This window comes from Kitasatospora sp. NPDC041917 (assembly GCF_055589745.1).
Genome location: NZ_JBVJBI010000039.1, coordinates 1 through 57,671, shown reverse-complemented (window position 1 = coordinate 57,671; position 57,671 = coordinate 1). Strand labels below are relative to the sequence as shown.

At 70.3% G+C, this 57,671-nt stretch carries 44 protein-coding genes and 7 pseudogenes (1 of these 51 running past the window's edge); 25 read left to right on the top strand and 26 right to left on the bottom strand.

Annotated features, from left to right (window positions below):
- The 3 genes from ACZ6EM_RS32530 to ACZ6EM_RS32520 all read right to left on the bottom strand — a co-directional run.
- A protein-coding gene (locus ACZ6EM_RS32530; RefSeq protein WP_465773934.1) for a DUF2690 domain-containing protein crosses the window boundary here: on the bottom strand, positions 1-381 show its 5' portion. Its footprint begins 48 nt before the window's first position; the window shows 381 of its 429 coding nt (coding positions 1-381); the start codon lies at positions 379-381; the stop codon falls past the left edge of the window.
- A gap of 202 nt (positions 382-583) precedes the next feature.
- Complete coding sequence (locus ACZ6EM_RS32525; protein ID WP_331768597.1) at positions 584-1,000, bottom strand: DUF2690 domain-containing protein; 417 nt, start codon at positions 998-1,000, stop codon at positions 584-586.
- Positions 1,001-1,110: 110 nt separating this feature from the next.
- The gene (locus ACZ6EM_RS32520; RefSeq protein WP_331768596.1) at positions 1,111-1,551 is read right to left on the bottom strand and encodes a hypothetical protein; all 441 of its coding nucleotides are present in this window, start codon (positions 1,549-1,551) and stop codon (positions 1,111-1,113) included.
- A gap of 365 nt (positions 1,552-1,916) precedes the next feature.
- Here ACZ6EM_RS32520 and ACZ6EM_RS32515 point away from each other — a divergent pair, with 365 nt between their 5' ends.
- From ACZ6EM_RS32515 to ACZ6EM_RS32495, 5 genes are all read left to right on the top strand, one after another.
- Positions 1,917-5,777, top strand: coding sequence for an nSTAND1 domain-containing NTPase (locus ACZ6EM_RS32515; protein WP_465773933.1), 3,861 nt, complete (start codon positions 1,917-1,919; stop codon positions 5,775-5,777).
- Between the two features lie 1,469 nt (positions 5,778-7,246).
- Complete coding sequence (locus ACZ6EM_RS32510) at positions 7,247-7,885, top strand: ParA family protein (protein ID WP_401043242.1); 639 nt, start codon at positions 7,247-7,249, stop codon at positions 7,883-7,885.
- On the top strand, positions 7,885-9,057 hold the full coding sequence (locus tag ACZ6EM_RS32505) for a ParB/RepB/Spo0J family partition protein (protein WP_465773932.1): 1,173 nt from the start codon (positions 7,885-7,887) through the stop codon (positions 9,055-9,057). The genes ACZ6EM_RS32510 and ACZ6EM_RS32505 overlap by 1 nt, the downstream gene beginning before the upstream one ends.
- Positions 9,058-9,303: 246 nt before the next feature.
- Entirely contained in the window at positions 9,304-9,906 is a 603-nt protein-coding gene (locus tag ACZ6EM_RS32500; protein WP_331768592.1) for a TetR/AcrR family transcriptional regulator, read from the top strand.
- Between the two features lie 85 nt (positions 9,907-9,991).
- The gene (locus ACZ6EM_RS32495) at positions 9,992-11,215 is read left to right on the top strand and encodes an MFS transporter (protein WP_465773931.1); all 1,224 of its coding nucleotides are present in this window, start codon (positions 9,992-9,994) and stop codon (positions 11,213-11,215) included.
- Between the two features lie 155 nt (positions 11,216-11,370).
- Here the strand turns inward: ACZ6EM_RS32495 and ACZ6EM_RS32490 are convergent, their stop codons facing one another.
- The 3 genes from ACZ6EM_RS32490 to ACZ6EM_RS32480 all read right to left on the bottom strand — a co-directional run bounded on the left by ACZ6EM_RS32490 (position 11,371) and on the right by ACZ6EM_RS32480 (position 23,880).
- Positions 11,371-11,907, bottom strand: coding sequence for an integrase (locus ACZ6EM_RS32490; protein ID WP_465773930.1), 537 nt, complete (start codon positions 11,905-11,907; stop codon positions 11,371-11,373).
- The gene (locus tag ACZ6EM_RS32485; protein WP_465773929.1) at positions 11,904-21,218 is read right to left on the bottom strand and encodes a hypothetical protein; all 9,315 of its coding nucleotides are present in this window, start codon (positions 21,216-21,218) and stop codon (positions 11,904-11,906) included. The genes ACZ6EM_RS32490 and ACZ6EM_RS32485 overlap by 4 nt, the downstream gene beginning before the upstream one ends.
- 130 nt (positions 21,219-21,348) lie before the next feature.
- Complete coding sequence (locus ACZ6EM_RS32480) at positions 21,349-23,880, bottom strand: CHAT domain-containing protein (RefSeq protein WP_465773928.1); 2,532 nt, start codon at positions 23,878-23,880, stop codon at positions 21,349-21,351.
- A gap of 67 nt (positions 23,881-23,947) precedes the next feature.
- Between ACZ6EM_RS32480 and ACZ6EM_RS32475 the strand changes: the two genes are divergently transcribed.
- Positions 23,948-26,095: a CHAT domain-containing protein gene (locus ACZ6EM_RS32475; RefSeq protein WP_465773927.1), complete on the top strand. Its 2,148-nt coding sequence runs from the start codon at positions 23,948-23,950 to the stop codon at positions 26,093-26,095.
- Between the two features lie 30 nt (positions 26,096-26,125).
- Here the strand turns inward: ACZ6EM_RS32475 and ACZ6EM_RS32470 are convergent, their stop codons facing one another.
- The 7 genes and pseudogenes from ACZ6EM_RS32470 to ACZ6EM_RS32440 form a co-directional block, all read right to left on the bottom strand.
- The gene (locus ACZ6EM_RS32470; RefSeq protein ID WP_465773926.1) at positions 26,126-26,518 is read right to left on the bottom strand and encodes a hypothetical protein; all 393 of its coding nucleotides are present in this window, start codon (positions 26,516-26,518) and stop codon (positions 26,126-26,128) included.
- 504 nt (positions 26,519-27,022) lie between these two features.
- Complete coding sequence (locus tag ACZ6EM_RS32465) at positions 27,023-27,841, bottom strand: barstar family protein (RefSeq protein ID WP_465773925.1); 819 nt, start codon at positions 27,839-27,841, stop codon at positions 27,023-27,025.
- Positions 27,842-27,975: 134 nt separating this feature from the next.
- Entirely contained in the window at positions 27,976-28,488 is a 513-nt protein-coding gene (locus ACZ6EM_RS32460; RefSeq protein WP_465773924.1) for a hypothetical protein, read from the bottom strand.
- Between the two features lie 84 nt (positions 28,489-28,572).
- Positions 28,573-29,058, bottom strand: coding sequence for a transposase (locus ACZ6EM_RS32455; protein ID WP_465773950.1), 486 nt, complete (start codon positions 29,056-29,058; stop codon positions 28,573-28,575).
- A gap of 325 nt (positions 29,059-29,383) precedes the next feature.
- Positions 29,384-29,506, bottom strand: a pseudogene (locus ACZ6EM_RS32450) (IS5/IS1182 family transposase); the annotation flags it as partial.
- Positions 29,507-29,612: 106 nt separating this feature from the next.
- A pseudogene (locus ACZ6EM_RS32445) lies at positions 29,613-31,393 on the bottom strand (reverse transcriptase domain-containing protein).
- Positions 31,394-31,930: 537 nt separating this feature from the next.
- A pseudogene (locus ACZ6EM_RS32440) lies at positions 31,931-32,614 on the bottom strand (IS5 family transposase); the annotation flags it as partial.
- 134 nt (positions 32,615-32,748) lie between these two features.
- Here ACZ6EM_RS32440 and ACZ6EM_RS32435 point away from each other — a divergent pair.
- The gene (locus tag ACZ6EM_RS32435) at positions 32,749-33,969 is read left to right on the top strand and encodes an oxygenase MpaB family protein (RefSeq protein WP_465773923.1); all 1,221 of its coding nucleotides are present in this window, start codon (positions 32,749-32,751) and stop codon (positions 33,967-33,969) included.
- A gap of 69 nt (positions 33,970-34,038) precedes the next feature.
- Here ACZ6EM_RS32435 and ACZ6EM_RS32430 read toward each other — a convergent pair whose 3' ends face one another.
- On the bottom strand, positions 34,039-34,482 hold the full coding sequence (locus ACZ6EM_RS32430; RefSeq protein ID WP_465773922.1) for a hypothetical protein: 444 nt from the start codon (positions 34,480-34,482) through the stop codon (positions 34,039-34,041).
- Between the two features lie 136 nt (positions 34,483-34,618).
- On the opposite strand from ACZ6EM_RS32430, the gene ACZ6EM_RS32425 reads away from it, so the two are divergent.
- From ACZ6EM_RS32425 to ACZ6EM_RS32405, 5 genes are all read left to right on the top strand, one after another.
- Entirely contained in the window at positions 34,619-35,107 is a 489-nt protein-coding gene (locus ACZ6EM_RS32425; protein WP_465773921.1) for a hypothetical protein, read from the top strand.
- Between the two features lie 47 nt (positions 35,108-35,154).
- Entirely contained in the window at positions 35,155-35,445 is a 291-nt protein-coding gene (locus tag ACZ6EM_RS32420; protein ID WP_465773920.1) for a ribosomal protein L7/L12, read from the top strand.
- Between the two features lie 203 nt (positions 35,446-35,648).
- Positions 35,649-36,242, top strand: coding sequence for a hypothetical protein (locus ACZ6EM_RS32415; RefSeq protein WP_331768584.1), 594 nt, complete (start codon positions 35,649-35,651; stop codon positions 36,240-36,242).
- A gap of 71 nt (positions 36,243-36,313) precedes the next feature.
- Complete coding sequence (locus ACZ6EM_RS32410) at positions 36,314-36,667, top strand: hypothetical protein (RefSeq protein WP_465773919.1); 354 nt, start codon at positions 36,314-36,316, stop codon at positions 36,665-36,667.
- Positions 36,668-36,679: 12 nt separating this feature from the next.
- On the top strand, positions 36,680-37,222 hold the full coding sequence (locus ACZ6EM_RS32405) for an SMI1/KNR4 family protein (RefSeq protein ID WP_465773918.1): 543 nt from the start codon (positions 36,680-36,682) through the stop codon (positions 37,220-37,222).
- Positions 37,223-37,265: 43 nt separating this feature from the next.
- Here ACZ6EM_RS32405 and ACZ6EM_RS32400 read toward each other — a convergent pair whose 3' ends face one another.
- Complete coding sequence (locus ACZ6EM_RS32400; protein WP_465773917.1) at positions 37,266-37,646, bottom strand: hypothetical protein; 381 nt, start codon at positions 37,644-37,646, stop codon at positions 37,266-37,268.
- An 80-nt stretch (positions 37,647-37,726) separates the two neighbouring features.
- Complete coding sequence (locus ACZ6EM_RS32395; RefSeq protein WP_465773916.1) at positions 37,727-38,356, bottom strand: TetR/AcrR family transcriptional regulator; 630 nt, start codon at positions 38,354-38,356, stop codon at positions 37,727-37,729.
- A gap of 64 nt (positions 38,357-38,420) precedes the next feature.
- On the opposite strand from ACZ6EM_RS32395, the gene ACZ6EM_RS32390 reads away from it, so the two are divergent.
- From ACZ6EM_RS32390 to ACZ6EM_RS32370, 5 genes are all read left to right on the top strand, one after another.
- Entirely contained in the window at positions 38,421-38,705 is a 285-nt protein-coding gene (locus ACZ6EM_RS32390; RefSeq protein WP_401043226.1) for a hypothetical protein, read from the top strand.
- A 131-nt stretch (positions 38,706-38,836) separates the two neighbouring features.
- The gene (locus ACZ6EM_RS32385; protein WP_331768579.1) at positions 38,837-39,187 is read left to right on the top strand and encodes an effector-associated constant component EACC1; all 351 of its coding nucleotides are present in this window, start codon (positions 38,837-38,839) and stop codon (positions 39,185-39,187) included.
- On the top strand, positions 39,174-40,853 hold the full coding sequence (locus tag ACZ6EM_RS32380; protein ID WP_465773915.1) for a caspase family protein: 1,680 nt from the start codon (positions 39,174-39,176) through the stop codon (positions 40,851-40,853). The genes ACZ6EM_RS32385 and ACZ6EM_RS32380 overlap by 14 nt, the downstream gene beginning before the upstream one ends.
- Positions 40,854-41,189: 336 nt before the next feature.
- A complete protein-coding gene (locus ACZ6EM_RS32375; RefSeq protein ID WP_331768577.1) occupies positions 41,190-41,567 on the top strand; it encodes a VOC family protein in 378 nt (125 codons plus the stop codon).
- Positions 41,568-41,643: 76 nt separating this feature from the next.
- Positions 41,644-42,039 carry a contact-dependent growth inhibition system immunity protein gene (locus ACZ6EM_RS32370; protein ID WP_465773914.1) on the top strand — a complete coding sequence of 132 codons (396 nt, stop codon included), beginning with the start codon at positions 41,644-41,646 and terminating at the stop codon, positions 42,037-42,039.
- 204 nt (positions 42,040-42,243) lie between these two features.
- Here ACZ6EM_RS32370 and ACZ6EM_RS32365 read toward each other — a convergent pair whose 3' ends face one another.
- Together ACZ6EM_RS32365 and ACZ6EM_RS32360 are read right to left on the bottom strand one after the other, a co-directional pair.
- Complete coding sequence (locus tag ACZ6EM_RS32365) at positions 42,244-42,798, bottom strand: hypothetical protein (RefSeq protein ID WP_465773913.1); 555 nt, start codon at positions 42,796-42,798, stop codon at positions 42,244-42,246.
- Positions 42,799-43,770: 972 nt separating this feature from the next.
- The gene (locus ACZ6EM_RS32360) at positions 43,771-44,760 is read right to left on the bottom strand and encodes an Lrp/AsnC family transcriptional regulator (RefSeq protein WP_465773912.1); all 990 of its coding nucleotides are present in this window, start codon (positions 44,758-44,760) and stop codon (positions 43,771-43,773) included.
- A gap of 205 nt (positions 44,761-44,965) precedes the next feature.
- Here ACZ6EM_RS32360 and ACZ6EM_RS32355 point away from each other — a divergent pair, with 205 nt between their 5' ends.
- Positions 44,966-46,519, top strand: coding sequence for an MFS transporter (locus tag ACZ6EM_RS32355; protein ID WP_465773949.1), 1,554 nt, complete (start codon positions 44,966-44,968; stop codon positions 46,517-46,519).
- A 120-nt stretch (positions 46,520-46,639) separates the two neighbouring features.
- On the opposite strand, the gene ACZ6EM_RS32350 is transcribed toward ACZ6EM_RS32355, so the two are convergent.
- Positions 46,640-47,230: a hypothetical protein gene (locus ACZ6EM_RS32350; protein ID WP_465773911.1), complete on the bottom strand. Its 591-nt coding sequence runs from the start codon at positions 47,228-47,230 to the stop codon at positions 46,640-46,642.
- Positions 47,231-47,780: 550 nt separating this feature from the next.
- On the opposite strand from ACZ6EM_RS32350, the gene ACZ6EM_RS32345 reads away from it, so the two are divergent.
- Positions 47,781-48,572, top strand: a complete 792-nt coding sequence (locus ACZ6EM_RS32345; RefSeq protein ID WP_465773953.1) for a hypothetical protein — start codon at positions 47,781-47,783, stop codon at positions 48,570-48,572.
- A 38-nt stretch (positions 48,573-48,610) separates the two neighbouring features.
- Here ACZ6EM_RS32345 and ACZ6EM_RS32340 read toward each other — a convergent pair.
- Positions 48,611-48,832: pseudogene (locus tag ACZ6EM_RS32340) on the bottom strand (transposase); the annotation flags it as partial.
- Here ACZ6EM_RS32340 and ACZ6EM_RS32335 point away from each other — a divergent pair.
- Positions 48,747-48,968, top strand: coding sequence for a hypothetical protein (locus ACZ6EM_RS32335; protein WP_465773952.1), 222 nt, complete (start codon positions 48,747-48,749; stop codon positions 48,966-48,968). The pseudogene ACZ6EM_RS32340 and the gene ACZ6EM_RS32335 sit on opposite strands and share 86 nt — an antisense overlap.
- Positions 48,969-49,229: 261 nt before the next feature.
- Here the strand turns inward: ACZ6EM_RS32335 and ACZ6EM_RS32330 are convergent, their stop codons facing one another.
- Positions 49,230-49,385 (bottom strand): hypothetical protein, encoded by a 156-nt coding sequence (locus ACZ6EM_RS32330; RefSeq protein WP_465773910.1) that lies wholly within the window; start codon positions 49,383-49,385, stop codon positions 49,230-49,232.
- A 474-nt stretch (positions 49,386-49,859) separates the two neighbouring features.
- On the opposite strand from ACZ6EM_RS32330, the gene ACZ6EM_RS32325 reads away from it, so the two are divergent.
- The 4 genes and pseudogenes from ACZ6EM_RS32325 to ACZ6EM_RS32310 all read left to right on the top strand — a co-directional run.
- On the top strand, positions 49,860-50,879 hold the full coding sequence (locus ACZ6EM_RS32325; RefSeq protein ID WP_465773909.1) for a C40 family peptidase: 1,020 nt from the start codon (positions 49,860-49,862) through the stop codon (positions 50,877-50,879).
- Positions 50,880-51,064: 185 nt separating this feature from the next.
- Positions 51,065-51,322: pseudogene (locus tag ACZ6EM_RS32320) on the top strand (helix-turn-helix domain-containing protein); the annotation flags it as partial.
- 216 nt (positions 51,323-51,538) lie between these two features.
- A complete protein-coding gene (locus ACZ6EM_RS32315; RefSeq protein ID WP_331768567.1) occupies positions 51,539-51,976 on the top strand; it encodes a hypothetical protein in 438 nt (145 codons plus the stop codon).
- 109 nt (positions 51,977-52,085) lie between these two features.
- Positions 52,086-52,184, top strand: a pseudogene (locus ACZ6EM_RS32310) (SAM-dependent methyltransferase); the annotation flags it as partial.
- A gap of 65 nt (positions 52,185-52,249) precedes the next feature.
- Here ACZ6EM_RS32310 and ACZ6EM_RS32305 read toward each other — a convergent pair.
- The 3 genes and pseudogenes from ACZ6EM_RS32305 to ACZ6EM_RS32295 form a co-directional block, all read right to left on the bottom strand.
- Positions 52,250-52,383, bottom strand: a pseudogene (locus tag ACZ6EM_RS32305) (IS630 family transposase); the annotation flags it as partial.
- Between the two features lie 112 nt (positions 52,384-52,495).
- Positions 52,496-53,023 (bottom strand): ferredoxin, encoded by a 528-nt coding sequence (locus ACZ6EM_RS32300; RefSeq protein ID WP_331768565.1) that lies wholly within the window; start codon positions 53,021-53,023, stop codon positions 52,496-52,498.
- A gap of 734 nt (positions 53,024-53,757) precedes the next feature.
- Positions 53,758-54,924, bottom strand: a complete 1,167-nt coding sequence (locus tag ACZ6EM_RS32295) for a site-specific integrase (protein ID WP_465773908.1) — start codon at positions 54,922-54,924, stop codon at positions 53,758-53,760.
- 204 nt (positions 54,925-55,128) lie between these two features.
- Here ACZ6EM_RS32295 and ACZ6EM_RS32290 point away from each other — a divergent pair, with 204 nt between their 5' ends.
- Positions 55,129-55,557: a hypothetical protein gene (locus ACZ6EM_RS32290; RefSeq protein WP_465773907.1), complete on the top strand. Its 429-nt coding sequence runs from the start codon at positions 55,129-55,131 to the stop codon at positions 55,555-55,557.
- A gap of 90 nt (positions 55,558-55,647) precedes the next feature.
- Here ACZ6EM_RS32290 and ACZ6EM_RS32285 read toward each other — a convergent pair whose 3' ends face one another.
- Positions 55,648-55,929 (bottom strand): lipid II flippase MurJ, encoded by a 282-nt coding sequence (locus tag ACZ6EM_RS32285; protein WP_465773906.1) that lies wholly within the window; start codon positions 55,927-55,929, stop codon positions 55,648-55,650.
- Positions 55,930-56,608: 679 nt separating this feature from the next.
- Positions 56,609-57,208 carry a SpoIIE family protein phosphatase gene (locus ACZ6EM_RS32280; protein ID WP_465773948.1) on the bottom strand — a complete coding sequence of 200 codons (600 nt, stop codon included), beginning with the start codon at positions 57,206-57,208 and terminating at the stop codon, positions 56,609-56,611.
- Positions 57,209-57,671: the final 463 nt, after the last annotated feature.

The following is a 57,671-nucleotide window of genomic DNA, read 5'->3' as shown; positions in this document are numbered from 1 at the left end:
TCGCGCTTGGACCGAACCGTTGACCATGTTGCCGAAGCTGGTGGAGCCGGTCGCGATCCACCCGTGGATGTTCTGGTTCGTGTTCTGCACCCAGAAGTTCTGCCCGATCGAGGTGCCGGAGATTCGGGCCCAGTTCGCCTTGCACGAAGGGCTGTAGCGGAGTTCGATCGTGCCCAACGTTGAGGCCACCGATTCCACCGTGTAGGCGTCCGGGCTGCAGCCCATGTCCACCGGGTCCTGCCCGTTGCAGGAGGACCCGTAGCAGCCGGCGGTGACTCGGGGCGTGGCGGCGGATGCGGTCGGAGCGGCGAGCCCGCCCAGCGCCGTCGCGGCCACCGCGACACCGACGAGGACCCTGACCGTACGATTCGTACGCTTCACTCGGATTTCCTTCCCTGTAAGAAGGGGATCGGCAGAAGTTGCGTGTGTCGGCGTGCGCCCGGCGAGGCACGGGATGGCAGGACCGCGGGTGGGGTGCTGACCGTGGGCCATACCCATCCGGGCGTCAGCTGCCGACCCCGCCGAGGACGGGGAGCTGCGCTACCACCGCAGCTCCCCGGATGCCCGAACGGGCGAAGGAGCCTCAGTGCCAGTTTGTGCAGGCGCCGCTAGAGATGCAGGCACGCGCCTTGCCCGAGCCATCGACCATGTCGCCGTAGCCGGTGGAGCCGATCGCGTGCCACCACACGACTAGGCTTTCGTTGTACACGTAGAACTCCTGCCCGTTCGAGGCGCCGGAGATCCGGGCCCAGTTCGCCTTGCACGAAGGGCTGTAGCGGAGTTCGATCGTGCCCTTCGCCGAATCCACCGATTCCACCGTGTAGGCGTCCGGGCTGCAGCCCATGTCCACCGGGTCCTGCCCGTTGCAGGAGGACCCGTAGCAGCCGGCGGTGACTCGGGGCGTGGCGGCGGATGCGGTCGGAGCGGCGAGCCCGCCCAGCGCCGTCGCGGCCACCGCGACACCGACCAGGGCCCTGGCCAGACGATTCGTACGCTTCATGCGGATTTCCTTCCCTGAAGAGAGAGGTGATTGACGTTGCCTGGCAGGCTCAGCACTGCCTGCCGCATGTGCACCGGTCAGCGCGACGCCGTCGGCCGCAGTGTGTGATCTCAGTGCGCGTTGGTGTAGATGTAGCGCCCGGTGTCCCAGTCATAGATGGCGAGCTTGATGGTCGTGCCAGCGTCGGAGCGCCCGAAGTCGCCAGCCAGCCACCAACCACCCGCCACCTCCTTCGTAGCGGGAGTACCGAACCAGTCCCACCCGCTGCCGTTCCACGTCAGGACCCACAGGTTCTGGCCCTGGTGGCTGGTGACGAGGTACGAGTCGACGTACTCGTGTCCGTCGGCCCCCCAGTACACGTCCATCTCCGCCCACTCGCCGGTGGCCTGGATGAGGTCGTGCCAGTGGTAAGGGCTGCCAACGGTCCTGACCGGCGAGCCGAGCTGCTGCGACGCGGCGGCGGCCGGATCGGCGAGGACGACGGCGCCGCTGATGAGCGCGGCGCTCGACGCGAGTGCGACCAAGGCGGTACGGATCTTGACGATCGCCATGCTGTCTCCTTTCGGCGTGGGAACGGAAGGGACTGAACGGCGGCCCGAGAGCTGTGGTTCTCGGTTGCCGTTGCCCTTCACGGGTGCGGTGAACGCGGCCCGCACACGGGCGGTGGCGTCCCCGGGGCACGGTCGTGCCGGTGCCAGGGCCGGCCGTTGCTGTGCTTTGGCCCCGGCACGGTTCGAGTTTTCACAGCCGACCGGTTGTTGCGCAGCCCTCCTTGCCGAACGAAACAAAATGCCGCTCCGCAGGTCGGAAGGACCGCTGGAACGAGACAGGCTGATGAGAAGCCGTTGCGGTGGGTTTCCCCGGCCCGTAGGTTGACGCCGGTCCGGTGGTGTCGCCGAGTGGGGGAGGACACAGGATGGGGCGCCAGGAGGTCCCGCTGGATCCCGTTGCCGGGCCGGTCCAGCGCTTCGCGTCGGAGCTGCGCGAGCTACGCCGGGATGCAGGGGACGTCACCTACCGGGTTATGGCCGGCCGTACCCGGTATTCGGTCGCGACGCTGTCGCGGGCTGCCGGGGGGCAGCAGCTCCCGTCGCTGCCGGTGGCGTTGGCCTACGTGGATGCCTGTGGCGGGGACACCGCGGAGTGGGAGCGGCGTTGGCACGCCGCGGTGCGGGACGCGGCCGCCGAGGACGGTGACGACGCCGATGCTCCGTACCGGGGCCTGGCCCGCTTCGAACCCGGTGACCGGGAGCGGTTCTTCGGCAGGGACCGGCTCGTCGCCGACCTGCTGGCCCTGGTGGACTCCCGTCGCCTGGTCGCCGTCGTGGGCGCCTCGGGCAGCGGCAAGTCCTCCCTGCTGCGCGCCGGACTGATTCCGGCGCTCCGGGACCGGGGCGCGACGGGCACAGGTCCGGCCGCCATCCGGGTCCTCACTCCGGGCCCGCGGCCCGCCTCCGACCATGCCGCAGCGGTGGCGCCCGCGAACGGCGCGGGCGACACGGTGCTGGTGGTGGACCAGTTCGAGGAGGCGTTCACGCTGTGCACCGAACCGGCGGAACGCGCGGCCTTCCTCGACCTGCTGCTGGCAGCGTGTGATCCGGACAGCCGATTACGGGTGGTCCTGGCAGTACGGGCGGACTTCTTCGGCCGCTGCGCGGACCACCACGGCCTGGCCGTCGCCCTGCGGGAGGCCACGCTGCTGGTCGGGCCGATGGGCCCGGCCGAGCTGCGAGAGGCCATCGTCAAGCCGGCCGCCGGCGCGGGCCTGATCGTCGAACGCGCCCTCACCTCAAGGATCATCGAGGAGGTCGACGGCGAACCGGGCGGGCTCCCGCTGCTGTCGCACGCCCTGCTGGAGACCTGGCGCCGCCGCAAGGGCAGGACACTGACGGAAGCCGCCTACGAAGCCGCCGGCGGGGTACGCGGCGCCATCGCCCGCACCGCGGAGCGAGCCTACGGCGGCCTGACACCGGAACAGGCCACCACTGCCCGGCGCATCCTGCTGCGACTGGTCACCCCGGGCGACGGCGCTCAGGACACGAGCCGTCCCGCCGACCGCACCGAACTCGAATCCCGCGGCACCGGCGACACCGGCACCGCGGGGGTGCTCGAAGGCCTGGCCCGCGCCCGGTTGATCACCCTGGACGGCGACACCGTCCACCTCGCCCACGAGGCACTGATCAGCTGCTGGCCGCGGCTGAACGCGTGGGTCGACGACGCCCGCAACAGGCTGCGCCAGCACCGGCGCCTCACCGAGGCCGCCAAGGCCTGGGAGGACTTGGGCCGCGACCCCGGAGCGCTCTACCGGGGCACTCTTCTGGCAGCGGCCGAAGCGGCCTTCGCGACCGGCGGGCACCGCGACGACCTCACCCCGCTGGAGTTCGAGTTCGTCAGGGCCGCTCTCGCCGCCCGAAGCCGAGAACAGCGAAGCACGGCACGTTCAGCCCGACGGCTGCGCACCCTCCTTGGCACGCTGTCCGCCCTGGTCGTCCTCGTCCTGCTGACCGGGGTGATCGCGTGGCAGCAGAATCGGACCGGCGAACGGCGTCGCACGGAGGCCGCCGCCCGCCGGGCCGCCGCGGTGGCGGACGGCATGCGCACCTCCGACCCCCTCACGGCAATGCGGCTGAGCCTTGCCGCGTGGAAGGCCGCCGATCTTCCCGAGTCACGGTCCGCACTGCTCGGCGCCGCCGTCCAGCCGGATCAGGACGTCTTCACCGACCCGCCCTCCGGCAAGTCCGTCCCGCAGACCCACTTCCTCAGCGGCGACGGCCGCACCTTCGTCGGTGTCGGCCGCGACGAGGTGGTGAAGTGGGACGTCGACACGCACCGCCGGGTGGCTTCGCTGCCCGGATTGGGGGCCGAAGCGGACGACGTGGACGACATGAGCGCCGACGCCCGGACCCTCGCCGTGTTCGAGCACGACCATGTGAACGTGTGGAACCTGCCCGAGGAGAGTACGGGCGCGACCCCGGTGTCACGCCATTCCTCCGGTCCCGGGCTGGACCCGACCGCGGCCCGGTTCAGCCCGAGCGGACGGACCCTGCTCCTCTACGCTGTCGCGGGCGAGGACGACGTGGTCCAGGTCCGGGATGTCCGCGACGGCCGGTTGCTGCTCGAACGACGCACCAGGGGCGGTGAGCGCAGGCCGGTCGGCCCCGACGAGCTACACGGCGTACCTGAAGCCAGGCAGCGGCGGATGTGGGTGGAGGACCGCATGCAGCACTACCCGTACCCCGATGCGTCGCTCAGCCCCGACGACCGCCTGATGGCGCTGTGCGTTCCGGGCGAGCCCGTCCAGGTGTGGAATGTGCCCGAACAGCGCCAGGTCCCCACCCCCTGGGCCCCCGACGTCACCGCGCAGCAGTGCCTCAACCAGGCGGTCGGATTCGCGCAGGACGGCCGCCGGCTGGCAGTCGTCGACAGCGGCGGAGTCCGGATCTGGGACATCGCCTCGGGAACGGAGCTCCCGCGGATCGAACACGCCGACATCAGGGAGGCGGCGTTCAGCGCGGACGGAACGCTCATGGTGGCGTCGGACGGCAAGGAGGTGCTGTTGTGGCGCCTTGACACCCCATCGGTCCCGTTCCTGCGGCATCCGCTCGCCAACACCGACGCCAGCCAGTTCAGGCTGGATCCGGCCGCACACAGGATCCGCTACCTGGAGGGCCCGACCGGAGCGGTGGTCCGCACCATCGACCTCACGAGTGTCCTCGCTCCGGCCTGGACGAGCCGACCGATCGCGGCTGCCGTGTTCAGCCCCGACGGCAGCACACTCGCCACGCTGACGTCGCCCGAGGGCGGGGACATGTACCGCTTCCAACTGCGCGATCTCCGCGGGCCAGGAAACGTCGTCGACCTCCCCGCCACGTCCTGCACCTCGCAGCGTCAGAGCTCCATGCCCTGCACCGTCCTCACGGCCTTTCGTCCCGACGGGGGAGCCTTCGCCTTCAGCGTCTTCGACCGCTTGCAGTGGGACGCACCCCCCAGGGTGTCCATCTGGGACGTCTCCACCGCCAGCGTCACCGCGACCCTGGACCTCGTGGCCGGTGAGAGGCTCACCGTGTCCACTGTCAACGCGATCGCCTTCACACCGGACGGACGATCGCTCCTGGTGTCACGGATGCCGCAGGAGGAGGCCGTGGAAGTCTGGGACCTGTCCCAGAGGGCCAGAACACGGGTGATCTCCGGCATCGGCGGGGAACAACTCTCCGTCCGGCCGGACGGACAACTCCTCGTCACCTCGCACAACCAACTCGCCGACCTGCCATCGGGCCAGGTGAACCCCCGTGCGCTCACCCAGAACACGACCCACGCCGTGGCCTTCAGCCCGGACAGCCGGTACCTGGCCACCGGCGACGAAGCCGGCCGCGTCACACTCTGGGACGGCAATGCCGAGCGGAACCTGGGCGTACTGCCCGGCACCTTCAGACCCAACGCCACAGGGGTGTTCGACCCCATCTCCGCACTCGCGTTCTCCCACGACGGCCGCACCCTGGCCGCCGCGGGCACCGACGGCACACTGCGGATGTGGGACCTCGCATCCCACCAACCACTCGGCCCCGCCCTCCCCACACCAGGAGGCGCCACCCTCTCCCTGGCCTTCAGCCCCGACGACCGCACCCTGCGCATGGCGACCGAGCACGCACCAGGGCACGAGGTCATGATGGCCCCGGACCGGGAAGCCGCCGACATCTGCGAACGGGCCGGAGGCGGACTGCCGCAAACCGACTGGGACACGTACCTCCCCGAAGTGCCCTACCGGAAGGTCTGCTGACCCCGACGGTGCGATTCCCTGCGAGCCCTCGCCGCCGATCAGGCGCTCGTTGTCCAGCCGTACGACCAGCTGCCGACGACGCTCCAGTTCACGGTGAGCAGCAGGACGAGGTCCGGGGCCTCGGAGTGGCCGTGAAGACCCGCTGGCGACTCGCCGTCGATCCCATCGAGCTGAACGCGCTCCACGAGATCGCGGCCGGCTGCGACGACACGCCAATCACGGTCGTCGTCGCCCGCTGACCAGCCGCCAGCACCCACAGCGGCTTCGCACAGGAGCCGGGTGAAGCCGGTGCGGTCGAGGTGTGCGACATCCCACAGACTCCCCTGAACCTCGCTGGCTCTGCCGTGACGGAACGCATCGGAGCCCTGAGGGCGGGGACGCCTGCCTCATGGCTGTTCAGCTGGCCCGGACGACGGTGTCAGAGGTCGGACAGATCCGGCCTGCCAAGCGGGGCGGATACCAGTGTGAGCCGAGCCCGGCCGGCCGCCAGTGCTCAAGGAGCATCCCCGCGCTTGCGGGGCCTACGACTCGGGGCAGCACCGCCCCGGCCGTCCTGAGGAGCCATCCCCGCGCGTGCGGGGCCTACGTTCCCGTCCTGCGGAATTCGGGGCCTCTCGCAGAGCCATCCCCGCGCGTGCGGGGCCTACACTTTCTGACCTGCTGTGATTCGGCTCAGAGTACGCCAATCAATTCAGTTCGAGTCCGCAGCCCCGTCCATGCGGGGGTCGTCCAGGCGCTCCGTTCTCTCAACCGAGCAGGGCTACTTCCTCGGTTGGCCGACCCTTGGCACATCGCTCCACCACGTCACCCACACGGGGGAGCACTTCGAGCAGCAGGATCACGGGATCGCCGTCTCGCGTCCCATTCTGCTCCGAGGTGGCGCGGTCGGCTGGCTGCACGTCCAAGTTGAGCCCGACAAGGCCGTCCCGAGCCCAATGTCCGCATCCGCCCGGTCGGGAATGCCCGTCACAGATCCGGAGCCCATTGACCGCCCGCTCGTCGACGGGCAGCGCGCCGGGAGCACATGCGAGCACCACCGAGGTTCACCCTGCCCAGCTCGGGCCCGGAGCCGGCCGTCACCCGGTGGCCGGCTCCGGGCGGGACTCACCGTGCCGCGACAGTCGGCCTGCGTCGTGAAAGCTGGCACGCGCACGACGCGCCCGCCCATGCGAATGACCAGTGCTCATGAATTCCCCCCTCCGTCAAATAGGCATCACCGCAGGTGGAAGCCCTGGGGATTGGATGCCGGATCAGGAAAGCAGAGCGGTTCTCCGGGAGTCCGGCCACCGCGATCCAACCCTTTTGTGCTCCATGACACGCGGGTCGTGTCGGGCTCCGGGCTGATCATCTGGAATGCTGTTCTCCGTCCGCCGACCATGGCTTTGAGCGGCGGGCATCCGCAGTACCGGGCAGTCGGCCCGGGAAGCCCACGGAGAGAACGGAACATCATGAAGCCATCCGTGCTTGTCGTGTCCACCGACCCCCAGGGGTCCGCCGTCGTCTGGGCCGAGCGGGTGGGAGACAACCTGCCCTTCGACTTCATGGCGGCACACGACCACGCCGAGCAGCTGATCCACCTGAAGAACACCGGCGCGAAGATCCACGTCATCGCCAACCAGAAGGGCGGCGTGGGCAAGACCACCACCACGGTCAACCTCGCGGCGTGCACCTTCGACGTCCTCGGTGAGAAGGACGAGTACCAGCACATCTTCATCGACACGCCGGGCACCCTGGCGGACGAGGAGATCCTGCGCAGGGCCCTGGAGATCGCGGACGACGTCCTGGTCCCGATGATCACCGAACCGCTGTGCTTCGACCCGACGGCCCGGACCATCCAGCAGGTCATCGAGCCGATGGACATCCCCTTCCGGGTCGTCGTCAACAACTGGGACCCCCGGGACGGCCGCGCCGACCTCGAGGACACCGAGGCGTACATCAGCGCGAAGGGGTGGCCGCGCGCCAAGACCGTCCTGCGCCGGTACAAGATCCACTCGCGGGCGGTGGCCGAGGGAACGGTCGTCACCCAGTACAAGGAGAGCGGTACCGCCTACCGGGCCCGCGAGGACTTCTTCCGCCTGTCCCTCGAGCTGGGTTACGGGGGCCGCTGATGGCAGGCCGTCGCGTCTCCTTCGCGTCGATGGCCGGCGACCCGGTCGTCAACGCCCCGGGTGTGGACGCAGCCAACGACGCCCCAGTGGCCAAGTGGATCCCCACGGCGGGCTGCCTTCCCAACCCGCGCAACCCCCGTGACGAGCTGGGCGACCTCTCCGACCTGGCGAGCATCAAGGACCGCCAGCTGCAGAGCTGCCTCGCCGTCACCCCGGCCGCCTACCTGAGGCTGTGGCCGGAGGACCGGCAGACGCTGGGCGCGGGACCGCAGGACGTCGTCATCGTCAACGGCAACCGCCGACGGGCGGCCGCGGAGCTGTACGGGCGCGAGCAGCTGCTCGTCGTCGTGGACGACTCGGTGGCGGAGTCCAAGGCGACCCTGCTGCGGGCCGCGCTCGACGAGAACATGGCGCGCAAGGACTTCGACCCGATCGAGGAGGCCAACGCAGTCCTGCTCATCGTGGCGCAGTACCCGACCGCCAAGGAAGCGGCCGAGGCCGAGGGCTGGTCCCAGAGCTGGATCTCGCACCGCAAGAACCTGCTGAAGCTCCACCCCGAGCTGCAGCGCCAGGTGCGGGCCAAGGCGCGCGGCGAGGAGGGCGTCTCCATCAACGTCGCCCGCCGGCTCGGTTCGGTGAAGGGCATCGAGGCGATGTCCCTGGCCGGGCAGACCGCAGAGCTGGAGCAGCTGCTCCAGGCCGACGCCGACGCGGTGGCCGCCAGGCGCGCCGCGAAGCTGGAGGCCAGGGCCGCCGCCAAGGCACCGGCAGAGGCTCCCGCACCGCAGCCCGCTGCGGTGGCTGCCTCCGCACCCGCCTCCACGCCCGCGGCCCAGCCGGCCGCGGAGGCGGCACCGGCCACCGTGAAGGCGCCAACCCCCGTCGCCCCCCGGCCGGAGCCCGCGCCCCGTAACCCGGTCGCGAGCGCCGAGCCCGTCCGGAGCACCGAGCGATTTTCCGCGGAAAATTCCGAGCCGCTCCCGATGCCGGAGCAGCGGGCCGTGGCCCCGGTGGACGAGCAGTCGTCGGCCGCCCCGCAGACGGAACTCGGCGACGTCGACTGGCACAACGTGGAGGAGCTGGCGGACGCCATCTGTCGCACCCTCTCGGCCGACGAGGCCTACCGCCTCGCCGACGCCCTGGCCAACCGACTGCTGACGACCAGCAGCTGACCCACCCGTGGTGGCCCGGCCCCGCCGTCATGGCGAGGCCGGGGCACCACTCGTCGCGTTCTTTTCCGGACTACGAGCTGTTGCGTTTGGTGGTACGCGGCAGTCGGTGTTGGTTGTCACGGACAGCCTTGGGCTGATGGCCGCTCCTCTGGCACCGACCACGCCGGAAAGGCTTCAAGGTCGCGGTAGGAGTGGGCCTCCAAAAGAGTATTGCAACGGACGGTCCAAAACGGCTAAGGTCGCGCCATGGCCCGACCGAGGACGTTCGACGAGGAAGGTGCCCTGGATGCGGCGATGCGCACGTTCTGGGAGAAGGGCTACGAGGCCACCTCCACACAGGACTTGTGCGACGCCACAGGACTGGGACGCAGCAGCGTTTACAACACTTTCAAGAGCAAGCACGACCTCTTCGAGCGCGTACTGGCCCGCTACATCGACTCCATGACGACCGCCCAGCTGGCCGTCCTGGAGGACACCCGACACAGCGCCGCCGACCGGCTGCGCACCCTGTTCGCCATGGTCGTCGACGGCGAGACGGAGACGGGACATCGGACGGGCGGACGTGGCCTCGGCTGCCTGACCGTGAACACCACGGTCGAGCTGGTCGCCCGGGACCCGCGAGCAGCGGAAATGCTGGACCGCGACACACGGCGCCGGCTGACGGCACTGCGCGCGGTGCTCCAGGAGGGACAGCGGGAAGGCAGCATCGCCTCTCCCCACGACGCCGGAGCGCTTGCCCGCTTCGTCAACGCGGCGATCGGCGGCATGCGCATCTCCAGCCAGGGCGGTGCCGACCGGGCCGCACTGGAGTCGATCGCCGAAATCACCATGGACGCACTCACCAGCTGACGGCGCACGCCACCGGGGGCCGCGTCCACGCCTGCCTAAATTTTGGACCGTTCAATACATAACTGACCTCGAAGGAGATCGACCCGTGCCTCGTGCCGTATACGTCCTGGCACTCGGCATCTTCGCCATGGTGACCAGTGAGTTCGTGGTCGCCGGGCTGATGCCGCAGATGGCCGAAGGACTGGACGCGACCATCCCTCAGATCGGCTACCTCATCACCGCCTTCGCGGTGGCCATGGCCGCTGGCGGCCCGTTCCTGACCGTGGCCCTGATGAAGTTCCCCCCGCGTACGGCACTGATGGTGCTGTTCGTCATCTTCCTCGCCGGCAACGTACTGGCCGCCACCGCGACCGGCTACGGCACGATGATGGCCGCGCGGATCATCACCGGCATCGCCTCCCAGGCGTTCTTCGGCGTGGGCATCTCGATGTGCGCCCAGATCACCCGCCCCGAGATCCGGGGCCGCGCGATCGCCGTCGTGATGAACGGCCTCATGCTCGGCACCCTGCTCGGCCTGCCCATCTCCACGCTGGTCGGCGAGCGTTTCGGCTGGCGCGCCGCGTTCTGGACCATCACCCTGATCACCGTGGTCGCGGCCGGGACCACACTGTTCGGTGTGCCCCGCATCGAACACGCGGAGAGCAGCGGCGGCTTGCGCCAGGAGGTCGGCGTCTTCAGGAAACCCAAGATGTGGCTGGTGCTGTCCAGCAGCACACTGATCATCGGCGCCACCTTCTCCGCCTTCAGCTACTTCAACCCCATCCTCACCGACGTCACCGGCTTTCCCACCGGCACCGTCCCTCTGCTTCTCGTCGCCTACGGCGCCGCCACCGTCATAGGCAACAACGTCGTCGGCCGCTTCGCCGACGGGCACACCGTCCCGGTCCTTGCCGTCGGCCTCGTCCTCAACACGCTGTTCCTGACCGGCTTCGCCCTCCTCGCCGACGTACCCGCCCCGGCCATCATCTGCATGATGGGCATCGGCCTGGTTGGCGTCACCATGAACCCGGCCATGGTGACCCGCGTCCAGCGCACCGGCAACGCAGGCCCCCTGGTCAACACCGTGCACTCCTCCTTCATCACACTCGGCATCATCCTCGGCTCCTCCATCGGCGCCGTGGTGATCGACATCTGGGGGCTGCGCGCTCCGCTCTGGCTCGGGGCTGTCTTGGCGCTGGTCGGCCTGGCCACCGTCCTGCCCGATCTCGCCCGCCGCACCATCCTGGCTACCGGCCCCGCCCCCTTGTCTGCCCTGCCCGACGAAGGGAACGAGTTTGTACCCGCTGATCAGTCGGCAAGGAAGCAATAGCAGATGGCGGCTGCGGCACTGTCAGTGAAAGCAACGAAATGCTCGGCCTCGCACTCGTAGCGACCTCCTGGGCATGAGGGTGGAAGCCGTCGAGGTCGAGGACGTCGCGGGCGGCGGCCGGGTCGCGGAGCCGCTCGCGGACGTCCTCGACGCGGTCAGCGGTCGGCGGGAGCGGGGTGCCGTCCGGGGTCTCCTGTTCCTGGCGGGGGTGCGGGGTCGGTGATGACGGGCATGCCGAGGCCGACCAGTTGAGGGCGTCCGTCGGTGGAAGTGTTCTTGAGGCTGTTGAGCTTGGCCATCGCAGCGTCGAAGCTGACCTGAAGTCCCTCAACCTCGCCGAGCCAGCCGTTGGCGCGGGCCTCGCGGATGCGTTCGCGGAGGTTCTGGATGATCTCGATGAGGCGGGGCTTCTGGCGGGGGTCCATCTGGAGGACCGGGCAGCGGATGCAGGCGTGCTCGTGCTTGCAGGGGGTTCCGTAGGGACGCCCGCAGGTGCCGAGTGAGACCTTGCGGAGTTCGAAGTGCTGCTGGAAGTCGCGCCACTCCTGCGGCGTAGGCTCCCGGTAGTCCTCCTGGGGACGCGCCGCGCGGCGACGGTCGAGGAAGCCGCGGTAGGTCCTGATCAAGTCGTCCTGGAAGACGGCTAATGGTGGAGTCGGGTATCGGAACTCCCCGAATAGCGGCGCCGTCATGCCGTCCGTGCCTTCGCCTCTCTGAGAAGCGCTTCTCCATAGTGCGTGCCTGCATCAGGCAGCAGGACGGAGGCCGGCAACAGGGTGAGCGGTAGGCCCTGCGGCATGAGCTGCCCGAAGACTGACTCGACCACCCGGTGCTGCTCGCCAAGCGGCTGCCATCGGGGAACTGCCTGCCCATGCGGCGGGGTCAGGCTCACCCCAAGCCGGGCCAGTCGGTGCAGCAGTGGGGCGTCCCCGGCCAGGTGCTCGGCCGCGGGAAGTCGGCCCACGGCCGCGAGCAGCGACCGTGCCACTCCTGCGGCTTCGCTCTGCGGGAGTCCTTCCGGGCGTTCGGTGACGGACCGGCCGAACTCCTCGACGAGCGTCACCTGGCCGACCGTCATGTGCTGCGCGATCCGGAGCGAGCGCAGCCTGCGCCAGTCCCCGTCCCTGGTGTGCCGGTCCGGTCGGGTCAGCCACTGGGTGACGAGCGCCTCGGTGTGCATCGACGCGACCGCCCGGTCGCCGATCCGGGCCAGCAGGAACGACACCCAGCCGTCCGGCAGCCCGACCAGCGCCGACGGCAGGAGGCCGCCCAACCGGCAGACGGCCAGCGCCGGGCTGAGGTCGATGCCCTCGTCCGTCTGCAGGACGAGGGTCCGGCCGATGTCGGAGCCGATCCACTCCGCCACCGCGGCCGCGGCGGTGCGCCTGGCCCGCTCACGCTCCTCCTCCGACACCTCCTCCTGGTCGAACGCGTGCTCCAGCCTGCCGAGCGACCAGAGCACCTTCCGCCCCACTGAGTTACCCGTTGGCGCCGCGCCGCCGTCCAGCCCCGCCCGGTACGCCTTCCGGTACTTCACGAACCACAGCGGGACCAAGCCGTCGACGCGCTTCGCGGTGTCGGTGAACGAGTGCAGGGCCAGCCTGCCGAGCGGGCCGCACATCCACTCCGGCAGGTCGACGACCGTCCGCCGGGCCCCGGGCTCCACCAGGTGGACCGTCCGCTGCCCGCGGACCCGGCCGAACCGGGCGACCTCGGTCATCAGCTCCTCCCCGGGCCCGCACGCCGTCCGGCCGGGCGAGAACCGCGCCAGCAGGCCGAGCGGGGCCACCGCGACCAGCCGCGTGCCGCCGCCGGCCCCGTCCGCCGCCGCCTCGTCGACCACGGACACCCGCAGCAGCTGCCCGACCGTCAGGTTCCCGAACTCGTGGACGGCCAGCGGGTGGTCGACCAGGCTGACCAGGTGGCGTTCGTGGCGCAGCACGGTCAGCTTCCGGACGGCCCGCAGCCGCTCGACCAGCAGGTCGCCCGGCACGTCCTGTGCCCACGCCGCGTCCCGGGCGGGCAGCCAGCACAGGGCCTGGGTGCGCTCCTCTTTGCAGAGCACGCCGAGGCATGCGCCGTCCAGGCCGTCCACGGCGAACAGCGCCTGCACGGTCGTCTCGCCCAGTGCGGTGTCGCCGGTCGGCAGGCCGCTGCGCAGCGTTCGGGTGGTCCGGTCCCAGTACAGCCGCAGCAGGCGCCGGTCCGCGGCGAGTGCTGCCGCGGCCGGTTCGCGGGCCTCCTGCGGGAGTCCGGGCAGCAGCTCGTCCATGTCCGTCCTGATCAGCGCCGCGCCGCTGCGCATCACGATCCGGCCGTTGCCCAGGTGGGCGACGGGCCGGGCGAGCACGGTGCCGTCGGGCCAGACCCCGCCGGGCTGTCGGCGGCGGGAGACCGTGACGACCGGTTTGGGCCCGTCGGTCACGGCTTCGACCGTCACCGGCAGCACGCCCAGCTGGCGGAGCAGCACGCTGCCCGCCTCGGTCGTGCTCGACGCCAGGTCGTCCCGCAGCCACCGGGCCATGAACCAGTGCTCCTTGGATGCGGGGGCCAGCTCGACCGCCGTGTTCGGCAGCCCCGCCACCCGCAGCGCCCCGCCCGCCGGGTCCGCAGTGAGGAGCACCGTGTCCCCGGCCCGGACAGAGTCGGGGGCGGCGGGCGCCAGCGCGTTGGCCTCGTCGAGCCACACGGTGCTGCCCGGGGGGCAGCGCTCGATCAGTGCGCGTTCCGCCGGGTAGGGGAAGGCGGCGTCGCCCGCGCCGAGGTAGAGCGCGCCCGCCGTCTCGTCCGCGTGGCCGACCGGAAGCAGGACCCGGTTGTGGTAGCCGGCCCGGAGCGCGCCGCGCAGGCCGGGCCGCCAGTCGGTGAGGACCAGGTGGCCGCACTCGTTGACCCCGCCCTCGATCCGCCCGTACAGCACGTCTCCGGGGGCGAACCGCGACCAGTCGAGGTCGGCCAGCGAGTGTCCGTCGGAGAACCGGACGAGTTCGCCGCGGATCTCGGCGATCCGGCCCGGTGTCATCTCCAGCCAGACGCCGCCGTCCTCGGCGCGGGCCACGGCCCAGTACGTCCGCAGGGCCCCGGGGCGGTCCTGGAAGGTCTCCTCCAGCAGTTCGGTGGCGGGGAAGCCGTACTGGCGCAGGGCCGCCGACTCGTGCCGCAGCGTCCAGCCGCTGCCCTTGCGGGAGAAGAACACCGGCTCGTCGAGGATCCGGGCGAGGGCGGGCAGGTCCCGCAGCCGGGGCCGCTCCCCGCCGAGCGACCAGGTGCGGGTACGGGTGTCGTGATAGCGCCACCCGCCCTGCCCGCACTCCCGGGCGATCTCCCGGGCCGACGCGTCCAGGAAGGAGACCTGGGCCCAGGGGACCGTCCGGGCGGCGGGGTCCGGGCCGGCGGTGCCGACCGGCCGGGCCGACACCCCGTCGGCCGGGTCCTCGGCGTCGTACTCCAGGACGCCGGCCCGGGGGTCCTCCATCGGGACCAGTTGGGCGCTGCGGCCCGCGGTCCTGCGCACCACGCCCGCGATCTTGGGGTGCTCCCGGTGCAGCAGGGCCGCCCCGGTGTCCCGCCGGGCGGTGGCGTTGAGGCCGGGCAGGCCGGCCACCGTGAACCGGCCGTGGGCATCCGCCTGCCGGACGTCCTCGGCCGTCCGGAGGCTGTCCTTCGGGAAGACCACGGCGGGCCTCGGCCGCTCGTCCAGGTAGGTCAGGTCGGCCGGTATGGCCTGCCGGACGTGGACCCTCCCGTCGGCGTCGAGCAGCAGCCGCACCACGGATCCGGCGGTGACCTCGTCGCTCGCGTGAAGTCCGGCGAGGTCGAAGAGCACGCCGGGCCGGAGCTCGATCCGCCGTCCGTCCGCGTCGACCACGCCGAAGCTGCCGCCCGGCCTGCGCCGCAGGTGGCCGCGCAGGGTCTCGGTGCTGCGGACCGGCGGCGACTTGGTGGAGCCGTGCCACTGGTTGGGGTACTGGCCGGGGTCCCCGAGCCGCACCAGCATCCGGGCCCGTCCCCGGTAGGCGTCGAGGCCCTCGGTCTTCGCGGCCCGGCGCAGGCAGCTCTCCCGGTGCGAGAACTCCCGCCGGGGCACCACCGCCGAGAGCGGCTCCCCGTCCTGGCGCACCCCTTCGGGCAGGACGAAGCGCAGCAGGTAGTCGTTGCGGGTCTCCTGGATCGCCCCCGCCTCCAGGTAAAGCCGGTCGTCCCGGCCGAGCCCCCGGCTGCCGTCGGTGGTGGCGTGCGGGGCGACGGTGGCGAAGCGCAGCGCCCGGCGGTGCCGGCCCAGCTGTTCCGGGACGAGCCGGCCCAGCAGGAGCCTGCGGCCGGTGCCCTCCCCCTGCGCGGCGAGCAGCGCCGGCACGTCCCGGTCGTCGATCCGGGCGCTGACCGGCTGTTCGACGGCGTGGGTGTCCGGGTCGGTGTCGCGGCCCAGCCCCCGGGTGCGGGTGACCGCGCGGTGCACGGTGACCCGGCCGCGGTCGCCTTCCACGGTGGCGTCGAGCAGGTGCACGACGTTGGCGTGCGTCGCCTCGGAGTGGATCTGCCGTTCAACGCCGGTGGCGATGTCGGCCAGTTCGATTAGCACGGTGACGGTGTCGGGGGCGTCCTCGGCCGCGCGGAAGGCCATGGCCTCGACGCGGTCGCCGTGGAAGAGGGCCAGGCCGTCCGGATCCAGGGGTTCGCCGCCCACCAGCAGCGTCCCGGTCGGGATGTCGACGAACCAGCCGTAGCCGAACTCGAACCGGGCGGCCGGGCCGGTGCCGGTCTCCTCGATGCCGACGTAGTACGGCTTGCCCCGGGTGTGCCGCGGGTCCCGGAAGTCGCAGCGGCTCCCGTCGGCCGCCGCGTACGGGGCGATCACCGCCATAAAGTCGGTGACGGACAGCGGGGCGGCCGACAGGAAGGAGGCGGCGTAGCCGGTGCCGTCGGGGTGGGGCACCGGCCGGGCCCGGACCAGGTCGGTCGGGTGATTGCGGCCGCCCACCCAGGCCCGCGGTTCGTCGAGGATCTCCAGCCACGGCCGGTAGACCCCCTCGGCGTCGGGGGCCTCGCAGGTCGACAGCGCCATCCGGCCGTCCGCGTCGATCCGCCCGGTCAGCACCGGCTCCGGCAGGTCGACGATCCGCTGCCAGGCGGCGGCCCTGTCGTACGCAGGGCGAAACACCGGGTCGGCCGGCCGCCGGGACGGCCCGACCGGGGAGAGATCGTACTCCCGTCGGACCCGAACGTACCGGGTGCCGGTGCCGTCGGCAGGCACCCGTGCCACGTCACGCAGGTCGACCTGCTCCCGTTCCACGTGGACGGCCCGGAACTCGTTCCCGAGGTCGATGCCCGCAGTGTGGCCGACCCGGTGGACGCCCCCGTGCTGGACCACGACGGGGAAGGTCCCGTCGTTGCGCGGTCTGCCGCCGCGCCGGGCGGTGGCCCGGCCGGTGCTCGCGGGCAGGGTTCCGGTGCCCGGCTCGATGGCCAGCCGCGGTCGGCCCGAGGTATCCTGACGGACCGTCAGCGGCGTGCCGTCCGGGCCGGTGGTGGTGCCGACCGCCTTCCAGTCGGCTCCGGGCTCGGCCACCCGTTCCCAGAGCGCTTCGAAGTGCAGCATCCGGCGGTGCGTCTCGAAGGTCCATCCGGCGCCCGTCCGCACGCCGCGGAGGTGGTCGCCCACCGCGGGTGCGTCGACGTCGAAGCAGTCCACCGGCAGCCTGGCCACGGCGATCTGCCCGCCGAGGTCGAACCAGGCGCGCACGTGGCTGACCTGGTTGCCCTCCTTGTAACGGGCGACCACCAGGCCGCTGAGTCCGGGGCGGTCCAGCTCGGCCGGATCTCGCGGGGGCAGGCACCGCTCCGCCAGCTGCCCGGGCGGCAGGGCCGCCAGGGGGGCGTGCAGCTGGTCCGGGAAGGGCCGGATCAGGTAGTCGGAGCTGACCTGGGCGCGGCGTGGGGCGGTGCGGGACAGCACCGGGAAGTCGCCGCTGAGCGTCAGGGACTCGGTGGCCACCCGGCCCTGCAGCCCATCGGCGGTGGCGGCCCGGTTCGCGGCGCTGTCGCCCTTGCGGGTGGCCCACACCAGGTCGACGACCGTCCGGTCTGGCACCTTCGCGTACCGGGCGTACTGCTCGGGGGTGGGCTTCTGTTCGAGGATGCCCTCCTCGTCCAGCGCCTGGACCTTCACCACGGCCCGCCGGGCGGCGCCGTCGTCCCACGCTTCGACGCTGCACACGGCGTGATCGCGCCTGGGCGTCGGGCCGGCGAACTCGGCCCTGACCAGCCGAGGGAAGCCCTCGACGGCGCGCACGTCGATCTGCCACTGCGGCCGGCCGTCGGCGTCCGTCCGGAGGAAGGCGTCCTCCTGCGTGTAGTGCTCGGCGGACCGTGCCCCGTCCTCGGACGGGTCGCCGTCCTCGGGCCGGTCGCGGGCCTCGGCCGGCGGGTCGAACACCGCCAGCCACTCCAGGTTGCGCCGGTCGAAAGGCTCCCGGGAGGACAGCCGGAGGACGGCCTCCCCCGGCGCGAACTCGGCGTGCACGATCAGCCCGGTCGGCGCGTCGGGGTACTCCTCTTCCAGCCGCCGCCAGTCGGCGGGCCGCCACGCCGCGGGCCCCAGCACGTAGGAGCGCCCCGGCGTGGTGACGAAGCGCCAGGCCGTGCCATACCCGGTCCGCTCGGTGGCGTCGCCGACCAGGACCAGCCGCACCGGCACCGGGCCCTCCCCGGCGCCGACCGCGACGGCCAGTTCGGGCAGCCCCGCGTCCAGCGACACCCAGCGGTTGAGCTCCCCGTGCCACCTGACCAGTACGGACGACCGGATCGGGGTGCCGTCCGGGGCGAAGGCCCGGGAGAGGTCCGGGTCCCAGCGGCGGCGGGCGGCGGTGTCCGCCTCCCCCGTCCCGCCGGGGTACAGCTCGCCCGGGCAGCCCTCCACCCGGAGCCCGAGGCCCGGGTGCTGGTCGGTGCGGGTGAGTTCCGCCGCGCGCACCTCGCCGTCCCGCTGAGGCAGCGGCACCAGCGGGACGACGGTGGGCAGCGGCTGCCCACCGGGGGGCGCGAGCCGCACGGCCACGGTGTCGCCGATCTCCCAGCGCCGGTCGTCCTGCGGTTCGGGCCGGCAGCGCTGGAGGGTATCGAGCCCGCAGTTGACCAGCAGGGTGGACGTGTCGCGCAGGGCCGGGCGAACCACCACGCCGAGCACGCAGGTGTCCGGCTCGGGGCGGGCACCGCCCCGGAAAAGGTCGAACACCTGTCGACGGCGGTCCCGCACGGCCCCGACCGAGGCGTTCTCGTCGCGCCGGTACTCGACGATCTCGCCGGTGCGGCGGTCCCGGACGGTCGCAGCGAGGAACCGCCGGTCCTCGCCGGGCAGGTCGGCGGCCCGGCGAGCCGCCGGGTACTGGGCGGGCCGCTGGGTGCTGTCCCACAACGAGGCCATCGCCTCGGCCAGCGTGGTTCCCCGGCCGCCGAGTTCCCGCGCCGCCGTCGCCCGCAGGAACCCGACCAGCGCCGCCTCGGTGCCGCGGCCGGAGATCCGGCCCAAGTGGTCCGACCACGGGTTGCCGTGTGCCGCCACGGGCGGCCGACCGCCCCACTTGTGGTAGAGCACCCGCAGGGCCCGCAATCGCAGCCGGTTGGCTGTCTCCGGGGGCAGCCCGCCGTGGGTCAGCTCCTCGAAGAGCCGGTCGTAGTAGAACTGCGCGCCGCCGCTGAGGCCGACGATCGCGTCCACCACGTGCTCCAGGACGTTCAGCAGCCGTTCCTGCGAGCCCGTCCCCTCGGTCGGCGCGCGGAACATCTCGAACATCCGGGCCCGCACGTAGCGCGGCAGATGGGCCGGCGTGCCGAGGGAGGAGACCAGGCCGCTCCAGGAGGAGACCCACTCCTCGTGGAGGTTGGCGTCGCCGAGTTCGGGGCGGCCGACCAGTGCGGCGAGCCGCAGCGTGCGGACCGTGACCGGGGTGATGCTGTGCTTGTCGGTCGCGGCGAGGAAGTCGCTCACCTCCTTCGACATCTCCTGCCACTCCTCGACCGAGAAGGAGTCCCGGTCCGGGTCGGTGGGGCCGCTGAGCACCAGCGCGCCCGGCAGCAGCGACCGCAGCGGCCTTCCGTCAGGGCGGCGCGGCCCCCCGGGCGTCCAGTCCCAGCGGAGCACGTCGTGCCGCGAGTGCGGGTGGAGGTCGCGGTACAGCCGGGCGGCGCCCGAGGCCGTCACGGCGGGTACGGGCTGGTCCCGTTCGCGGATCAGGTCGAGCAGGGTATCCGCGGGGGACGGCTGCCCGCCGAACCACCGGGCCCCGGCCTCCGTCCGGTGATGTTCGGTGCCACCCGCCGACGCCTCCTGGGCCCAGTGGAGGGCCACCTTGCGGGCGGCCCAGTCGGGCAGTACCGCGGGCGCGGCAGGCAGCTCCGCCACCACCCGGACGATCCCGGCCGGGTGGACCGCGGCCCGCACGCCCTTGCCAGCCCAGTCGGCGGCCGCCGCTCCGTGCAGGAGCAGCGCGCACAGGTGGCCGACCTGCAGCTGGGCCTGGTGGACGGAGCCGTGCACGGATTCCATGAGCGGGTCGAACGTCCGGTACAGGATGTCGCGCAGGTGGACGAGTAGCAGCAGCAGGTGGTCGTCCCCGCCCTCCGGCCCGCCGTCCAGTTCGGCTTCCCCGCCGGGTCCGTGGCAGGTCAGCAGCCGGACGGCCAGCAGGCCCGCCCCCAACAGGCGCACCAGCTGCTCGGGTTGGCCGTCCTGGAGCCGGACCACCGCTGCCGCGCCGGTGGTGCCCACGGTCTTGCGCTGGTCCTGGACAAGCCAGGGCGACCACAGCCATGCGGCCGTGTCCGGGTCGGTGTCCACGGCCGGGCCGGCGGTGGGCAGCGGCGTGGGGATCTGGCCTGCGGGGTGGCGCAGTGAGAGCAGTCGGTGGGTGTACTGCTGGACGATTTCGTAGGAGTCGTAGGGCAGGGTGAGCGGGAGCCGGGCCGGGGCCCCGTTGCGGCCCGGCCCGCCGACCGGTCCCTGGGGGGCGGGCGGGCGCCACCAGCGGGCGAGCCGCCGGGCGACCCGCTCCGGGGCGCCCTCCGCAGCGGCGGACCACAGCGCCGTCTGCCACAGCACCGCCGACATCGCCGACTTCGACGCGGCTCCCGTCCCTCCGAGGCGCCGGTAGGCGGCCTCCCGGGCCTCGCAGTCGACCGCCTTCGGGATCAGCCCGTCGGCGGTCCAGGACCGGAGCCAGCCGGTCAGGCGTTCTCCTGCGAACGCCTCGGCCTCGACCGCGTCCAGCGGGTCCGGGCCGGGGCCGGGGTCCGCGGGCACCGGGTAGGTGATGCGGGCCGCGGCGGCCAGCAGGTCCGGTTCCAGGTCGAAGGCGCCCCGGGAGGCCGTCGCGAGGGCGGCCCGGACCCGGTCGGCGTGTTCGGGCCGGAGCGCCGCGACGGCCTCGGCGGCCTGCAGCAGGGCCATACGCCCGTACCGGCCGGCCAGCGCCTCCTCGGTCAGGGACTGGTGCTCGTCGAGGACCTCGCCCACCGCGCGCGCGTCGCGCCGGACCAGGAAGCGGGCCGCCACCAGGGCCGCGGTCGGGGCGAGTTGCTCCACCAGGTCCTGGTACGGGACGTCGGCGGCATCCGTCTCGGCCGTGCCGTCGTCCAGGCCGTCCAGCAGTTCGCGCAGGGCCGCCAGCGCGGGGCGGACGGGGCCGGCGGCCGACCGGAGCGCGGCCCCCAGGCGGGTCCGCAGGTGCTCGGGGGCCACCGCCGCGATGTCCCGGTAGACGTCCGCCGCCCGCGCGATCACCTCGCCGGTGCCGGCGAACCGGTGGTGCGCCGGCAGGACCAGGGGCAGCGCGTGGAGCGCGGTGGCGGTGCCGGTCCGGCCCAGGCCCTCCAGTGCCGCACCGACGATCTCTCCGGCCCGGGGCGTCCCCGCCGGTTCCTGGAGCGCGGTCAGGACGTCCAGATGGAGCGCGGCCGTCTGCGGCGGCAGCCCCAACGAGGCACAGAAGTACCAGTGTTCGAGCATCCAGGTCCCTTACGTGCGGTCACCGGCCGAGAAGTGGCATCGGCGGGACGAGAAACGGGTGACCCACCCTACGGGTTCCGGGCCGCGGGGAGACGGTTTCCGGCCGAATCGAAACCGTACTGATAAACCGTCACCAGTCGTCCTCGGCAAAGGATAGCGGCGGCCGGAGGGCGTCCCGGTACGGGGCGAGGCCGACTTCCAGCTCCGCGTCGGCGGGCCGCTTCCCCGCCCCGCCGACCGGTTCGAGTCCGAGCACCCGGCGCTGTTCTTCGCCCAGGCTGTAGACCCAGCGGGCGGACTCCGCGGTCAGCGGGCGGCGGGTCAGCAGCGCCCAGCTGCCCGGCCGGCTGCCGGTCGGGTCGAGCTCCGCGAAGTCGACCCGGTTGAGCAGCCCGGCTCTGTCGAGGGCGACGGCCTCCTTCGCCCGGTCGAGGTCCTGCGGGAGGAGCCCCTCGGCTCCCCGGTCCGCCACCCGGACGGCGGCGGCCGCCACCGGGGCGGCCTCCGCCCAGGCGTCCAGGGCGTCGGTGTCGGTGTGGCCGGCCCGCAACAGCGCCAGGGCGACCGCCTCCGCCAACGGGCGGGTCAGGTCCCGGCGGCGGACGTCGCCGGGGAGGGGCAGGTCCGTCCCGGCCGCCCCGATCCACCGGTCCAGGTCCTCGTCGCAGGCAGCCGCCAGGCACAGCGACGCGCTCCGCCGGGGCAGGGCGCGGTCGCGAGCGTGGGCCTCCAGCAGCGGGCGGTACAACCCGGGCCAGTAGTGCCGCACCTCGTCGAGGACCTCCCGCTCCTCGTCGAACGTCCCCCACGTCCCGTCCGTGTTGAGGTCGTCGACGACCTCCCGGACGTCGACCTCGGGCACGGACACCGCCCCGTCCGTCCCGCGGGCCAGGGCCAGCCGGTCGAGGAGGCCCCGGGCGCCCTGGCTGCCCGTCCCGCCCGCCGCGCCCGGCCGCCGCTGGGGCCGCGCGGGCACGGTGGTGGTCGGGGCGGGAAGGCGCAGCAGGTACTCCTGGTGGCCGAGCAACCGGGCCAGCTCCTGCGCACTGCTGCCCACCTGGTCCGGCCGCGGCCCGCTCACTTGGAGGACGAGGGCCCGCAGGTCGGGGTCGAACCGGAAGAGCCGCTCGACGTTCCGGCGGATCCCCGCGGGGAGGGGGGAAGTGTCCATCTTCAGGACGAGTCCCGTCCCGCGGTGCTCCCCGGGCGGTGCCGGCCGGTAGGCCGGAATAACGCTGTTGCGCAGCTCGACCGCGTTCCGGGGCAGCCGCCCCCCGGACGCGTCGCACAGGTACCAGCGCCTGGGGGCCTCGTCGCGGTCGCGGTGGCGGGCGACGGCGAGCAGTCGTTCGGCGTCGGCCATCAGTCCGGTCAGGTCGTCGCCGGTCGGATCGGCCAGGACGTCGACTACGGTCCGGCCGGTCAGGCACCACCAGGCGTCCAGGTGCACCCGGTACCGCTCGTCCGGCTCCCCGTCGCCGTCGACCGGCAGGCGGTGGGCCACCGGCGCCCGGCGTTCGTCGCGCAGTTCGGGGGACAGCCCCACCGCGAGGTCGCCGACGCCCTCCCGGACGAACAGCACGGGCAGCGCGGGCGCGTCCTCGATGGCCTTGCGAGCCTCGCGCAGCGCCAGGTCGGACGGCTCGCCCCGGACGAGCGCTGCAAAGAAGGCCTGGGCGAATCCCGCCGCTTGACGGTGGGTCACCTCCCCCATCACCGCCACCGCCTGCGTCACTCCCGCCCGGACGAGTTGCCGCGCGACCGAGGGGCTGTTCCCCCGCTCGTCGGCTGCCCCGCCGGAGTGGCAGGCCATCAGCACCGCGAGACCGACACTGGCCTCCGCCAGCAGTTCGCCGAGGCGGTCCGCGGGGAACCAGGTGCCGCCCTTGGAACCGTCCGTACCGTCCGCAGCCAGAGCGAGGCCGCCCTTCAGCTGGTGCCCGCCGTAGTAGAAGACCTCGGCGCCGCCGTCGAGCGCGCGGCGCAGCGCCCGCGGTGTCGCCGGGATGTCCGCGGTACGGGCCGACAGCCGGGACTCGGCGGCCACCTGCTCCACCAGCCGCCGGTCGGCGTCCGCCGACGCCTCCGGCGGGGGCGGGGCGAGCCGGACGGGCGCGTCCGCGCCGGGGATGGCGATCTCGCCGTGCACCGCGGTCGCGTCGGCGATCACCACCCGCCCGATGGTGACCGGGGTGCGGACGGCCTGCCGGACCTCGGAGCCGACGCTGCGCACGAGCAGGATCCGGGGGTGCTCCCCGAGCTCGCGGCCGCGGTCCGCCGGCATGACCGACGGCTCCTCCGCCCAGGCCCGCCACTCCTCGCGGAGCGCCGTCGCGCCGGGCACCCGCACCGCCTCCCAGCGCAGGGCCGCCAGGTCTCGCGGGCCGTCCCCGGGCGTCAGGATCCGCAGCCGCAGGTGACCGGGCGTCAACTCATCCATCCGCCGGGAGAGGTGGAACCTGACGGGCGGGGGCAGCAGGATCCCCGCCATGCCCTCCGCCGCCCGCCGGGACACCGGCCGCGCCGGGGGGACGAACAGGTTGCCCGTCACCCGCCGGGCCGGTGGGGCGTCGTGCAGCGCCACACCGCCCTGCCACACGACCGCCGTGACCGAATCCCCCTGGAACTCCAGGCGGATGGTGATGTCCGGGTTCAGCTGCACGGTTCGCCCCCACTCACTCGTCTGTCCCAGAATGCCAGTACCTGGCGGAGCCGAGAGAGGAACGGGCGTGGCGGTGGAGGAACCGGCGGAGTACACCCGGGCGTACCGGTCCGAGACGGAGCGCCTGCTGCGGGTCCTCCGCACCACCGAGCTGTGGCTCTCCGAGCTGGACGACGAAGTCCGCGACGCCTGGCGCGGCTTGCTGGAGAACCCGGACCTCACCGGGGAACGGTTCGACGCCGCGTTCCACCTGATCTACGAGGAGCACAGCTCCGCCGCCGACTGCTGGGACGATTTCCTGGCGCGGGAACGGGAACGGGAGCGCGAACGAGACCTGGCCTGGGCGCGGGGCATCCCCACCCAGGGGGCACCGGAGCTGCCGCCCGAACAGCTGGTCGCGGCCGAGGAGTTCGACGACGACTTCGGGGAGGACACCGACGAGGACACCGCGGCGCGCTTCCTCAACCTCGCAGTCGTTTGGCCGCACTCCCGCCGGAGCGTCCCCGCCGACCTCTTCCTCGCCTCCGGACGCACCTACGAACTCCGCCTGGGCATCGGAAGACCGACCGGCGACAACCTCCTCCCGTCCTCCTCCCCGGCGTTCCCCGAAGGGCCCCTCGACCACACGGACGACGACGGCCGGGGCGACTGGCTCCAGGTGACCGCCGTCAGCACGGACCTCCACCTCCCCGCCGAGCGGTACTGGATCTTCCTGCCGCTACGCGGAAAAGCCTGGGTCTGCCACTGCCCGCCCGGCGGACGGCACGACTGCGAACCGACCCACCGGGGGCAGCACCTGCACATCCCCTTCGTCACGCCGGAGGAACCCGGCCCGGCCCGGCTGCTGCTGATCGTCTCGTACCGGGGCAACCAACTGCAGTCGGCGACCCTGACCACCTCCGTCGCCGCCGCCGAGGGCCTCGGCGGCGCCACCGGGGCCGTCATCGACTACACACTGACCTCGGGCTTCACCGGCCTGGACACGCTGCCCCGCCGCGGCGCTGCGGTCCGGGTGGGCCGCCGCGACGGCGCGATGACCATCGACGTCACCAGCGAGGACAGCCCCGCCGCCGCCTTCTGGCTCAGCGAGCACCAGGTGGTCGCGGTGATGAAGCAGGTCCGGGCCGACCTCTTCGCCTGCCACGCCGAACGGCGGGTGGAGAACGGGGACGAGGTGTGGATGAACCTGCTGAACGACGCCAACGGCAAGGACTCCGACGCGCTGCGACGGGACATGACCCGGCTGGCCCGGCGCGGCTGGTCGCTCTACCAGATGGTCGTCCGCAGCCGACCGGAGCGGGAAGCCCTCAAGCGGGTGCTCGACCGGCCCTCGACGATCCAGATCTGCCGGACCGAGCTGAACGACCTCGCCTTCCCCTGGGCCCTCCTGTACGAGATCCCGGTGGAGGCCGACGCGCCCCTGAAGCAGTGCGGGCCCAGCTGGGAGCAACTGCGCCTGGACCCGACCGCCCGCGCCTGCCCGGACCGGACCCGGCACCCGCTCAACACGCTCTGCCCGTACGGCTTCTGGGGGTTCAAGCACATCATCGAACAACCCGCGTCCGTACCGAGCGGCGGCCGCGTCCACCTGGAGGCGGGCCCCGCCGGAGCCCCGCCCTCCCTGACCGTGGCGCGCGGCACCGACTTCGACCCCACCACGGTGGAGCGCCACCTGGCGGCCCTCGGCGCCCTCTTCCCCGACCTGCGGGTCTGCGACCGCAAGGACGCGTTCCGCCTGGCACTGACCGGCGCCCCTCCCACCGGCGTCTACTTCTTCGGCCACGGGCTCGACCCCGATTCGGGAGAGGACAGCACTCCCACCGTCCTGGGGATCGGCCGCGAGGACCGCATCCTGCCCGAGGACCTGGCCGCCTGGGGCGAGGCCCCGGAGTGGGAGCAGTGGGCGCGGACCGGCGGCCCCCTGGTCTTCCTGAACGGCTGCCACACCGTCGACCACGACGCCCGGACCTGGCTGCCCTTCGTCGACGTCCTGGCCGGCCTCCACGCCGCCGGCGTCATCGGCACGGAGATCACTGTGGATCAGGGCCTGGCCGAGGAGTTCGCCGAGCGGTTCTGGGAGCTCATGCTCTCCGGCCAGGACGTCGGCTCCGCCCTGCACCGCACGCGGATGGAACTCCTGGGCAAGGGCAACGTCCTGGGACTGGCCTACACGGCCTACTGCTCCGCCGCCCTGCACCTGCGCACCGCCGGGTGACCGCCCCTCGCGGAGCGGCCACCCGGCCCCTCACTTCCTCCGGTTCATCCACCGGCCGGGCCTGTCCCGCGGCGCGCCGACGGGCTCCGGGGACTGCGCCGGGATCCCGGTACCGCTCGGCGCGGCCGTTTCCTGCACGGGCAGGGGCTCCCTCCGGCTCCGCTCCTCCGCACGGTCCACCAGCTGGGCGACGACGAAGTAGCCGAAGAACCCGGCGAACAACCCGATGCCGTAGGAGGCGAAGAGGTCCGGCTCCGCGAACTTCGTGTTGATCACCACCCCGCCGCCCAGGGCCGCGATCACCGTCACCAGGTCGGTGAGCGTCGTCGCCTTCGTGTTCCGCCGCAGTGTCCGGTAGGCGATCCAGCCGATGACCGCGCCGAACGCCGCGGCGCCCCAGAGACTGAGCGTGGAAACCTGCACAGTTGCTCCTCCCCACCACCCCATCACCCTCCGTGACAGGGCTGGAGGTACAAGGTACTACCTCAACCGACAGCCCCTGCACGCCTTGCTGCCCTCGTTCGTTCGACTCGCCATCGCCAGTCACACAGAACGGGACCTGGTGAATGCATGGGCAGACGGCACGCGAGCGAACGCTGCGCGAACAAGCTCCTCAGCGGTATGGAGCTCCGCCAGCATTTCCCACTACTGCATGACAGACATCCCATGAGCTGAAGAGTCAACCGGCGAGTGCGTGAGCCCGGTGGCCACGCAGTCCTCTGGTCCAGCGGAGGCCGCTCCACAACCCGACAGCAGGGTCACGCAAGCACGGTCAGAGCCGCTTTCAAGAGCGCCATCACGGGCTGATGTCTGCCGTCCATGGCCCGGTGGCACCCAGCGGCCAACTGTCGGCCTCGCCATGCCTGCACGCGCCGCCCGAAGGAGAGGGCGTGACTCTCCAAGTCGAGGGTCGCAAGCGACCAGCCGTCACCGCAGGACTACGCAGATGCCCCGTCTCTCAAAGATTTCCGCGATGAGGTCGAACAGCGATGCCTCGCCATCGCGGGTGGGCACACGCTCCGTCAACCGCGCCCTGGCCTCGTCCGAGGACTCCCACTGCAAGGTGAATGGCGGGGCTGCGCCCCACCTGCCCGTCAGGCAGTCGTCCAGAGCGTCCAGGTTCCAGCCGAAGTATCCGCCGGGCCCGTTGATGGCTTCACCCATCGCGCAGTAGAAGCTGTCCTCGTCAACGACGTGCCGACCGTTCAGCGTGAACATCTGGCCGGCGGCAACGTCGGGCTTCCCCTGTCGTCGGTACTGATGGGACCACAGCGCCACCGACAGCCACGCTCGCTTGCCCTCAGGGTCCAGCTCGTGCCACATGCCGGTTCGATTCATGCGACCCGCACGGACCAGGTCCCATATGCCGTCCGCCCCTGGCAGGGCGTTCTCGCACCACAGCGTCACCGTGAGGTCGATGAGGCCGGCTCCGTGCGCGGAGGGCTGAACATCGACGACGGTGACCCCGCCGACGAAGTAGGAACCCATAGTGGCGCCGTCGGCACCGAGGATTTCGAACCAGGCGTTCCCCGCCATGGCGCGACGAGTGCCGACAAGATCAACGCTCTTCAGCAGACCACCCTGCGGGAAGCAACCCGCGAGGTGCACTCGCCGCGTTCCCTCGTCCGCTGGCAGCGGTGTGAACAACCCATCAGCCCCCTGGGCAAAGCCCCAGAAGTCGGCGTCGTCCTCGTCCGAGGTCAGAGCGTACTTCCGCCCCTGGTTATCCTGACCTACTGTTCGCATCGCACTCCCCATAAGAGCGCCGATCCTATCGGCGCCCCGCAACCTGCCCGATTGATGCCGACCATCCGCTTCAACGAGAGCGCGCGGGCACGGCGGGATCGGCGGTCCGGGACGGTCCGCCGCCTTGGCTGTTGTCAGCCTGCTGCCAAGCGTGATCTTCCATTGAGGGCGCTGACCTCGGCGGAGGTCGTCCGGCTGAGCCGCTCCGCTGCCGCGCGGAGCGCGGTCTCCCAAGCATGGAAGGCGTCAGGATGCTCGTCCGAGATCAAGTCAACGTAGTACTCGTCGCCCACAGCCAGAAGAAAGGCGAGTTCGGGACCGGTTTGCGCGGCCGTCAGGCCCTGCCAGACCCTGCCCGCTACCTCACCGGGCGTCTTGGTGCCGGCCGCCAGCTGGCCTGCCAGGTAGTGGAGAAGGCAGCGTTCGGCGGTCTCCTCGTCGGGGATGGCAGTGCCGAGCTCGCCCACGGCCTGCCGGAACAGTCCTTCGATCTCAGCGGTGTCGTCGCGTCGATTACGTCCCGCCAAGTCACACAGCGCGGGAGAATCCAAGCCGACGGCCAGCAACTGAGCCGCCTCCATCGGCAGATCCTCGGGCGGGACAAGACCGACGACGTACTGCCACGCAATTGCGAACACCTGATCCATGCCCGACATCCTGCCGAATCCCTGGTGCCTGCAACGAGCGATTTCAGCGCCGGCGTTGGTCGCGGTCTGAGCTGAGCTGGAGCGTCAAGCGGCGAGCACGTGGGATCGTTGGGACCACGCGGTCGCCTCGTCGTATGGTGTGCCGGTTTTGAGGCAGCCGTGCAGGATGCCAACGAGCCGGTTGGCGAGCTGGCGCAGGGCGGCATTGAACTCGATGCCGCGGGCCCGTTGCTTCTCGTAGTAGGCCCTGGCGCCAGGGGAGACCCGCAGCGCGGAGAAGGCTTGGGCGATCAGGGCGTCGATGAGCCGGTCGTTGCAGACGTGCCGGGCGGTCACGACCTTCTTCTTGCCGGAGGCGCGGGTGATCGGGCTGGTGCCGGCGTAGTTCTTGCGGGCCTTGGCGCTGGCGTAGCGGTGGGGGTCGTCGCCGAATTCTGCGAGTACCCGGGCGCTGAGCATCGCGCCGAGTCCGGGCTGGGAACGGATGATCTCGGCGTTCGGATGCCGGCCGAAGAAGTCCTCGACCTGCTCGTGCAGGAACTTGACCTGCTCGTTCAAGGTGACCAGCATCGCGATGAGCGCGCGCACAGAGACGGCGTAGGCCGCCGTCACAGCGGTGGGCTGGCCCAGGTGCTTGGCGCGCAGTACGGCTTGGATCTTGATGCTCTTGTCGGGGATGCCGCGTCGGCGGGCGCGCTTGAGGGCCGCCCTGATTTGTGTGGTCGTCAGCTTTGCGGCGGCGACCGGATCGGCTGCCTTGGCCAGTAGTTCCAGGGTGTCGGGGGCGTCGAGGTCGTCGAACGCCTCCAGGGCGGCGGGGAAGTAGTCGAGCAGGGCGTGCCGCAGCCGCTGCGTGGTGCGGGTGCGTTCCCAGATCAGGGTCTTAAAGATCGTTTCAGAATGCCGTTCGGAGTCGCCGGAGGCAGACGATGCTGCATGCGAGTTCGAGCAGGCCCTGGTGGAGGTCGGCGCGTCGCTCGTAGCGCGTGCGGAGCCGCCTGAACTGGTGCAGCCAGGCGGTTGGGTCGGCCGCGCGGCGAGGTGCCTGACTCGCAGGTCCTTTTCCGCGCGGCCTCCCGCCGAACCGGACATGACGGTTTCCCTGTCATCCGGCTCTCCAGTGATCACAGCGTGAGTGATCCTGCCGTTCGTGCCTGATGGATGCGGTCGTGGCAGGAAGCGCAGGCCACGAGGGTCTTGCGCCGCCGGTCGAGCATGACGCGCGCCCAGTCGGACGGCGGCCATCCGGCACGAGCGAGGTCGGCGAGGGCCCGGACGTGATGCACCTGGACATCACCGGTGGCCCCGCAGACCTCGCAGGTGTCCGCCAGGAGCCTGGTGATCAGCTCCTTCTGCGGATAGTCCACCCAGACAGGCCGACGGTCGACGACCTTCGCCGACCGCTGCTGCTGGAGTGGGATTCCGCCGAACCGCGCCACCAGCGGCTTCCTGTTCTTCCGCTCGATGCGGGCCTCGAAGCAGACTCGGGGCCCGTTGGGTGTGTCGATTCTGGCTTTGTGCTTGGCGGCCATCTTCGTCACGGTCGAACGGTGCTTGCCTGCAAGGGTTTTGAGCATGGAGGTCTCCATGACCCATTGCAGGCGGTGCAGCCGGAAGACGTCTCCGGCGAGCAGGTAGTACTGGACGATGCCCCGGTAGACGGCCCCGAACGTGGCGACGATCGCGTGATCGCTGCCGTTGGTCAGTTCCGTTCGCTTCGCGGGCTTGCCGCGGGCGAGGTAGGGCTCGCATTTGGCTTTGATCACGTCCCTTGGGACACGAAGGGCGATCTGGCCGTTGACCCTGCGGTAGCGGCCGGTTTTCTTCGTGTCGTTGTGCTGGGTCGTGATCTCGTAGCCGAGAAACCGTGCCGCCCGGGTGCGGGCGTGGGTGATCAGCGTCTTCTCCTGGGAGAGTTCCAGCTTGAGTTCGTCACGCAGGAACTGGGCCAGGCGGTGCTTGATCTGCTCGGCCTCGGCTTTCGGTCCGGTGAATCCGAGGAGGTGGTCGTCTGCGTAGCGGACATAGCGAAGCCTGCGATATGACGGATCGTTGGGATCCGCGCTCGGCAGGCTCACCATCCGTTGACGCAGTGTCCTGGCCTGGGCCCGGTCACCGCGCCGGCGGGCTTTCGCCAGCAGATTCTGCAACTCCAAATACGCGGGGTTTCTGACCCGGCGCTCTCCACGGGTGTACTCCGGGATCAGAACTGTCTCGACGAATTCGTCCAACATGTGCAGGTAGATGTTGGAAAGGATCGGGGAGGCCACTCCCCTTGCGGTGCTCCGGAGAGCGTGGCTCCCCATTTCCAGTCCTCCAGGTATCCGGCATTGAGCATGTTGCGCACCAGCCGCAGGAACCGCTGGTCATGGATCTTCTCGCCGAGGATCGACAGCAGGACCTGGTGGTCCAGGCTGCCGAAGCAGTCGGCGATGTCCCCTTCGATGAACCAGGACGTCCCGGTCCAGGTGTGGGCCACCTCCCGCAGCGCGGTGTGGCAGCCCCTTCGGGGACGGAATCCATGCGATCGGTCGGAGAATGTCGGCTCGTAGTACGCCTCCAAGAGCAGGCGGACCACCTCGCCGACGAGCTTGTCCGACCAGGTCGGCAGCCCCAGCGGGCGCGTGCTCCCGTTCTTCTTCGGGATGTGCACGCGCCTGACCGGCCGGAAGCGGTAGCGCTCGTGGCGCATCGCCTCGATGATCCGGTCGATCTTCCGCTGGGACATGCCGTCCACGGTTTCCGGCGTGGCCCCGGGCGTCATCGCGCCGTGGTTGGCGTAGATGCGGCCGTAGGCCCGCAGATACAACTGCGGGTTGAACAGCTGTCGATACAGTTCATTGCACGGCAGGCGGCGCCTGCCGCGTTCACGCAGGACACCCAGCACCGTTGCGGCGCTCTGCATTTCGCATACCTCCCCATATCCGGGTGTCCGAATCACCTGGCCCCCTTCACCCTGCGGACGGCTTTCCCGTCCTCCCCGGCCGGGCGTGACTCCGGCGACTACTACGGGGCCTCCGTCGCCATAGGACTCGCGTCCCGTAGGCGATCCCACGTTCGTCTCTGTCTGTACGTTCTAGCGCGACTTAGGCGTCCCACTTATCTCCTTGAATGTCCTCGCTGGACATCGCTCCGAACCCCGGAAGTTGCACCAGTTGTCACATTCGAAACCGGTGCAGGGTCGGCGTCGGTTTCAGCTGTCTTTCCGACGGATGGGAACTTGCATCTTCTGGAGATTGGGCTTCAAACAATCCAGTCTTCGCCATATCGCGCGGGCCGCCCGGCACACCGTCCCTGACAACTGGACCCGGTCACCGGTTTCCTGACATGCTCTTGTCCCCTTCACCTTTCGGATCCAGGTGAGTCATTCGGCCCAGAAACCTCCTTCCGAGTTCCTCCCGGCTGAGCCGGGGATACAAACAGAGCGCCTCGTGGCGCACAAAGCCCGCTCTACGACCCAACGCACCTTGCCTAGGCCGGAGCCGTGTGCGACGCCGCGTCGGGCGATCAGCGGCTTGATGCCGCGTTTCCACAGCAGGCGGCGGTACTTGTCGAAGTCGTAGCCCCGGTCGGCGTACAGGCGCCGGGGCCTACGGCGAGGGCGGCCCCGCAGGCCGCGGATGGGCGGTATCGCGTCGAGCAGGGGCAGGAGTTGAGTGACATCGTGGCGATTGCCCCCGGTGAGCGTCACGGCGAGCGGAGTTCCGTGACGGTCGACGATGAGATGATGCTTGGAGCCGGGGCGGGCGCGGTCGACGGGCGAGGGGCCGACGTGGTCTCCCCCTTTGAGCGCACGGACATGCGAGCCGTCCACCGCGCAATTCTCCAGGTCCAGCAGGTCGGCACGGCGCAGCTCGGTCAGCAGGACTGTGTGCAGGCGTGGCCAGATGCCGGCTTCGGTCCAATCGCGCAGTCGGCGCCAGGCCGTGACACCGGAGCAGCCCACGGTCTCCGTGGGGACGTCGCGCCAGGCGACACCGGTCCGGAGCACGTACAGGATGCCGGCGAGGGCCGCGCGATCCGGGGTGCGCGGCCGTCCAGGGCGGCGGTGGTGTCGCTGGGGAGTGGGCGGCAGAAGTGGAGCCATGCGCTCCCACAGGTCGTCCGGTACAAGATCGGCATGCACCCGGACAGTCTGCTGACCTGGATCGCCGGGCACGAGAGTCGCAGGTCAACTCATTCTGACTCTGTCTCATCAATCCGGGTGACCTCCAGCGCACTGCGCCGCGTCGCGGGAAGTCGATCACTGAGGATGGGCGCATGGATCAATTCGTGACCAGGCGTACCGCTCTCGCCGCTGCGGCCGTCGGCGTGGTCGCCGCCGGCCTGCCCGCCCCTTCCGCTCAAGCCCAGGAGCGCAACTCCGCCACTGCCGCCGGGCCGACCACATGGGAACTGCCGGGTGACCAGGCAGCGGTGGAGGGTGACCCCGAAGCGGATGCGGTGATCGACCAGTTGGTGCGCGAGGGGCAGATGACACTGGCCAACCAGGTGTTCCACGCCTGGACCCGCAACGACCAGCCCGTGCCCGCCGAGGCGCCTCCGGTGCTCCACGACTTCCTGGAGCGCAACGTCGCACTGACGGCGCAGGAGCGTGCAGCCGTCGACCAGGTGGCGCACGGCGACACGGTCAAGCTCATCCAGGGCAACATGGAAGCCCTCACGGTGACCGAGGCGTTCGGCGGTCTGTTCGCCGCGCTGGCCGACCCGTTGCTGGCCAAGTCGGTGTGGTACGCGAAGTACGACCTCGTAATGGACATCGGCCGACGCTTCTCCCGCACGATGAACACCCTGTGGGACATGACCGGCGGCAACAGCTGGGACCCGTCAGGCAACGCCCTGGTTACCCTGGTCAAGCTGCGGCTCGTGCATGCCGCCGCCCGGCACATGGGCCTGGCCCACGGGTGGAACCAGGCCCGCGACGGCATGCCGATCAGCCAGCGCCTGGAGGTCGAGGAGCTCATGTACGTGGGCGCCTACAACGTCCAGCTGGCGGCCAAGTACGGCTTCCATCCCACCGAGCGGCAGATCGACGAGCTCATGGCCATGGTGCGGGTCGGCGGCCGACTGTTGGGCATCGAGGACAGGTACAACCCCTGGACCATCGAGCAGGCCAACCAGGTCCTCGCCGATGCCGCCGCGAACCACCGGGCCTCCTCCGACGAGGGCACCAAGCTGGCACGCAACATGCTGGACTGGATGGACCGGAAGATCTTCCCCGGTGCGGGCGCCATCGGAGCGTCCATGGTGCGGATGATGGACACGCACGTCGCCGACGTGCTGGAGATCTCCGCTAACCCGCCCCTCGACACGACCATCGCCACCCTCGCCCCCTACTTGTACCGCCCCGCGTACGAGGTCCAGCAGAAGTTCCCGCTCCTCGCCTCGACCCACGCCCAGATGTTCAAGATCGCGTCGCAGATGGTCGCCTGGTACGCCGTCGACTTCCGCGACTACGACCTCCAGATGCCTACCCGCTGACACCAGCCGTCCCCTGCGAGGACAGAAGCTGCGCCGACGACAGCGTCGGAGTCACCGTTGAACTGGTGATCATGATCTGACAGTGATGAACAGGAGCGCGCCCGCCAAGCGACTTGAAGCCCGGGTCGTTTTGAAACGATCATTTAGTCCGGTCAACAACGCGAGGGCGGCCACGATGTCCGCGGGGTCGTGACCGGCGACATCGAAGCAGATCATTGCTGAACGTGTCCGGGAGTCGGCCGGTGTTCGTACGTGGACGCCCGGCTGCTTGCGGTCGAGGACCCTGCGGCAGACCTCCGCGAAGTGTCCGTCGTTCATCCGGGCGAACTCGTACGGGGTGGCCTGGGGCTGGGACAGGTACTCGACATCGGCCAGTCCGCCCTGCTCCTCGCCCGATGAAGCAGGGGAAGCCGTCCCATCGGGGCACGACGACGGATATCCCACAGGCGAGTGCTTCCAGGGGGACTTCCCGTAGGACTCGAAGATGCTGGTCCTCGCCTCCGCGGCCGTCATCGAGCCCTTCCTTCATCACCCCGACCCGGCGGTGCGCGAAGAAGCCCGACTCGCAGCAGCCGAGATCACCGCCGGTCTTGAGGGGCCTTGAGGAAATTCAGTCGGCATGGCAGGACCCAGCGGGCAGGATGGCGGGATGGCTGATCTGCTGTGGGACGACCAGGTCGCGTGGCTGCTCGATCCCACCGATGGGGGGTGCCTGCCCGATGCGTTCGTTGAGGAGACGACGGCGGCGGACTGGCAGGCCGTGCTCGACCTGATCGAGGAACAGGGCTGGGCCTTCGAGTACGCCGAGGGCGAGGCGGTGCTGCCGCTGCCCCGGTCCGAGGCCGTGTTGTCCCGCCCGGCCGACGCCGAGTGCCCGAGCCTGAGTGTGCGGCCTGATCCCGAGGTCTGCGCGATCTTCCGGTTCCTCGGGGACGAGCAGATCGACTTCGACGTCGACCTCCGGGAACTTCAGGGGCAGGAGCGGCTGGACGTCCTGTGCGGGTTCCTGACCGCCATCGGGCGCCGCCTGGGCAAGTCGGTGCCGCTGTTCCCCGAAGGCGGCGGCACGCAGCCACTGCTCGGGTTCGACGTCGCCGCCGACCGGGTCAGGGTGATGTGGACGCCACCGGAAACGTGAGGCGAGCCATCGCTGCAGTCGGCCGCCAATCTGCACTGAGGAGCACTGTGCCTGAGCAGTTCTTGCTGATCTGCGACGAGATCCCCCAGGACATCGTTCTCCTCGATGTGGGCCCGCGGCCCCTGGAAGTAGCGAAGGCGCTCCGGGAACTCGTGGGCGTCGGTCTCTGGCGGGCCAAGCAGATCGTGACGCAGACGCCGCCTGTGCGCCTCGCAGAGGGGGTCGGTGATGACGTGACAGCGAAGTGGGTCGGCCCTCTGCGCGGGGCGGGCGCGGTGATCGAGCTGCAGACCTGGTGGCGATACCGACCAGGGCAAGGGCCACTGCCAGTAGCCTGAGCCAAAAAGCGACGCTTCGGCCCATCCCCGGTTGACCGTCGCCCATGTGGAACTGTCCGGGGATTCTTGAGTCGGGTAATGGGCCATTCCGAGAGTTCGGCCCTACCTCGGGTGCCCCTCCGGCGCGCGCTCACCGACGTGCCTGGACGGTTCGCCGGCGGCCGGCCTGTGTCCGCGGCACGCCATTGGTCCAGAATCAGGGCATGGATGTCCCCAAGCTGCTGGAAGCCGCCTCCCTACTGGTTCCCGAAGAGGTCGCCACCGAGAACGACATCACGGTGAACGACGTCTGGGAGTACCTCACCCAGGATGAGTGGGAGGTGGCCCTTGGGCTGCTGGAGGAGCTGGGTGACGTTCACCCGCTTCCGCTGAGCTTCTGGGAGACTCTCGCCACCGCCGCCGAGCAGATGCGGCTGGAGACGAGCTCGGCCTGGTGTCGCTGGCGCTGCTATGAAGCCCGCAATGGCGTCATCCGAGCCGACCTCACCCTCCGACCGGCCGGCGAGGCGCGTCGGCAGACGCCCTTTTCGGGTGCTGGCGTCCTTCGGCCAATGTGGGACATCGGGACTCGAACCGCGACCGGCGAACCGGCCCTGAACATCGCCGGCCTCTGGGTGGAGTTCACGCCCTTCATGGAACCTGGTGGGCGAGCCACGGTGCGATTGGCACCTCTCGACCCCTCGCAGTGGCAGCACCTTCAACCCGGCCAAGTGATCACTATGCATGAGGACCGATCGGCGGCCGGAACGGCGGTTGTCCTGGAGGTTCACCGTCCGACGGCCAAACCGGCCGCCTAGAGGTGGGCATCCAGGCTGGATGCGCGCGCAACCCGGTGCCACGGTAGTGAGAGCCATGCGAACATCGGCCGGTGACCGACGATCAGGAGCTGTTTGCCTCCGATGTGATCGGTAGGCGGCTACTGCGGGTGACCACGACTTGGCACCACTATGCCGGTGATGAGCCGTCGCTGCTGCATCTGTGGCTTCATCTCGAAGGGCTCGGCCCGGTCCTCTTCCACACACCCGGCACTGGCCTGTCGCTGAGGATCGACCAGCCGCATGAGCCGTGCTCGATGGAGCAATACGGCAGCGTTGTGGTCGTCGAGGATTCACCGGTGCTGTCGGTGATCCGCTTCATCGGCGAGCCGGTCCGCTCGGTCCTTGTGCCACCCGTCCACCATGTCACGGACCGGGGCGCCGGATCGGATGTCGGTCGCCGCTGAGACCATCCAGTCGTGACCCGAGCATGTGATCAGCGCCCCGATGAGACCACCCTCGCCGCCCTGCACTCCGCGTTCCCGCCGGAGTGGCGGGAACCCGCCCTGGGACACGTCGGCGTCATGGCATGGGAGGCCGCGAACGGAGTGGCGCTCCCGGAGCCCTACCGAACCTTCGTCACGGAGATCGGCAACGGCAGCAGTCTCGGGCCTGCCGAGGACGAAGGGCTCCAACCCCTCGGGTGGCTGCCCGCGAGCTGGCCGGACCTGGGGCCGCGCCTGCCCGGCGAACCGTTCCCGCTGGACGACGCCTGGCTGTGGGAGGACGACGGCGAGGCCGATCCGGACGATCCACGCATCCACGCCGCCTTCACCCACGGATCGGTGGTCCTCGGCTCGCACGACGGCCACTCGTTCTGGTTGTTGGTGACGGCCGGACCCCACCGGGGCGAGGTCTGGATGGTGTCCGACGTCGGCGCGATCCCCGTGCCCGGCGCCGAGGCCTGGGACTTCACGGAGTGGGTCGGGCACTGGCACTCGGGTGACGGCTGGCCGACCTGAGCCGGACGCGGAATCCGGGAACCGTACGCCGACCCCTGCGGAATCAGGGGCAGGCACGCACGCAGAGTCGCACGGTATCGAGGCGCACGTTCCCGGGCCCGACGGCGTCCACGGTCGAACCGATCGCGTGGTAGGCCCAGTACTGGTTGAACGCGAGCCCCTCGGGGAGCGCCGCCTCGACGAGCGCCGGCAGGAACTCCTCCTCCGGCCGGGCGAACAGGCGGGCGTAGGCCGCCGGCCGGGTCCCGCCGTCGGGGGAGCCGAGCGCGGAGGCGGTGTCGTAGCCGGCTACCACGGGGGTGAGTCCGGCCAGCTCGACGAAGACCGGTTCCTGATGGTAGGTCCGCGCCGGCAGATGAACTCGACCACGATCGGCACCGCCAAGGCTTGGAGACTGATGCGGTGTCGGACTGACCCCGTCCATCGCAGACACCCGGCGCTGAGTCGCCACGCGCACGCCCAGCGGTGAGCAGCACCTGATCAAACGCCACCCGGGACGAGGGGTCACATCGTTCCGCAGGCTTCGGCCTGCATCGCATGCCGACCGTTCGCGTCCTCTGGGTACACCGCATCCAGCAGACTGCGGACAAAGTGATCGAGGTCTTTCAGGCCCCCAGCAGCGAGGGTGCTGGGGCTGTCCGCCAACAGATGGAGGATGGCACCGTGCAAGGCGAGGGTCACGACGGCGGCTCGCTGCGGGGTGACGGGAAGTCCAGCGGCCCGCTGGACCAGTTCGAGGCCGGTGAAGTCGGTGGTTGCGATCTGGTCAAGGATCGCTGACAGCCAGGTTTTGCGGGCTGCCTCGGCCTGGAGCTCCATATAGGCGAGCATGCGCGGTCGGCCTGCCCCGGCGACGTTCTCCAGCAGCCCGCGGAGCATGGCCACCAGCCCCTCGCGGTCAGTAGGCCCAGCTTCGGCAGCCATCACTTGCGCCGTGATCTCGCGGTACTGCTCCACGCACTGCTCGGCCACTGCGCGCAGCAGGGCATCCCGGGTCGGGAAGTAGTTCTTTGTGGTGCCCAACGGCACCCCTGAGGCTGCGTCGACGGCCCGGTGCGTCAGACCGCGCCCGCCCGCATCAGCCAGTACCTCGACAGCAGCGTTGCGCAGCAGGCCCCGGCGGTCCTGATTCACCGTCAGTTCTCCTTGCTGGTTGATATATTGCTCATGCTACCCCGGCTGTGGTACCACATGTGTGGTGGAACTGTTCTTCGACGACACCAACTTCTCCACTGGAGGGTTTGAAGTGGTCATGAAAGGCAGGTACCTGCGCCAGTTCGCCGCGGAAGCCAGAGAGGCTCGCGAGCAGGGCGAGCAGTACTTCGTCACCGGGGTGGAGCTCAGCCGTGCTGGGATGGTCCGCCCGGACCGGGCCCTGAAGGGCCTGGACGAAGTCATCGAGGCCGTGGAGCGCGTGGGCTGGAGGCACGTCGACACCCAGCAGGTCCTCACCCGGTTCACGCTCTACTTCGTCCGTACCTAGCCCCGCACTCCGCCGGTCCCCCGATCGTGAAGATCAAGCGATCGGGGATCGATCGTCCGCCAGACGGTTGAGACCCCGTGACTGCGGCCCACGAGAACGCTGATCAAGACTCGTACCAGAATGGGGGACCGGTGGCTTCGTACGAACCGGCCGACGCCGCTCTTGCAATCGACTTCACCACATCGGATCCCGGCGAATTGCCCCGTCTGCGCGAGTGGCTGCGCGGGCAGGGTGGTGCCGAGGTGAGCTACCGTCCGTCGGCGCCGGCGGTGGGTGAGCTCGGTGCGTCCGATGTGCTGACCGTGCTGGCCGGGAGCAGCGTGCTGGCCACAGTGGTCAAGACGCTGCCAGACTTTTTGCGCTCGCGGCGGTCGGGCCTGCGGATCCACGTTACGGTCGGCGAGAAGAAGGTCGAGTTGGACGCCACCAACGTGGACGACGCGCTGCGAATCGTCGAACGGCTTCTCGATGACGGCTCCTGAGCCGCTGTACGACTATGCACGCTCGCGTGCTGTGCTCGTCGGCGCATGGGGCTACCGCTACCTTCCGGCCGTGGGGCCTGCCACGCGCAACAGCCTGGAGCGGATGGAGCGACTGCTGACCGGGCCGCAGTGCGGATGGCCCGCGGCCACCGGAGCCTCCACCGGCCGCCTGCAGGTCGTACGCAGCCCCCAGCGCCGTGGGAGCCTTCCTGATGAACTCATGCGCTGGTTCGTTGATGCCGAGGACGTGGCCTTGTTCTACTTCGTCGGCCACGGCCGCCTTTACGGCGATGAGCTCTGCCTCGCCCTGGCCGAGTCTCCGGAGACTGGTCCCGCACAGAAGACTACGGGCCTGCGCTTCGCCGATGTCCGCGAAGCCCTTGAAGAGTCCGGCGCGACGACCAAAGTGATCATCCTCGACTGTTGCTTCTCCGGACAGGCGACGCTCCCGGGCAACAGCCTGGCCACACCCGACATCACGGACCTGACCCACTGCTCGGGGGTCATCACCCTTGCGGCCAGCGAGGCCTACCGGACTGCCTGGTACGAACCCGACCTGGCCGGGGCTCTCCCCCAGACCTACTTCACTCGCTACCTGATCGATGCCATCGAGTCAGGGGTCCCCGGCCACGACGCCGGCATCCCGTTGGATGCCGCGTTCGCCGCCGCCTCCAACGCCCTCATCCGCGATCGCAAGCCGAAGCCCACACAGTCGGTGCGGCACCGTGCCAGCCAGTTCATCATCGCCCGCAGCCCTAACCAGGCCGCAACGAGCGGAAACACCGCACCCACCGTGGACCCCGAAGAGCTCTACCGAGCCGGTGTCCAGTTGGAGAATGCCTGGGACACCGAGATTTCTGACCTCCCGCGCATTGAATCCCTCTTTCGAGCCGCCGCCGACGCCGGGCACGCCGACGCCATGACCGCGCTGGGCCGGCTTCTGGAGGGCCGTGCCCGGGCCCGCCTCGAGAACCTTCTCCCCGAGGAGGTCACTGACATCGATGTCGACGGCGCCATGTACTGGTACGAGAAGGCCGCGAACCTGGGCAGTTCCGCGGCAGCCTACTTCCTCGGCCTGGCTTACGAAGACCACCGGCACGACATCCCACGGGCACTGGCGTGGTACGAGGCCGCCCTCCGGAAGAACGATCACAACTGGGCCGCGCGGGATGCCCTGGACGGGCTGCGGGACCGGCTGGCCCGCGGCCTGGGCCCCGTCGCCGGCGCCCGCAGACCGGCCGAACCGCAGTCCCCAGGCGACCAGCCTCCTGGCCAGAAGGAAGGACCGGACGTGTTCAGCAACCGAGCAGACGAGCAGGGCGCCCTCATCGCCAAGATGATCGCCCGTCAGGCGACCCCGGCGGAAGCGGCGCAGGCCCAGACGAACTTCGAGCGCTGGATCGCCGTCGAATATGAAGGCAACGAGCACCTGGCCTTGGCCTTCGCCGTGAATGGCCTCGCCGAAGCCTGCGGGGGCTTGCGTGGCGAGTGGGGCACACTGACCGACACCGAGCACTCGGCCCTGCTCCGGTTCTTCACGTTTCTGTGTCTGCCGACTAAAGACAGTGCGGACGCGGACGCGATCGCGTTCCGCGACTACATCCGTTCGAAGGGCACGCTGCAGTCGTTCGCGCGCAACGCGATCAAGCTGTTCGGGATGAGCTGATCCGGAAATAGAACCGCAGGTCGGGTTGGTGCTGCCCCTGGAGTCCTCCGGTCTGCCCAGGCTTGGTCCTCGTAAAGCTGACGCAGCCCGGCAAGTAGCTCTATGTAGCCGTCATAGTATTCTGCGGCTGTCCTTGTCTCGACCGGGATGCGTGGACCGCCGCTCGTCGCACCACTGGTCCGATAGCGCCTCCATGGGCCGTTCCAATCAATCCGCACCAGTCACCTGCGAAAACGGCGCGCCGATCCAGTCGCATCTGATCCGTCCCTTCACCTCCCCATTTGGCCCCTGCTCCAGCCGTAGATCGTGATCAGGCATCGTGAGATGCTGCCCAGCATGATCGCGAAGCTGCAGTGTGTCGTGTTGGACTGTGCCGATGTTGCTGAGCTGTCCCGGTTCTACCAGTCGCTTCTCGGCGGCGTGGTGAACCAGCCGGATCCGCGGTGGTCCCTTGGGGAAGGCTGGGCGACCCTCCACACCAACGGTGGGTTCGTGCTGGCCTTCCAGCGTGTGGAAAACCATCAGCCGCCGCAATGGCCGGACCCCACCCGCCCCCAGCAGTTCCACCTCGACCTCGGGGTCGAGGACCTGGATCAGGCCCAGGAAGGCGCGCTCAAGCGGGGCGCCACGCTGCTCGACGATGGTGACGGAAAGCGGAGTTGGCGCATATTCGCTGACCCCGCAGGACACCCGTTCTGCCTGATCCGGGACTAACCGGAGACATCGAACGGGTGCGGCCACCGTTGATCACTCAGGCCGCGTTTGAGATCTGGTACGGGACGATCGGTCGGTGACTCGACTCGTGAACCGTCACCGCTCCCTTGAGGAACTTGAGCGCGACCGGTGGCCGGCCCCATCGGGCGCCGAAACCCGCCTGATGGCGACCGCGCGCGGGCTTCGGCGCAAGCCGATCGGCGGCCTGACGGTCGAGGACCTGCGGCTGCTGATCGGGCAAGACATCGGTCTTGCCTACCTCCTACCGCTGGCGGTGGAGGTCCTGCGGAGCGACCCACTGGCGGAAGGCGACATGTACGAGGGCGACCTGCTTGCCGCCGTGCTCACCAGGAGTGCGCAGCTCTGGAGCGAGTACCCCGAACTCCGGCGGGATGTCCAGCTGATCGTCTCGGAGTTGGCCGACGTGCCGCTGTACCTGAAAAGCAAGGTTGAGGGGTTCTTGGCTCTGTAGCTCGCCGACACCAACTGCCGCCTTTGGGGCCTGGGAGTGGCGGTGATGGGCGGTGTCGACCCGCTGGGTCGGTGTCCGCCGTACGTCGCGAGCGGGCTGTCCCCCGCGCTGCTCCCCACGCAACCCGAAGTCGCCCTCCTCAGCAGCCTGACGACCGGCCAAGAATGCACCAGGCGCACCAACCCCACCAGGGGCACTGACACCTCAGAGCTCGCCCTCGTCTCCCCGGTCCACGTTGTTCAGCGTCTCGCCGAACCGCTCCAGCGCCTCCTCCGGCCCGCAGCCGAAGGCGCGGCCGATGTACTCCCAGGTCATCAGGTTGCTGCGGGCCCTGCGGCCGGCCAGCAGGGCGGTCGAACCGGCGGCGCGCTCGAAGCGGGCGGCCGCACGGGCGGCGGCGTACGGTCGGCTCTCCGTCAGGTCGCAGATCCGGTCCACCAGCGCGGCGACCAGCTCCTCGACCTCGCGCGGCACCACGCCCTCGGCCAGGTCGACGTGCCACTCCCAGTCCGCGAACGGCCCGGTGGCCTCGCCCACCGCCTCGGTTGCCGCGTCGTCACCGAAGTCCAGCAGGTGCACGCGCTCACCCCGCCAGCCGCAGCCGCAACCACCGCGCACCGCGACGGCCCGAGGACCATCCGCACCGTTGTAGAGCCACCAGGTCGTGCGCCCGTCCGGCAACGGCGCCAGCTCGCTGCCGTCCGCCAACACCGCCACCGGGAAACCCTGGTGGCGCCCGCTCTCCTCAAACCATGGCATGCCGTGTCCCTCACGTCCCTGGAGTACAGCACCAGGGTTCCCAGCCTGTGACGCAGTGTCAAGGCTTCGCGACAACCGGTGCGACCCGCAGCTCAAGGCGGCGCGCGCCAGCCGCCACAGGCCGGGTCAGGGATGCTCAGGCAGCTCGGTGAGCCGCTCGATCCGGGTGACCGTCCCATCGGCGGCGACCGGCGATGAGGCCGCCACGGGGCTCAGAACCGCACCCCAACGAAGTTCGGCACATCGGCGTGGCGAAGCGCTGATCGCAGCGGGTACCCCTAGGAGGTGGTCCACGGCTGGCCGTTCACCCGGACGAAATGTGCCTGTGAGCCGGCGGGTGGGATGCCCCACCTCCTCGCGATTCGCCGTGCCAACAGACGACATCACCGTCTCATTTCGCGGCACAGTCCGGACTGTCGCCGGCGAGGATCTTCAATGCCGCATGTCGATGACCGTGCGCGCCTCAAGCAGTACGAGAATCTGCTGTCCGTGCCCCAGGCAGTGCTCGAACTGCGTGCAGTCCGTCCGTTGTCCCGGCGTGACGATCAGGGACAGCGGGGGCCGCAACGGCCGTCCGCGCTCAGGTGGAGCTTCGTGGTGAAGCCGCCGTGCGAGCGGCCCGGGCCCTCGCCTCCAGCACCACCTCCGCCAGGCGGGCGGGCGACGAGGCTCTACCCACGGCGTCTCGCCCCGGTGTTCTCCCGGCCCAGCCCCCCTTGAGCCAGCGAGGGCCGGTGGCGGGTCGGTGCGGGCACCGGCCGCGTGCTGGTGGGCCCGCACGATCGTGGAGTCCACCGACACGTCCCAGTCGATGTCACCGGCCACGTCCGCTTCCGCCTGGACCTGCTGGAGCAGATGTTCCCGGTCGACGTCCGTCGGATCACCCCGCCCCATGTCCGGACCAACGACCAGGACCGGCAATAGTCAGATGGTCGGGCTGGGCGTCCAGGCCCGTTCGGTGGTGCGCTCGCGTCAGCCCAGCGGGGGGTGGATCAGCCGTCCGTGGTGGATCAGGGACACGGACTGCTTGAGGCGGCGAACGCGAATGCTGATCTCGTAGCCCCTGATGCCCTCGATGCGGGCCAGGCGGCTGCTGAGGTAGCGGTAGAAGTCGGGGGTGTCCCGGCAGATGACGACGGCCATGAGGTTGTGCCGGCCGCTGGTCGCCGCGACGAAGGCGCATTCGTCGTGCCGGCCGAGCTCCTCACCGATCCGGTCGAGTGCGGGCAGGTCGACCTGGAGCCAAAGGACGGCGTTGAGCTCGTAGCCGAGGCGTTCGGGCAGGATGTCGATGCCGTAGGCGAGGGAGCCGGAGGCCTCCAGGGCCTCCAGGCGGCGGGCGACTCGGGGTGTGGACCAGCCGGTGACCTCCGCCAGGCGGGTGTGGGAGACGCGGCCGTCCTCCGCCAGGGCCTCGAAGAGCGGGAGGTCCTCGTCGGCCGGGGCGAGCGGCGGCCCGGCGGCCGCAGGCTCCGCCGTCAGCCGTCGCACCTGTTCGTCGGTCAGGAAGCGTTCCCCGCCGGCCCAGCCGACCGCGTCCGGGGCGCCGAACGTGTGGAGGAGGAGGTCGACGCTCATGTCGAGGACCGAGGCGGCGCGCGGGAGCTGCCGCAGCAGGACGTCGTCGCGCCCGGTGCCGACGGCCGAGCGGATGGTGCAGATGATCTCCGACCCACCGGAGGCGATGCTGGCGTAGCCGACCTCGGGCCTGCGGGCGAGGGAGTCGGCGACGGGCCCCACGGCTTCCGGGCGGCAGCGCAGCCGCGCGACCCACTCCGCATGCCCGTGGGCGGACGGGCTCCTCAGCCCGACGACGCGCAGGATCCCGCCTCGCCGCAGCGCGTTGTAGCGGCGGGCCACGGTCTGTTCGGACACCCCCACGACCTCGCCGAGGCGGCGGAACGAGGCCCGGGGGGCGCAGTAGAGCCCGTGGATGATTTTGCGGTCCAGGTCGTCAGGCACAGAGGAATCGTGACACAGGGGCGGACCGGAATGGAGGTTCTGGTACGTCTGCCGGGATCGCTTGGGGATTCCTCGCCCGTGGGGCCGAAGCTTTCCTGTGCCCCCAGCAACCGGTGCCCGCGCGGCATCCCGCAGTCGAAGGAACCACCCCGTGAACTCCGCAACGGTGCAGCGCCCCGTGGCCGGACGAGGCGTCACGCTCGTCATGGCCTGTCTGGGCGTCTTCGTCGCCTACCTTCCCGTGACCACCGTGTCGGTGAGCCTGCCGGCGCTCCAACGGGCGCTGGGCGCCTCAACCTCCCAACTGTCCTGGGTCTCGGACGCGTTCGTGCTGCCGATGGCCGCGCTGATCCTGACCACCGGGGTGTGGGGCGACGTCCACGGCCGCAAGCGGGTGTTCCAGGCGGGCATGGCGTTCTGCGCACTGGGCGCGGCCGTCTCGCTGGCCGCGGACTCGGTGCAGTGGCTGTGGGTCGGGCAGGCGGCCTCCGGGCTGGGTGCGGCGGCCCTGCTGCCCACCACGCTGGCCCTGATCAGCCACGCCGTCCCCGACCACCGGGAGCGCGGGAGGTTCATCGGCCTGTGGGCGATGTCCATGCTGGCCTCGCTGGCCCTGGGACCGCTGATCGCCGGGCTGCTGCAGCAGCACGTCGAGGTACGTTGGATCTTCCTCCTGCCCATCCCGGTGTCGCTGGTCGTGTTGGTCGTCGCGGCCTTCCTGCTGCCGGACTCCCGGGCGCCGCACGGCCGGCGGCTCGACTGGCCCGGGCAGATCAGCGCGGCCGTCACGGTCACCGCCGTCGTCTACGGCGTGATCGAGGGCGGAGCCGACGGCTTCGGTACGCCCTCCGTGGTGGCGGCCCTGGTGATCGGCGCCGTGAGCGCGGTCGCGTTCGTCGTCGTGGAGCGTCGCAGCAGCAGCCCGATGCTCGACCTGGCCCTGTTCCGCAGTCCCGCCTTCGCCGCCACGTCGCTGGTCGCCATGATCAGCTTCCTGGGGCTGATCGGCTTCTTCTTCGTCCTGAGCCTGTACTTCGGTCTGGTGCAGCATCTGAGCACGTGGGAGGCCGGGCTGCGGATGGTTCTGGTGTCCGGGACGTCCCTGGTCGTGGGCGTCCCCGTCGGACGGCTGATGCACCGGGTGTCCGCTCGGGTCATGATCACCACCGGCCTGGTGCTGATGGCGGGCTCGCTGCTGTCGCTGATCGGCGTCGACGCGGGCACCTCGTACGGGTCGCTCGCCTGGCGCCTGGTCATGCTCGGCCTCGGCATCGGCGCCGTCCTCACCCCGATGACGGCCTCCGCGGTCTCCTCCGTACCGCACCACCTCGCCGGCATGGCCGCCGCCGGGAACAACGCCTTCCGCCAGCTCGGCGGCGCCCTCGGCCCCGCCGTGCTCGGCGCCCTGCTGACCACCCGCGCCCTCGACGCCCTGCCCGGCCGGCTCGCCGACGCCGGCGTGCCGGCGGAGACCGGCGGCCACGTCCTCGCCGTCGCCCGGGAGCAGGGCCTCGGCGCCGTGGCCGGGCTCGACCTGGGCCCTGCCACCAAGCCGGCCCTGAGCGCACTCGGCGGCTCCTTCCTCGACGGCCTCCAGCTCTGCCTGGTCGTGTCGGCCTCGCTCGCCCTGCTGGCGGCCGTCGCCTGCGCCGTCCTCCTGCGGCCGGCCGTGCCCGCCGGCCGTCCCGGCGCCGGGGCCCCGGTTCCGCAGACCGCCGCCGTTCCCGTCCCCGTCCCTGCGGGCAGCGCGTCCGCCTAGTACCAACGCCGTTTGACTGAACGGCGTTGGTACTGGCGGCTCCTCCGGCGCCCGTCGTGTCCCGAACCGGGGCCGGCGGGTCGCCGACGTGCCCGCCGGCGGACGAGGGCCGTGCCCGGCTCAGCGCGACCAGTAGGTGTCCTCGATGTCCGGTCGCAGGGGCGACAGCGGACGGGCCCGGTCCGGGGCGTACGCGACGTCGCCGCCGCTGACGGACATGGTGAGGGTGACCGTCCGGTCCGGTTCCGGCGAGAGCGCGACCCAGACGGCGATTCCCTCCGAGGTCTCGGCGCTGAGGTAGTCCGGGCCCTCGTCCGGGGCGCTCGGGGTCCAGGCCGACGGTTTCTGCCGGAGGCCGCGCCGCCGCCACTCGGCCTCGATGCCGTCCCGCAGCTCCTGCCGATGGGACGCGCTGATCCTGGTACGGGCGGTGAACCGACGGTCGACGGTGGACAGCTTGCTCGGTGTGCCGTCCGAACGCGGCTCGTACCGGTTGACGGTACAGCCCCTGTCGCTCAGCACGAGGTCAGGACTCAGGCCCCCCAACGTGTCACGGACGGATTGCTCGCTGAGCGCGTGGAACCGCTCCGGAGTGTGGCGGACGATCTCGGGTCCGGGCTTGGACGCGTAGTCGTCGGCGCCGATGAACCACCATGCAGCGATCTGGAACGCGAACGCCACCCCGATCAGGGCGACAATGCTCGCCGCCACCACCAGAGCCGCCTTCACCAACGACTTGCCGAACAACCCCAACCCCCTGCCGTGCGTCGTACCGCCACCGTATGCGCGCGACCCGGCACGACTCCTGAGCATCCGTACTCAGAAAGGCCACCCGGTGCCGCCCGCCCTCAGCCGTAGCGGCGGAGCGGCCGGCGGCCGGCGGCCGGCGGCCGCTCCGAGCGGGACCGATGGGGGAGAGTGGGCAGCGCGCGCTGGTGTACTCCTGGAGGTGCGGCGCTTCCGTCTCCGTCCCCGTCCCCGTTGCCGCTCGTCGCGGCCCGCCGGTGTCGGGCGGCGATGTCCGGGTCGACTTCGACGCTGGTGATGTTGTCCTCGCCGAGGCGGTCGGTGCGGGCACGATCCTCACCGTGCACGTGCCTGCACGGGAGCCGCGCTGCGAGGTGGCGGTCCCGTCAGGACGCCCAGGCCGGCAACCCGGTCGGGCGCCACGTCAGGCCAAGGTATGGTCACCGCAAGGGGGTGATACCCCTGTGTGCGAAACAATGCATTCGGCTACGAACCCACGGGGGTCCTTGCGTCCATGGTTCGATCCACCGTCAGGATTCCGCTCGCGGTGGGCGCGGCCGCGATGGCCGCGGCCGTCGTCACGGGGTGCTCCTCCGGCACGGTGACCGCATCCGGCAAGCCGGCGGCCGTCACCGCCACCCCTGCCACGTCCCCGGGCACCGCCCCGGTGGACGCGCCGACGCTCCCGGCGTCCGGCGCCCCGGCGTTCGGCACCCCCAGCAGCACGCCGACCGGCCCTCCGCTCCTCACCGGGGTGGACCTGCGCGCGTCCCTGCCGACCGCCGCGGTGCTGCCCGCCGGGTGGACGATCAAGGGCAACGGCAACCAGGTCGACACCGGCACCACCATCAACGAGTACCGGGCCGACCCGCCGCAGATCACGGAACCGTGCAACCAGATGCGTCTCGCCGGGACCCTCTTCTCCCAGGGCTACAAGGTCTCGGGCGCGATGAACGAGGTCTACGACGGGGAGCACATGGTCCAGGTCTACCTGGCCGCCTACCGCCCCGGCGACGCGGCCAAACTGCTCGGCGACCTGAGGGCGTACGCGGAGCGCTGCAAGACCTTCACCGGGAAGAGCGTGGACGGCACCCCGATCCCGATGACCGTGACGTTGCAGCCCATGCCGGGGCTCGGCGCCGAGGCCTTCGACATGAAGAGGGTGCCCACCGGCCGGTACAGCACTTCGGAGATCGTGATGACCCGGATCGGCGACCGGGTGCTGTTCCTCAGCGGCGACGACATCCTGGGCCGACTGCCGAACATCATGCAGCTGGCGGTGCCGCTGGTGAAGAGCATCACGTAGGAGTCCCGGCCCCGCCCGCGCCACGGTGGCGGGGCGGGGACCCGCCACCACCCGGTGTCCGACCGGCTGCCCGCCGACCACCTTCGATGACGGTCGTGAACCGTCTTCCAGCTGCCGAAGCGGGATGACAGGCCCCGCCAGGGGAGGCCGGTCCGCTGCCGGAACAGCATCCCGTTGACCAGACGACGGTGGCATCACCGGCGTCCACCCCGCCCGCGATTCGCCGGCGACAGCGCCACCACCGCCGGCACGAGGATCATCGCCGGGGACACCGACGGCGCCTGGACCTCGACGGTGTCGTGGAACGGCTCCTACTGGTGCGCCAAGTGGTGGAACAAGGCGACGGACGAGCCGGGCAAGAGCGACGCCTGGCAGAGGCTCGGACCCACACCGTGACCGGTGCGGACTCCGACCGGAGTTGATCACCCGGCGCCAGTACTCGGGCCCCGCGCCTGTTCCACGGCCTCCGCCCCTGCCAGTTCCTCGAAGGTCTCACCCGACGTGTACGGGTCGGACGGCGGGACCGGAGCGGCACACCAGGGACTGGTGGTCTCCCCGACGAGCGGGCCAGGGCAAAAGGCCAGCCACAGGCATCCCCCAACAGCGACAGCACCGGGGAGACGGCTGCGCACAGGAACGGCCCTGACCGGCTGTAGCTCACCACCGGTTCAGGAACGCGCGCAGCCGGTCGCGTTGGCGGGGGTCGTCGGCGAGGACTTCGGCCAGAACGTCGCGGTAGACGTACGGCTCGACCGTCGCCATCAGCAGATCGTGCAGCAGGTCCCGGTCCAGCGCTTCGACTTCCCGCTGCACCGGATGCCCGCTCGCCTGGCAGGAGCCATCCCCGCGAGCGCGGGGCCGACACTTCCTGACCTGCAGCGATTGGGCGCAGAGCGCGCCAATCCATTCAGTTCGAATCCGGAGCCCTGCGCGTGCCGGGCTGATACCCCCCTGAGGCCGACTCTCCCAGCTGCGCCCAGGCGAGCTGGGCCTGAGCCTTCGACAGCATCGCACGGGCTGAGTCCAGATGTCGCGCCTTCGCGGCCGAGCCCACCATTCTCGGGAAGACAACGGCTTCTGAACAGGTGCCCGCTGAGCCGGGAAGACGGAGGTTATGACCTGGACGGCTCGCTGTGCGCCTGGTCGCCAGCGATCTGGCCGGGCTGGGCCTCGACCAGGCTGCACGGCGCCGATCGCCAAGTACATCCCGTGGAGGGACCATACAGGGATATACCTGCATCCTGACCGACAGGAACACACGCAGCTCACCAACTACGCGCTCGTTGCATGAGCTTGGGTGCCCCGGGTCTGAGAGCGGAGCATTCCGTCATGGGATGCGGGCCCGGCCAGTGGGTTCGGGGGTCTTATGTGCCATGTTTCTCCCCGGCGGCGGGGACTGTCACGGACGCGTCCGGTGGGGCGGTGCCGGTCCGGTTCTCCACCGGGAGCGACATCCGGTCGGCCTCCGCCGGGGACCCGCCCGGTCAGGCCTTCGGCATTGGGACACCGTCCGGGGCCGGGGTGACGCCCGAGGCAGAGCCCGGGGCTCTGGGCATCCGTGAGCTGCCCGAGGAGGAGAAGTCCTCGAGCGCCAAGTCCGGGGCTGGGAGCAAGAAAAACCGGGGCCGTGACGCGAAGGGCGGCAAGGCCAAGGGCAGCGGGACCGATGCCGGCAGGGGCACCGCAGCGGCCGTGGCCTTCGCCCGGGCGCAGATCGGCAAGCCGTACGCGTGGGGCGCCACCGGGCCCGGCTCCTTCGACTGCTCGGGGCTGGTTATGCGCGCATGGCAGGTCGGCGGGGTGGCACTGCCGCGAACCACCTGGGGCATGGCCAAGGCGGGAAGGGCTACCACCCGCGGGGCCCTGGTGCCGGGCGACCTGGTCATCACCAACGGCGGGGGCCATGTCCAGCTCTACATCGGTGACGGCAAGGTCGTCCACGCGCCCGAGACCGGCAAGCATGTCACCATCGCCTCCCCTGGCTCCTGCCTCCGGCGTCCTCACCTACCGCCACCTCGCCTCATAGCGCCGCAGCTTGTGCAGGTCGGCCCACCGAGGGCACTGCAGACCTGTCCGTCCGGAACAGCCGGTGGCAGCATCGTCCGCGTCCACACCCGGCCTGCGGCCAGGCCCGATTCGGCGGGTTCATTGACGGCGAGTTGCTCGGCGGTGACGACGAGCTCGTCCGTGTCCAGTTCGCCGGGACGCAGCGCGGCGAGGGCCTGCTCGGGCGGTGTCGGATTCCCTAATAAGACCTACCGAGGATCCATCCGGCAGACTCGGTGCCTGATAGCCGCCGGCAGGTGAGCACTCTTTCTTCCCTGGACTTCGAGTCCTGTTGACAGATCCTGCCCCTGCCGGTCGGCCAGGAGCGGAATCGCTGATGGGATGTCGTGCCCGCCCGATTGCGGCGTGAGCACAGCCTTGTTACTGAGGTTTTCGTTTGGTTGTCGGGTAGTGACAGGTAGTGATCCCTGCGGTATGCCGGAGGTATGCGGTACGCGCAGGGTGGGGGCCTGACCGCTGAGTGGCGGGCGTTTCGTGAACAGGTTCGGTTCGAGGCCGCTGCCCGGTTTGAGGCAGACGAGAGGACCTCGGTGATCGCCCGTGAAGTACGGGTCAGTGAGCGGTCGGTGGAACGTTGGCGACGGTCCTGGCGCGAGGGCGGCATCGAGGCCCTGAGCTCATCAGGTCCCGCGAGTGTGCCGAAGCTGTCAGAGGCCCAGTTCGCCGAGCTGGAAGAACTGTTGGGGTCAATATCGATCACGGATTGGTCCTCCTGTCGGCGTGCGGACGTGGCTCGTCCGACAGACAGGTGCACCGACCGAGCCCGTCCGCGACCGCAGACGGCGACCCCATCGGGACGGGGCGATGCGCCGGAGGTCGGGAATGGCCGCGACGTACAATCGCAGTGAAGGCGAAGCGCCAGGCCGAGATTTCGGCACCGGTGTGAGGGAGGGGCCAGGATGTTCGGTTCGAAGAAGAAGCTCAACGATCTGATGGCGCAGCTCAGGCCCGACCTGAGTCGGGAATCGCTCGGCGTCGGGCCCGACTTCCCGGGCGTCGCCCCGAACCCGGTCCTGAGCAGTGATGCACGGAAGCGCAATGCGGAACTGCGTACGGGGGCGCTTGCGCTCGGCGTTCTCGTCAACTGGCGGGAGGTCAACGGCAATCCACGCGTGGTCCTGATGTTCGACGTGGAGACCGCCGGCGGCATCTTGTTCCGCGGTATCGCAGACGAAAACCTCACGATCACCGAGCTCACCCGACTCGCCCCAGGACAGACGTTCCCCGTGCGCTACCGGCCGGCCGTCATGGACCACTACGTCGCCCTTGCCCGGGACGCGGACCCCGCCCACGTGCAGCAGCTCTCTGACGAGATCGCGAGCCGCAAGCGGACCTGACCCGAAGCCATTGGCCGGATCCCTAGGCCATGTCTGGCAAAGGTTGAGCTTTCTGGCTGGAACTCTGGTCCCGTGTCGCGTTTTCAGTTGCTCTCGGATGCCCAGTGGTCTGGCCGGTACCGGCCTCGTCACAGTGGCTCGGTTGCCCCACGACCCAGCGTCCGAACGGGGCTTCCTCGACACCCACCTGCTGGCCCGCCGCCCGTAGAGCGTGGCCTGGGTCAGGGTGGTGTAGATCATCCGCGCGTGGATGAAGCTCGTCTACTGAGGTTTTCAGGGCGGAGTTGGTGGAGCGAGTGACAGGCCGGTGCCGGTCAGGCATCCCTCGATGAGGGCTGGCTGGAGCTGGATGTGTCGCAGGCCCCGGCGGAGCGGGTGAGGTGGTCGGCGTCGGTGAAGGCGGCGCTCTGCGGCAACTCGCCAACCGGCTCGCCGGTATCCTCCACGGCTGTCTCAAGACCGGCACGCCGTACGACGAGGCGACAGCTTGGTCCCAGCGATTCCACTCGCCGCGTGACGCTACAGCGCGGGCAACCGGTCAACGGGGGTGGGGGACCGCCGCTCTTCCAGCCAGTAGAGGTAGATCCGCAGGTCAGTTGCCAGATCACCGGCGATGTAGAGCTCGAAGTCGCGAACGGCGGCGGCTATGCCCTGGCCTGCCCAGGCATCGCCCTCATCCCACTTGCTCCGCTGATCGGACAGGTATTGCACGACCTGGCTGCGGTTACGCCACCACTCCCGGACCGTTTCCGGTGTCCATCGCGAGTCTCCATCACAGCCGTACCCGAGGAACGGGTCGTTGTCTGCCGCCTCGACCAGCATGGCCGTGTCCGCAGGCGTTCGGGGCTGGCGATAGACGTACTCGCTGAGGTACTCGCCTCCATAGAGGACGTGGGCGGGCGCCGAGAGCCGTCCCGTCCAGCAGGTGTCGGTCTCCCCGCCGTAGAAGGGCCCGGGAACGTTGAGCCACAGTCGGTCTTCCCAACGGCCCCGAAAGGCATCGCGGTCGTTCCCGAGGATGGCCGCCGGGTCGAAGTAGAGCGTCATCCGCCGAGACTAGGGCATTCGTTCGAGCTGAACGACGGGCCGCCGATGGGAAGGGGACTGCCCGGTCCCCCTGGGCTCACGCACTCGCCATTTGACTCTCCAGCTCATGGGATGTCCGTCAAGGCTACGCTGCGCGCCCGCATGATGGTGGCAGTGGTGCGGGCGAGCGGGGGTCGAAGCCAGCCGGCCCCCGCCCCGCCCTTCCCATGCTGCGCCTGGCTCCTGGTCGTCCTCCAGGCCGGTCCGGACGGCCGGATGGGGCCCGTTGTGCACTTCGAGGCGGAGGCCGGGGCGACGCTGCACGCCGCCCTTGCCCAGTACCCCGCCGACCTCGGTGACGACCACACCGACGAGGACGACGATGATGGCGGCCTTGGCGGCCGGGAGCTCGGCCTGCTTGGCGCTGTCTGCCGCCGGGCGGCGGGGATGGCCCTGGAAGGCCGTCGAGCGGGCCCTCCAGGAGGCCCGGGTGGACGAGCGCCACGCCGACCGGTACGCCGACGCGCATGGGCACTGCACGATGGTGTCGCGCTGGAGGCGGAGGAGGACGTGGGTGTAGACGGTAGTCGGCGAGGAGGTCGAGCCGGGTGGCCCCACCGAGACCGAAGCAGCCCGCCGTCTTGCCGAAGACCTCAAGAGCGAGGGATCACCCGATTACCCAACACTTTCTGCGGCCGACTCCCATGGCGTGGCGGTAGTTCAAACGATCATCCTGCCGATAACATCGCTGCCCCCTACTGGGCGGGGTGGGTCGGCGGTGGCACAACCAGGGAGTCGAGGGCCTGTTGGGCCCGGCCGAGGTTGTCCTTGCCGGCGCGGCGCAGGCCGGCCTTGGCGTACTTCTCGACCATGGTGGTGGACTTCCAGTCCTCGGTGATGACCAGGATCTCCGCCGTGCTGTAGCCCTGGGCGGCGAGGTCGGCGGGGACGCCGGCGCGCAGGCCGTGGCTGGTGGCGTTCTTGGCGTCGAAGCCGGGAGTGCGGGTGACCATGCGCTTGAAGGCGCGGTTCACCGAGTGGCCGGTCATGCCGGTTCCGGAGGCGGGGACGGGCATGAGCCTGCCCCAGCGGGTGATGCCGCGCAGTAGCGGCAACTGCGGTTCTGCTTGGCCGAGTTCGGCGAGCAGTGAGATGTAGGTGCGGACGACGGTGATCGCCACCGGGTCGCGGACGACGTACTCGCGGCCGGTGGACCAGTGGTCGCTCTTGCTGGTGCGTTTGCCGACGACCATCTGCTCGGTGCCGTCCTCCAGGTGCTCGAAGGCGACGGAGTCGATGCGGTAGGCCGCCTGTTCGGAGCGCCGGGCGCGGGTGCGGTAGCCGAGGTGCAGGATGGTGAGGTCGCGCCAGCGGGCGAGCGGGGTGTCGGCGGTCGTGCCCTGCTGGAGGTGGGCGATGCGGGCGGCGTCGACGGGCGGGCTCGACTTCGGGGTGCGGCGGGCGCGGGCGTGTTCGGCGGCCTGCTTGCGGATCAGTTCGGCGGTCGCCTTCTTCGGGGGCCAGTTCTCGTACCCTGCACGGGCGTTGGCGTCGCGGATGGCGGCCATCGCCAGGCGCAGGGAACTGACGGGAGCGCCCGTGCCGTCGCGGCCGCCGCGTCGGCGGAGGTGGGAGACGTAGGAGACCATGTTCGCCTCGCTGGTGCGCGGCCCGGGGTGGCGGCCGTTGTCGGCGCACCAGCGGGCGAAGTAGCGCCACTGTTCGGCGTAGGTCTGGCTGGTGCGCGCGGGCCGGGCCGAGGCGAGGTCGTCGGCCGCGTCCTCGGTCAGCGTCTCGTTGGGGTCGACCCCGGCTTGCGCGAACGGCGCGAGGGCCTGGCCGTCGTCCACCAGCTCGCCGACCACGATCTCGGTGGAGCGCTCCACCAGGGCGGGCAGGTCGTCCGACGCGTCGGCATCCACGGGCGCTCTCCTTCCGGCACGGCGGGCTGATGATCCGTCCGGGACAGCCTATCTGTACCGGGCCCTGTGTTGCGTCCTCTAAATCCAGTTAGAGGACGCAACACAGGAGCTGGTACATACGGCATCTCAAGGCGCCTTCCGCGTCTCTGGCGTGTCTGTCGTGGTTATTTGTGTTCGGCCAGCGGAGCTGTAAAGGTGTCCGCCATGAAGATCACGATCACCGTGGAGAATCCGACCCCCGAGGCACTCGAGAAGCTGCTCGCTCTCGCCGCCATGCCGACTGCCGTCGTGACCGCGGTGCCCGACGACCGCTGGACGCCGGAGCGGGCCCGCTCGTACTACGACCGTCTCCCGCCCCGCGCTCAGCAGATCCTGCTCCAGATCGTCGAGGGCGAAGGTGAATGCGCCGCAGAGGAGTTGAAGGCAAACGGCCGAAGTCTTCGGGGATCCACCGGCGCGTTCCGCCGGGTGCTCACGGAGGGCAAGCGGACCGGTCTCTGGCCCGACGCGCTTCCGGTGCCCCTGGTCTCCCACATCGTCGGCGGGCAGCTCAAGAAGCTCGAGATGCCAGGGCGCGGCACCGATCAGTGCGCATATGAACCCTTTGCGGAAGGGTTGCACGGTTCACCATGACATCGGCGTGTTGGCTGGTCCCGGACGGAACCGGCCAACACGACAAGGCCGGACTTGTCTTGGCGGAGGACCAAGACCGGAACCTCAGGATCAACATCTGGTACGCGCCCGACATCCGGGGGCGTCGACCAACCGCGGGGCCGCGAAGACGGCTGCCACCGACAGAGCAGCCACCTCAATCAGACAGGCCGCCAGGAGCCGTTCCGCGTCGGCGATCCCGTCAACCTGATCGGCCTGCCGAATCCGCACCAGCTCCGGAACGAACGCGGCGTTCAACACACTGCCGACCAAGGGGAAGGAAACCGTGTTCGGCAGTGTGTTGGCGACGTTATACGCGTCGGCGACCTGGTCCGTGCCCAGTGCCGCGGTCATGGCCGCCCTGCGCAGAAACCCAGGGCACGCGAGACTGCCAACCTAATACCATCACGCCCGCACTATCATTATTCCTATCCATGAGGAAGTACCAGTCTCCTGTCCACCTCCTTATACCTCCCATTTCTTCTCTGCGTTCTGTTTTATCTTCTTATCGTCACTGTAGGCCCAGGACGCTACTCGATCGAGTATGTCTCCTTTTCGAAAAGTCAACCGGCGCAGCCCGGAACGGAATAGGGATAGGGATCCGATGAGGGCGGCAACGGGCCTTAGCCGGCGCATGAGCTGATGGACTTTTCTCGAACCAGGGCAGCATCAGTGGTGCCAGTGGGGACAGCGATCGACGTGGCAGCCGCAGCGATGACGTGCACATCGCAGGCAGTCTGCTCCACGTATACATCGGGAACCGTATACAACGGCATGATCTTCTCCTTGAAAGGTAAGGATCCCCCCTACGTCACCCTCGTCAATGGCTTCGCCCGGGACTAGCCGAAGCCGAGGCCCCATTCAGGCGACACGGATTCCCTCAGGGGCAACAGCCCAGCCAGCGCCCCACACCTTCACTGATGGGCAGTATCAGCTCAGGGCAGTGGGACAGCGTGCAGGCAGGTATGCCGTCCCTGTCCGACCGGCTCGGCCAGGGGCGGGCCGTCTCTCCGACGATCTCCACGGGCAGTGTTCAACTGGGGTGCAAGAGGCAGCCCGGGAGGTCGACGGTGCCATCCGGGCGCGTGAGGAGGATGAGCGGGGAGCCGGCCCCCAGGGTGCATCGGCGGGTGAGCGGGTCGTAGGTGGCGTAGAGGCAGTCGGTGGTCGGGGACTCGCCTTCGCTCGGGTCCATCACGGTCCGGGCCGCCCGTTCGGCGGCCAGCGCCTGGAGGGTGTCGTCAAGGCGGGCGACGAGCTCGTCGGGTGCGAGGTCGAAGGTTGCCAGGGGATGGACGGCGGTACGCAGTTGTCCCATGGTGACCGCGGCGTGGATGCCCGGGCCGGCGACGTCGTCGATATCCAGTGTCGTGCGAGCACTGGACAGGTCGATGGTGTCGTACCACCCGCCGCCGAGCTTCGGTACGGAGCACCGCCTGCAGTAGGGCCTCGGTCTTTCGGAGGCAACCAGGTCATGAGCGTCGGCGAAACGGCGACCCGATGAAGCGCCTCGGGTCGCTTGCCGTGCATGGTGGGCGTGGCGATGTCGACGCGGACGACACGCAGCTCGGTATCCAGCGCGTGCAGCCCCGCCGGCTACTCGGTCGGCGAGGCGTCGAACAGCGCGCCGCATCGGCATCGCGCAAAGTCACATTGTTCCTCTGAGTCACGATTGCCTCCAGTGTCCCGGGAAGGGTCTAGGGAGCGGCCCAACCGCTCTCTCTTCTCCCACGGCGCTCCCACCGGGCGCTGTGCCGCCAGCCCGAGGCAGGCAGGCGTCAACACGGTGAACCGCCAGGAGGAGAAGGATGCCGTGACTGCGTTCATAGAAATAGGAACAGAGGTATCACTTGCGGCGCAGCCACTGGAGGGCTGGGACGGCCCGGGAAATCGTCATGTCCGCTTCAGCGGACGCCCCGAGAAACGGGCCTGCCGAGGCAGGCACCTTCCCACGCGGTCGCCCCAACCGCCTCCGTCATCACACTCACCTACACCCTGGGCCAGGGCCGTTGCAAAGTCCTTTGATCTTGTGACTGTGTTGGTCAGGCGATGCCGAGGAGGTCGAGCGGGCGCGTGAAGGGCTCGTAGGAGGCGTG

Bases quoted from the DNA above. Each gene is read 5' to 3' on its own strand.
- ACZ6EM_RS32485 (WP_465773929.1), bottom strand. From the start codon at position 21,218: ATGCTCGAACACTGGTACTTCTGTGCCTCGTTGGGGCTGCCGCCGCAG.
- ACZ6EM_RS32525 (WP_331768597.1), bottom strand. From the start codon at position 1,000: ATGAAGCGTACGAATCGTCTGGCCAGGGCCCTGGTCGGTGTCGCGGTG.
- ACZ6EM_RS32490 (WP_465773930.1), bottom strand. From the start codon at position 11,907: ATGACGGCGCCGCTATTCGGGGAGTTCCGATACCCGACTCCACCATTA.
- ACZ6EM_RS32290 (WP_465773907.1), top strand. From the start codon at position 55,129: ATGAAGATCACGATCACCGTGGAGAATCCGACCCCCGAGGCACTCGAG.
- ACZ6EM_RS32520 (WP_331768596.1), bottom strand. From the start codon at position 1,551: ATGGCGATCGTCAAGATCCGTACCGCCTTGGTCGCACTCGCGTCGAGC.
- ACZ6EM_RS32515 (WP_465773933.1), top strand. From the start codon at position 1,917: ATGGGGCGCCAGGAGGTCCCGCTGGATCCCGTTGCCGGGCCGGTCCAG.
- ACZ6EM_RS32430 (WP_465773922.1), bottom strand. From the start codon at position 34,482: ATGACGGCCGCGGAGGCGAGGACCAGCATCTTCGAGTCCTACGGGAAG.
- ACZ6EM_RS32505 (WP_465773932.1), top strand. From the start codon at position 7,885: ATGGCAGGCCGTCGCGTCTCCTTCGCGTCGATGGCCGGCGACCCGGTC.
- ACZ6EM_RS32375 (WP_331768577.1), top strand. From the start codon at position 41,190: ATGATCGCGAAGCTGCAGTGTGTCGTGTTGGACTGTGCCGATGTTGCT.
- ACZ6EM_RS32400 (WP_465773917.1), bottom strand. From the start codon at position 37,646: ATGGACGGGGTCAGTCCGACACCGCATCAGTCTCCAAGCCTTGGCGGT.
- ACZ6EM_RS32465 (WP_465773925.1), bottom strand. From the start codon at position 27,841: ATGCGAACAGTAGGTCAGGATAACCAGGGGCGGAAGTACGCTCTGACC.
- ACZ6EM_RS32455 (WP_465773950.1), bottom strand. From the start codon at position 29,058: ATGCTGGTCACCTTGAACGAGCAGGTCAAGTTCCTGCACGAGCAGGTC.
- ACZ6EM_RS32285 (WP_465773906.1), bottom strand. From the start codon at position 55,929: ATGACCGCGGCACTGGGCACGGACCAGGTCGCCGACGCGTATAACGTC.
- ACZ6EM_RS32460 (WP_465773924.1), bottom strand. From the start codon at position 28,488: ATGGATCAGGTGTTCGCAATTGCGTGGCAGTACGTCGTCGGTCTTGTC.
- ACZ6EM_RS32280 (WP_465773948.1), bottom strand. From the start codon at position 57,208: ATGCGGCGCGCTGTTCGACGCCTCGCCGACCGAGTAGCCGGCGGGGCT.
- ACZ6EM_RS32345 (WP_465773953.1), top strand. From the start codon at position 47,781: ATGGTTCGATCCACCGTCAGGATTCCGCTCGCGGTGGGCGCGGCCGCG.
- ACZ6EM_RS32315 (WP_331768567.1), top strand. From the start codon at position 51,539: ATGTTCGGTTCGAAGAAGAAGCTCAACGATCTGATGGCGCAGCTCAGG.
- ACZ6EM_RS32500 (WP_331768592.1), top strand. From the start codon at position 9,304: ATGGCCCGACCGAGGACGTTCGACGAGGAAGGTGCCCTGGATGCGGCG.
- ACZ6EM_RS32415 (WP_331768584.1), top strand. From the start codon at position 35,649: ATGGATGTCCCCAAGCTGCTGGAAGCCGCCTCCCTACTGGTTCCCGAA.
- ACZ6EM_RS32380 (WP_465773915.1), top strand. From the start codon at position 39,174: ATGACGGCTCCTGAGCCGCTGTACGACTATGCACGCTCGCGTGCTGTG.
- ACZ6EM_RS32300 (WP_331768565.1), bottom strand. From the start codon at position 53,023: ATGACGCTCTACTTCGACCCGGCGGCCATCCTCGGGAACGACCGCGAT.
- ACZ6EM_RS32355 (WP_465773949.1), top strand. From the start codon at position 44,966: ATGGCCTGTCTGGGCGTCTTCGTCGCCTACCTTCCCGTGACCACCGTG.
- ACZ6EM_RS32435 (WP_465773923.1), top strand. From the start codon at position 32,749: ATGGATCAATTCGTGACCAGGCGTACCGCTCTCGCCGCTGCGGCCGTC.
- ACZ6EM_RS32425 (WP_465773921.1), top strand. From the start codon at position 34,619: ATGGCTGATCTGCTGTGGGACGACCAGGTCGCGTGGCTGCTCGATCCC.
- ACZ6EM_RS32365 (WP_465773913.1), bottom strand. From the start codon at position 42,798: ATGCCATGGTTTGAGGAGAGCGGGCGCCACCAGGGTTTCCCGGTGGCG.
- ACZ6EM_RS32325 (WP_465773909.1), top strand. From the start codon at position 49,860: ATGAGCTTGGGTGCCCCGGGTCTGAGAGCGGAGCATTCCGTCATGGGA.